Here is a 54,495-nt window from a genome sequence, read left to right on the forward strand (position 1 = left end):
GGAGCTGACGATGGCAAGCCGTCCACCCGCCCCCAGCCGCGGCAGCAAGGCGGCCAGGGCGTTGCCGGTGGCAATGAGGTTGGTCTCGATGACCCGGGCAAACAGGGCGCCGTCAAAGCCTTCTGCCGGATCCATGTATTCACAGTTGCCCGCATTGAGAATGAGCAGGTCGAGGGCGGGCAGACTCGCGGCCACCCCGGCCATGGCGGCGCTGTCGCGCGCATCGAATCGCAAAGGGGTGATCCCCAGGTCGGCCAGTGCCTGCAAGCGCGCCTCGTCCCGGCCACAACCCCACACCTGCCAGCCGGCGCGCCGATAATCCAGCGCCAGCTGGCGGCCGATGCCCGAGGTGGCCCCGGTGATCAGCACCCGGCCGCTCATGTCCCCAGCCTCCCCTTGATGGCCCGTACCACGGGCCCCAGCAGCGGCAACTGCTCGTAGAGCATGGCCCCGAGATCGAAGTAGTCCCGGTGCAGGCACACCTTGCCCCAGGAGTCGAACGTCAGCCGGGTGGCCCCCTCCAACCTGACGGCCCGGCCACCGGCAATCCTGGGGTGGGAGAAGGTCATGACCCAAGCGAGCCAGGCTTCGTTGCCCGACTGCTGCTGACTCGTTATCTCGAAACTGCACTGGGCAAGGCGCTCATAAAGGGAGGAAAAGTAGCAGGTGAGCGCGGCCAGCCCCTCTATCCGGTGCGCAGGATCGATGAAGAGCACCTCATCGGCATAGACCTCCGGCAAGCGGTGCAACTGATGCTTGTCCAATTGCAGGTAGAGGATGACAAAGCGGGCCAGCGCGTCATTCATACTAGTTTTTCTCCAGTTCGCGGAATATCTCGATGGCCCTCACCCGTGCAACGGCATGATCCACCATGGGGGCCGGATAATCCTGCCGCCCCTTGAGCCGCAACCAGTCGTGGGGCTCGTGGAGATAGGCAGCAGGCACATCCGCCAGCTCAGTGACCCAGGTACGAATGAACTCCCCTTGTGGATCAAATCGTTGCCCCTGGGTGGTGGGGTTGAAGACCCGGAAATAGGGCGCCGCATCGGCCCCGGTCCCCGCCGCCCACTGCCAGCCACCATTGTTGGCCGCCAGATCCCCGTCGATGAGCCGACTCATGAAGTAGTCCTCCCCAAGCCGCCAGTGGATATGGAGATCCTTGGTGAGGAAGCTCGCCACTATCATCCGCAGCCGGTTGTGCATCCAGCCAGTGGCGTTGAGGCAACGCATGGCCGCATCGACCACGGGGTAGCCGGTGCGCCCCTCGCACCAGGCGGCGAAGGCATCCGGATCCCAGCTCCACGGCAGGGCCGCCGTCTCCGGCTTGAAGGGGCGGTTCATGGAGAGGCTCGGGATCAGCACCAGCAAGTGGCGGTAGAACTCGCGCCAGATGAGCTCGTTGAGCCAGACGAAACCGGGTTGGGCCTTCGACTGGGGCCGGTAGCCGAGACGCTGCTGCAGCGCCCCCACGCACTGGCGGGCACTGATGATGCCCGCCGCCAGATAGGGGGATAGTACGGAGGTGCCCGCCAGCGCCGGAAAGTCCCGGGTCTCGCCGTAATCGAGCACCGCCTGATCCAGAAAAGCGTGCAACCGGCGGCTCGCCTCGGCCTCCCCCACCGGCCAGCGGGTGTCCGCCGTCAGCTCCCCCAGCCCGTCGTCCACCCACTCCCGCTCGGCCAGGGGCAGCCACGGCAACGGCTCGCCGCGTGGTGCGGGGGCACGGTGAATGACGAAGCCATCCTCCTCGAGAGCCTTGAGCCAGGCGCGGCTGAAGGGGGTGAAGACCTTGAACATCTCCCCCGACCCGGTCAGCACCCGACCGGGCGGCAGCACGCAGCAGCCGTTGAACCAGTGGCTGGTCAGGCCCTGCTCCCCCAGCGCGGCGCTGACGGTGTGGTCGCGGCGCAGCTCGTCAATCTCGATGGCCTGGTTGGCGTAGAGCTGGCTCACCCCGAGCTCCCGGCAGAGCGCCGTCAGCGCCGTCGGCACCTCGGCAAAGGTCTCGACCCGCAGCAGATGAAGCGGAATGCCGAGGGCCGCCAGCTCGCGGCCCATGGCATCCACCTGTGCCAGCATGAAGCGCTGGCGGACCGGGGCCAGCTTGTGCGCCTGCCACTGGGTCGGCGAGACGATGAAGAGTGCGGCGACCGGTTCATCTCCGGCGCAGGCGTGGCGCAGGGCCGGGTTGTCAGCCAGACGCAGATCGTTGCGAAACCAGACCAGCCTCATGACGGTGTTCTCCCGCCCTTGCCCTTCGCCTTGGCAGTGCGGGTCGTCGCACTGACCTCTGCCAGGGTGGCGTGCCAGTTGCGGGCACGCCGCCACGGCTCATCGTAGAGGCGTCCCAGCTCGCCAAAGAAGCGGGTGCCCGCTGGCCATTCGGCGGCCAGGTCCTGCTTGCCGAGCCCGGCCCCCAGCAGGATCAGCCAGGGAGGAGTGGCGCGCCCCTCCAGCAGGGTGGCATGGCGGGGCTCCACCGCCCCCAGCAGTTGCACCTCATAACCCTGACCGATGAGCTCATACGCAGCCCAGGCCAGATCCAGCGGCCCCACCTGCCCCCAGCTTGCCAGGGTGACGGGGATGCCCTTCTCCTGCTCGATGAGGTGGCGGGCGAAGCGGGTATGCAGCCAGCCGAGCCACACCTGTTGCAGCAGTTCGCCATCGGGGCGCTCGCGCCACAGCCCCAGCAGCCGCTCCACCAGGGGCTGCAGCACCCGACTGCGCACCAGCTCGAAGGGGTAGCTCGCCAGCAGATCGCCAAGCTCGGCCTCCGCCTTGCGCTGGTTGAAGGCAAGCAGCGCCTGGCTGAACTGCTCCAGGGTCTGCTGCCAGTGATCGCTCACTGGCGCACTCTGGGGCTCGCTCAGGAGCCCCTTCACCTGACCTATGCTCACCCCCCGCTCCAGCCAGCTCAGGATCTCGCCTATCTGGCGGATGTCCTGCTCGCTGTAGAGGCGATGGCCCTTCTCGGTTCGGGCCGGTTGCACCAGCCCGTAGCGGCGCTGCCAGGCGCGCAGGGTGACGGCGTTGACGCCGGTGAGGCGGGAGACCTCGCGAATGGGGTAAACGCCCTCGTCGGGGAGAGACGCGGCTGCTTGTGATTCATCAGACATGAGAGAGTCCATCAAACGTTGGGAAGAGGCCCCGGTCATCCACCAGGGCCTGCACAGAGGGGTCAGAGCCCGTAGCGCAGCTTGAGCGTGTCGGGATGAAGGTCGAGGTAGGCCTGATCGGCCAAATCCAGCCACACCTTCACAGCCCGTAACGCAATTTCAGCGTGTCGGGATGGGGATTGAGGTACACCTGCTCGGCGAGATAGGGGTTCGGGTACTCGCGCAGGTAGTGGCGGATCAGGGTAAGGGGCACCAGCAACGGGAAGACCCCGGTGCGGTACTTGTCGATGGTGTCGCACAGCTCCTGCTTCTGGGCCGGGGTCAGCACCCGCTTGAAGTAGCCCTGCAGGTGCATCAGCACATTGGTGTGGCTGCGGCGGTTGGCCCGCAGGGTCAGCGCCGCCATCAACCCCTGGATGTAGCTGTCGGCCACCTCCTGCAGGTTGGCCTTGCCAAGGTTGGCGAGCAGGCGCCCCAGCGCCCGGTAGTGGGTGGTGGCGTGGGAGAGCACCAGGTACTTGTAGCGTGAATGGAAGCGGATCAGGGCTGAGGCGGTGATCCCCCGGGCGCAGAGCTGCTGCCAGTCGTGGTAAGCGAAGACCCGCAGCACGAAGTTCTCCCGCAGGATGGGGTCGCACAGGCGGCCATCTTCCTCCACCGGCAGCAGGGGGTTGGCCTCCATCAGCGCCTTGGCGAAGAGGCCGACCCCCTCCTTGGCGCTCCCCTCGTTGTTGGCGCCATAGATGCGCACCCGCTCCATGCCGCAGCTGGGGGACTTGGCGCAGAGGATGTAGCCGGAGAGGAAGTCGAGCTGTCGTGCCTTCTGCTCGCTGAAGGCAATCAGCTTGTCGGTGACGTCGAAGCTGCCGTTGCTTGCCTCGGCCCGCACCTCGCCCTGGCGTTTCACCAGCCGGATGGCGGCGCGGGGTGCGCCCAGGCCAATGGCCATCTCGGGGCAGACGGGGTGATAGTCGAAATGGGCGCCCAGATCCCGTTCGCAGAAACTGGATCGTTTGTGGCCCCCGTCGAAGCGCACTTCCTGGCCGAGCAGACAGGCACTGATACCGACCTTGATCTTGTACATGATGAAGCCCCTTGTATAATCCTTGAGTAAGTTATAGCAGTTATACAAAAAATTGGAAGCTGTATAACTATTGCGAACTGATACGGCCAGGGGGCGGCGGGCGGATCAGCCCCCATAAAAAAAACCCATGACCGAAGTCATGGGTAAAGGTGAAGACCCTGCAGGAAGGATGATCAGAAGCTGTATTTCACACCCAGGCTGGAGATGGAGCCTTTTTGCAGATCCCAGTTGCGATAGGTGTAGTCGGCGGTGAGGGCCAGGTTCTGGGTCAGCTTGTACGCCGCCCCCGCCTTGAAGTCGTGCATGTCGTCGGTCATGTTGGCGTAGCGATAGCCGGTGGAGAGCTCGACGGCACCGATGTCGTAGCGCAGGCCCACTTCTCCGTAGAGGCTGCCGCTCTTCTTGCGGGCCAGGGTATCCCAACCGGAGTGATTCACGTCGGAGGCCAGCTCCCGTTCCAGGCTGTAGCCCATCAGGCCGGTTTCACCGTAGAGGTTCAGGCCGGTGCTGAGGGGGGTGTAGACACCCATCCCCAGGCTGGAGATGGCCATGCTGTCGTTGCCGCTGCTGCGGGAGGTGTATTCGCTGCCGATCCGGCCGTAGACATTGCTGGTGAAGCTCTTGGAGAGATCCAGGCTCAAGCCGCCAAAGTCGCGGTTCTCCCCATCCTTGCCACCGATGTAGTCAGACTTGGTGTGGGCCCAGGTGGCAGAGCCCTTGGCATAGCTGAAGGCATCTTGCGCCAGGACGGAGGTGGAAGAGAGACCGGCCAGAACCAGAACAGACAGTGCGATCTTTTGCATTTTGTTGACTCCATGGGTTGAGTTAGGCGGACCTAACTGGAATGGAGCCATTGTGACGGGCAAAGGGGGCAACGCCGAGGAGCAAGCTGTTGCCAAACCATGTCAGATGTAAGCGGATATTGCTGGCAGTTACCGGTGCAACACTCTGCGGGGGAGCCAGGGCTCCCCCGCCGTCATCCTAGCGGAACTCCACCTCGTCGATCTGCACCCGCACCAGCGGCTTGCCGGTGAGGCCGGCGGGTCGTGCCAGCTCGATGGCCCGGGAGGCGCGCGCCTCCCCCTTGCGCAGGTAGGAGTCAGGCAGGCGGTTCTCCCCGACCCAGAAGCGCACGGGCTCGCTCGAGAGCTGCACCCCGTCGGCGCTGAACAGGGTCAGGCTGCCGTTGACGCGCACCACGTTGCGACTGCCGGTGTTGCTCACCACGAACTGCAGGCTGAGGGGATCGTCCCCCGCCACCTGGCTCAGCTTCACCGTGATGCCGTCCCGGGTCGCCTGGGAGAGCAGCTCGGGATGGGCCAGGGCTTGCTCGGTCAGCACCGGGGCCGCCACGCTTGCCGTCACCGTCTTGCCGGGGCTCGCCTCGGCGGGCTTGACCAGCAGGTATTCCCAGGTGAAGTCATCGTTGAGCTGTACCTGGCGGCCGTCGGGCAGGGTGATCTGGTGCAGGGGGGCGGCCTCGGCCAGCAGAGGGAAGAGGCAGAGGGCAACCAGCAGTCGGGAGAGGGGCTTCATGGGCAAAGACTCGGTAAGGGACGGAGAAGCAGCAGTATAAAGAGTCGGGCCCCCCTTGCCTATGACCCGACTCACGTTGCGACCCCGGCGCGGGATCAGATGACCAGGGACTGGGGATCCTCCCCCGCGGCCATATCCAGGGTCACCAGATCGAACTGGGCGCTCTTGAGGGCCTTCTGGATGCTCGGCTGCATGTCGAACACCAGGGCCCGCATGCGCTGGGGAACCTGGATCCTCGCCAGGGTGGTGACCCTGTCCGCCAGGGTATGGAAGAAGACCTGGGCACCATCCAGCCCCATGTCGAACAGCATCTGCTCGGCCATGTCGACCATGCGCAGATTCCGCCGATCCAGAGACTCGATGTCGGAGAAGCGCCGGCTCAGGCAGGCCTCCCCTCCCTTGCCCCAGAGATCCAGCTGCCGCTTGTGGAAACCGTAGCGAAAGTCCCGCTGGGTCATGCCCTGCTCGGCAAACAGCCAGAGGGTGTTGGCTGGCAGGCTGTGAAACCGGCGCAGATACTCCCGCATCTCCTCGACGGAGGCCGACATCAGCAGCGGCGGACCGTCGTCATGCTCGAGCTGCCGGCACAGATAGCGCACCGGATCCGTCACCTCGTCGAGGTGGCCGAGGTGCACGCTGAAGATCATCTCGTCCGTCTTGAGCACCTGGTGGGGGATGCCGTAGTGCCGGCAATAGCGCCTGGCCCTGGCCACCGACTGACGGCTGAGGGTGGGGTTGTCCAGGGTGATGGCGCGAAAGCGGACCCCGCTGGCCCGGCAAAGATCCATGCTGTAGCAGGATTCCAGTCGACCGGAGAAGGAGACAAGCAGTTCGCCGTAACCGGCCAGGGTATTGATGAGCCTCTGTTCCCTGGCTTGGAAGGTCTGATCGTATCCCCGATTCAGCGCGACTACATTGGCATCCATAACAACAACTCCGGATGATGAATTGGATACCATTTTGCGCGTACCAAGCTGAATATACCCTTAAATGACATGGTCAAATCTGAACATTATTTGCTCTATGGCAACGCTTGACTCGCTTTCTTCGCCACCCATCCTGGGTTCTCCACCCCTCAGGCGGGCAGCAGGCCCTGCTCCACCAGGTGCTGGCGGCACCGGGACGCATCGGTGAAGACCAGCCCCCGCAGGCCGAGCGCCTCGGCCGCCGCCACGTTGGCCGGGCTGTCGTCGATAAAGAGGCACTCCTCGGCCTGCAAGTCAAACGACACCAGTAGGTAGCGGTAGATGTCGGGCTCCGGCTTCATCATCCGCACCCGGGCCGACACCACCTTGCCGCTGAAGAAGCGCCAGAAATCCTGCCGCTCCAGCCAGTCGATGCTGGCGTGGCCCATGTTGGAGAGGGCGTAGAGGGCGTGGCCGGCGCCATGCAGCTCCTCGATGAGGGCCACCATGGCGGGATCCGGCAGCAGGGAGGCGGGAACCGCCTGCAGGATGGCGAGGTTGTCCGCCGCGCTCAGGCCGGTGCGCGCCTGCGCCTGGCGGGCCATGGTGTGAAGGGAGAGGGTGCCCCTGTCCACCTCCAGCCAGTCCGGGTGGTTGAACAGCCGCTCCGCGATCGCTGTCGCCCCCTCGGGTCCGCGCACCCCACTCACTATGGCCACCGGATCCCAGCGCACCACCACCCTGCCCAGATCGAAGATAATCGCCATCGCCTCGCCTCCTCTTTTCGTTGTCACAGATCGGGCCAAAACGGCGCTCACTCCCCCTGGCAGCCCGAGCCACTACCCTGCCCCGTTCAACGCCCCCGGGCAAGTTTTACTTGCATCGCACCGCCAAATCCCTTAATGGTTATGGCGTTACATTCAGGACACGCCCATGCACACAGCATTCTTCTTTGTTTTCTCGTTTACCCGGCCCACATGAGGGAAGGCCCGTCGTCACGTGAACCATTCGCGTAAACAGAAACCAAAGACGAATCGAGCCTCCCCAGCGGAGGCTTTTTTTTGCACCAACCACCACAGAAGATTTGGATAGGGAACCACCATGGCTACGCTCGACGAGATCAGACACGACATCACCCAGTTGGATCAGGAGCTGCTCGCCCTGCTGGCCAAGCGCAAGACCCTCAGCATCGAGGTTGCCCGCGCCAAGCAGGCCAACCCCCGTCCCATCCGTGACCACCAGCGCGAGCAGGATCTGCTGGTCGCCCTGATCCAGAAGGGGCGCGCGCTCGGGCTGGACGCCCAGTACATCACCCGCATCTATCACACCATCATCGAGGACTCCGTGCTCTCCCAGCAGGCCTACCTGCAGAGCCTGCTGAACCCCCAGCAGCAGGAGCCCATGACCAGCGTCGCCTACCTGGGCCCGCGCGGCTCTTACTCCAGCCTGGCGGCCCGCAAATACCTGGCCCGCTACAAGGATCAGGTGATCGAGGTGAACTGCCAGAACTTCCGCGAGGTGCTGGACACCGTGGAGTCGGGCCGCGCCGCCTTCGGGGTGCTGCCCATCGAGAACACCAGCTCGGGCTCCATCAACGAGGTGTACGACGTGATGCAGCACACCACCCTCTCCATCGTCGGCGAGCTCACCTACCCCATAGAGCACTGCATCCTCACCGCCGTGCCCACCGAGCTCTCTCGCATCAAGACCTTCTACGCCCACCCCCAGGTGTTCCAGCAGTGCTCCCACTATCTGAGCAAGCTGGAAGGGGCGCGCCACGAGATCTGCGACTCCTCCTCCAGCGCCATGATGAAGGTGAAGGAGCTGGCGAGCCCGGAGGCGGCGGCCATCGGCAGCGCCGCCGGCGGCGAGCTCTATGGCCTGGACGTGCTGGCCGAGCAGCTCGCGAACCAGAAGGAGAACTACAGCCGCTTCATAGTAGTGGCGCGCAAGCCCATCGACGTGGCGCCCCAGATCCCGGCCAAGACCACCCTCATCATGTCCACCTCCCAGAAGCCGGGCTCCCTGGTGGAGGCGCTGCTGGTGCTGCGCAGCCACGAGATCAACATGACCAAGCTCGAATCCCGTCCGGTGCAGGGCAACCCCTGGGAAGAGATGTTCTACCTGGACGTCTCCGCCAACCTGCAGACCCCGGCCATGCAGGCCGCCCTGCTGGAGCTGACCAAGATCACCCGCTACATCAAGGTGCTGGGCTGCTACCCGAGCGAAGACGTCAAGCCGACCGCCGTGCCGCCCGTCTTGATGGGAAGCTGATGGGGAGCGGATCCCGCCCCTGCCACACAAAGGCGAGCCCCGGCTCGCCTTTGTGCTCTCTGCTCCCTCCCCGTGAGACGCGGCCCAGTCCCGCCCTTCCCTTCCGGCGTTAAACCGCCCTCCACCCCCTTCCTCGTGGACCCGGGATCCTGGCGCGGCTGTCTTTCCACTCACCATCAGGCCATCTTCCTCCCGTTGCGGCCCCCTTTTGCCGCCTGTCGGGCCTCTCTATCGTTTGGCTTTATTTAACGACATGACTATATCGTTAGATTTCCCTAAACAAAAAAGGCCGCCATTCCGGCGCCCGGGCGCCTCTTGTACTACCTCAGCCCCCTTTTTCCTCGCCACAGGCCGGATCCCGCCCGGCCATCAACTCCGTTTCTCCTGCCGAAGACCAGTTCCCCACCAAGACGCCATCCCCGGTTATCCTCTCCAGGCCCTATCCCGTCCAAGGCGCCAGCCCCGGTTACCCTCACCGCTGGCCCTATCCCGTCCAAGGCGCCAACCCGGTTATTCCCCACAGATCCGAGCCCCTTCCCGACCAAACAAAAAGGCGAGCCTGCGCTCGCCTTTGTCTGTGCCGTGATGATCGCCGGGCTCATGCCGGCGCCCCCCGGACCCGCCCTAGAACTGGCCCGCCATCAGCTGGTTCAGGTGATAGAGGTTGCGGGTGTCGAGCTCCAGCTCGGTGGCATAGGTGTTGCCACGGGGATAGGTCGCCACCACCCGGGCACCGCGCACCATACCCGCCACCGACACATCCAGGGAGTTGGAGGTCTGGGTCAGGTCCTTGTAGCTGCTCTGGCCGCGCACCTGCTGGCCGTTGAGCTGCTCCGCCAGCTCCCGGTAGGCGTCCATCTTGGAGGCGCGGATCGCCTGCAACATCTTCTCGGACTGGGAGGGACCGGGCTGGATGTCGATCACCGCATACCCCACCGCCTTGAGCACCGGGAAATCATCGGGCTTCTCGCCCACGTCATAGTTCACCACCCGGTTGCCACTGCACGCCGTCAGCAACATGGCCATCAGGCAACCCAACAAGATTTTCATCGCTGTTTCCCCGTTTTCCTGTTCACCACACCCGATGTTTCACGGCTCAATGTCAGCCAGCCCGCTTCACGCTTCATGACGCGCCACCTCAAGGGGTCAGGTTGACCAGATGGCCGGACGGGCTCTGGCCCCCCCGCATCAGGTAACCGCGATTGATGGAGGCCCGGCCAAAGGAGTTGCTGGCACCGGACAAATATTGTTTCGGGATCAGGCTCTGGGCCGTGGTCTCCACCATCTTGGTGCGCAGATCGATGATGCGGGCGTTGACCAGGATCCCCTGCTGATTGCGGCTGAAGGTGCCGGTCAGGATGCGGGAGATGGGCAGCCGGGACGAGAGATCCTTGTAGTTGCGGCTCATCACGAAATCCCCCTGCGGGGTCACCTGGATGTTGCCCGTGGTCTTGAAGTCCACCACCACCTCACCGCGCCGGTTCAGCTCGTAGATGAAGCTCTCCTCGATCTGCTGCCCCATCCAGTTGGTGTCCTTCAGGGTGTCGAGATCGACAAAGGAGGCGACCGCAATGGGCTCGGTCAGGGTCGTGAGGGACTTGCGCTCCATCAGCTGATCCGTCATGCGGGCCACCAGCCAGTTGAGCTCCATCCCCTTCGCCGCCTGGCGGGGGTCTCCCAGCTCCCGATTGATGGGGTCGGCCGACCCGCAACCGACCAATGCCAGCGCCACCGCCAGCACCGTGATAACTCTCTTCATGGATACCTTTCCTGTATCTGCACCTGACCTGTTATCGGTCGCAACCGCCAACACTTGAGGCGGGAATGCGCGCAGGATCCTCGATGATCCCCGGGCAAAGGCGCGCACTGTGCCACCGGAGCCCACCGCGCGTGCTCCGGCCAGGGAAGAAGGCATGGTTCTTGCTTTTATTTGGTCACCCGCTCCGGTGCAGACCGGATCTGTGTCCAGGATCCCTGACCCGCCCCACCGGCGGCAGCGGGGTCGCCCACTCAAGGTGTTTGTTATGAAAGTTTCGCTGCTGTTCACCCTGCTGCTGGCCAGCCTGTCGGCCAGGGCCGAACTTATCGAGGCCCAGGGCAGTGCCGCCATTCTGGGGGGCGACGAGGTCTACGCCCGCGAGCAGGCGACCCGGGATGCCCTGCGCCAGGCGCTGCTGGCCAGCGGTGCCTCCGTCTCCAGCATCCAGCGCCTGGAAAACGGCAGCCTGCGCTCCGAGCAGATCCAGATCCGCTCCGGCGGCGACATCCGCCAGTACCGCCTCAAGCGCGAAGAGGTGCGCAACGGCCGCATGTACATCACCCTCGTGGCCGACATCCAGGCGGAGCGGCAGATCTGCCAGACCCAGCACTACGCCAAGGATTTGACGCTGGTGCGCCTGCGCATGCGCTACCCGGACCAGGCGAGCACCGGTGCCCTGGACGACATGCCCGCCGATCTCTCCCGCCGGCTGTTTGAAACCCTGGCGACGACGCCCCAGGTGGTCGCTCGCCAGTGGCTGGACGAGAATCTGCGCATCGACCCTCTCCATCTGCAACAGGGGGATCGCAGCGCCCTCGAGGAGATCAAGGCCCTGAGCCTGCGCACCGACAGCCAGTATCTGGTGCTCGGCAGCATCGACGACCTCTCCCTCGAGCCCCAGGGCAACGCCCTCACCAGCTGGTATGAGGATCCCGTGCGCAATTTCTCCATGCAGCTCTACCTGTTCGACGGCATCAACGGCAGCCTGCTCGGCCGCAAGGAGTACAAGGGCCGCGCCAATTGGACCTTCTCCAAGCGGGAACAGGTGGGCAGCAGCGGCGGCCAGTTCTGGCAGTCGAGCTTTGGCCAGGAGGTGGGCTACCAGTTGAAGGAGGCGGCCCAGGACATCGCCGCCGAACTCGCCTGTGCCCCCGTCACCGCCCGGATCGTGGCCCAGCACGAGCGCGGCCCCCACATCAACCTGGGCCGTCGCAACGGGGTCAAACTCGGGGACCAGTTCCGGGTCCAGCACAGCGCCGACTTCGTCGACCCCTATGGCAAGTCCAGGGTGATGCGCAACCCCGCAGACGGTCTGTTCGAGGTGGTGCAGGTGTTCGAGGATGGCGCCATCATCAGCAGTCAGAACAAATATTCGCCGTTCAATGTCCAAATCGGTGACCTGGCCGTATTGGAATAGGAATCAAGGGTTTAAAAGCACAATGCTTCTTGTATAATGCCCGCCACAAGGTTCCCGTAGCTCAGCAGGATAGAGCGGTCCCCTCCTAAGGGACAGGCCACTGGTTCGACTCCAGTCGGGAACGCCATACACAGCAAGGGGCTGGCATCGTCATGATGCCAGCCCCTTGTGCGTTTCTGCGCCATTTCCCCCTCATCCCGGGCGCCACATGGCGGACCTGGGGGGCGACAACCGTCGCCACGGCCAGTGCGCCATGCCCGCCAGATCAGGCAGGCATCAGCTCGGGGACGAGGTCAGGTCCCCATCAAGTCCATCTAGCGCTCTCCGAATGACTCGCTCAGGGTCTTGCGCAGGGGCTTGAGCAGGTAGTCCATCACGGTACGATCACCGGTGCGGATATCCACCTGGGCCGTCATCCCCGGCAACACGTCGATCTCCCTGCCCGTCGTGGAGGTCACGGGGTAGCTGGCAGGCTTGATCCGCACGCGATAATAGATGTCCATGCCGCGACTGGTCTCTTCCTTGAGGCTGTCAGCACTGACATAAGCCACCTCCCCCTTCACGCCGCCAAAGATGGTGTAGTCAAAGGTGTCGAAGCGGATCGTCGCTTCCAGACCCGGCACCACACGGGCAATGTCTGCGGTGCTCACCTTGGCCTCAATCATCAGGTCGTCGTCGACCGGGATGATCTGCATCAGCTCCTCCCCGGCCCTGAGCACACCGCCCACCGTGGTGACCCGGATGTTCTTGACGATGCCAGGCACCATGGCGGTAAACATGCTGTCCTGCTGCTCCTGCTTGCGCAGGGTCAGGGTCTGCGCGCCCTGCGCCATGTCATCCTCCGCCTTGGCCAGCTCCAGTCTGGCCTCCTCAAGGAACTGGTTGCGCCGGTTCACCAGCCGGGCCTCGGCCTCGTTGAGCCCACGCTGCACCCGCAGCAGCTCGGAGCCGCTGGCATCGCCATCAGCATAGAGCTGCTCCACCAGACGCAGCTCCTTCTGGGCCAGTGACACAGCCACTCGCATGGTTCTCAGCTCTTCCCTGAGGCCGGTCTGGCGCTGCTTGAACAGCGCCTCCTCGACACGGGCCGTCTCGGGAGAGCGTGCCAGCAGGTCAGGTGAGAAGGTGAGTCGCGGTTCACCGATGACTTCCGCCCGCAGCCGGGTGGCCCTCGCCTCCAGCGCAAACAGGCGGGCCTCCACTTCTCCGACCGACGCCCCCACTCTGGTCTGCTCCAGACGGGCGAGCAACTGACCGGGGGCCACCCTGTCCCCCTCCTTGACCAGCAACTGCTCCAGCACGCCGCCATCCACCGACTGGATGATCTGCACCCGGCTGCTGGCAATGACCTCGCCCGTGGCACGGGCGACTTCGTCCACCCGAAACCATGAGGCCCAGGCAACAAAGATCGCCATCAGGAGCGCCGTCATCCACAACCAGCCCTGACGGCTCCGGTGAGAGTTCTGCAACTTGCGGATCCGAGCCTGGGTACGCGCATCATCGTCTTGCAGGAAACGATCAGACCACATCAAGCATTCCTCCTTTGCCAGGGTGCAAAGATGCCGCCGGTCGGGCGAGCATCTGTGTCAGCACCCGATCCGGCGTGCCATCTTTGACCACCCGCCCCTGTTGCATGGCGATGACCCTCGTCGCCAGCCGGGCGGCCGCCATGGGCCTGTGGGTCGCCACGATCACGATATCCTCGGGCTGTATCGCCCTTTGCAAGGCCGTCCAGACACGCTGTTCGGATTCGCCGTCAAGGGCCGCCGTCGGTTCGTCCAGCAGCCATACCCTGGGCTGGTTGATCAGGACGCGAGCAAGCGCAACCAGCTGCCTCTGGCCGCCAGAGAGCCCCTCTCCTCCCTCGCTGATCACGAGATCCATCCCCTGAGGGCTGGATGCCGCAATGCCGTCGATACCGAGCTCGCGGGTGATCTGCAGCAGGCGAGAGTCGCTGGTCACGCCGGTCAGGGCCAGATTGCTGCGCAGGGTGCCCTTGAACAGCTGTACGGCTTGCGGCAGATACCCCACCTGGCTTGCCACCAGTTGGGGATCGATCTCCCACAGATCGGCGTCTCCCAGACGGATGCGGCCTTCGCTGGGGCAATACAGACCGGCCAGCATCTTGAGCAGCGTCGACTTGCCACACCCGATCGGCCCGACCAGCAATACCCGCTCACCGGATTTGAACTGCAGGCGCTCGATGTCGAGCTGGCAGATGGGCGATTCGGGATAAGCGAAACGCACGCGCTCCAGGGCCACCTCCCTGGGGAGTTCGTCCGGCAGCAGCAGTTGCTGCTCCGGGCGCCGATCCCGCGACAGGGACAAGACCTGGTGCACCATCTGCAACGCCTGTCTGACTTGCTGCCACTGCGCAAGATACTGGACGCTCTGGGCGATGGGGGCGATCACCCGCCCCCCCAGGATGCTGCACGCGATCATCCCCCCCATCGTCAGGAGGCCAGCCTCGATCTGCCATACCCCGACAACCACCGCGGCCACATAGGCCAGGGTTGACAGGCTGCTGGTGCTGACGCTGGAGAAACTGCTGACCGCCTTCTGCTGGATGTTGTAGCCATCGATGGTCGCCGTCACGTCTTGCCACTCCTGTGCAAAACGCCAGCCGGCATTGTTGGCGCGAATCGTCTCTGCGCCCCGGATCGTGTCGACCAGCAACCCCTGGCGCTCGTTGCTGCGCAGCATCTGCTGTGACAGCAAGGCGCGAAGGCGCCACTGGCTGACATATCCCAGCAGCAATGCCACTGGCAGCAGCAGGGTGTACACCCAGCCCACCGCGCCGCCGATGATGGCGATAAATGCCAGAAACAGGGCGGCAAAGGGCAGATCCACCAGTGCAAACACCACGCCGGCACAGAAGAACTGACGCACGGCATCCAGCCCGCCAACCTGGGCCGCCAGAGTTCCCAGGCTGCGCGGCTGCTGATCCAGACGCAGATGCAGCACATGCTCGAAGACCTGCTGCGAAACCCGCTTGTCGACGGCACAAGAGAGGCTGTCCAGGATCCTGGCCCGGGTGATCTTCAGCATCCAGTCCAGCAGGATGATCAATCCCATGCCGGTTACCAGGGTGGTCAGGGTCGAATAGGCCAGGGTCGGCACCACACGGTCATAGACCTGCATGGCGAAAATGGACGTGCCGACGGCCAGCAGGTTCACCAGCACGGTGGCCACGATGACTTTCCACAGCCAGCCCCGCTCTCGAAAGAGTTCTCGCCACACCAGGCGAGACGCCAGGTTGCCGGAGAAGACACTGTCGGCATCGGCACGTCTGCTCACCGGAGCCCGCAGCCAGACCACCAGGGCATCCTGCAGCTCGCTCTCATCGGCCTCACGGCGCATCCCTGCCCCATCGAGCAGGGTCAGGCGGCCCGTGGCATCCCGCTCCGCCAGCGCCCACTCCCCCTGGGCACAGACCAGTGCCGGCAAGCGGCGCTGATCAAGACGACGCCAGGCGAGTTGCACGGATGCAAGGTTCTTCAATCCGGCCTGGATCAGTACCTGCCTCAACCACTGTGCGGGCCCGAGGGTGGCAGTGGCTGGCGCCGCCTGCTCCCACGCCTGTGCCAGTGCATCGTGGTCGAACGGGATCTGTAACGTTGCCAACAAGTGTGTCACCAACGCAGATGACATGCCGTGCGGCGCCTGCTCGGCGGTTTGCCTATCCATGGGGTTGTAACTCCTCACCGTTCAAGGTCACCAGGGGATCCAGCCCCCCTGTCAGGGCAGCCAATTGCAAGGAGTAAATCTCCCAGTCACTCTTTGCCTGGACCAGTTGCAACTGCTGTTCACTGAATTCGCGCTGGATATTCAGCACATCGAGCCAGCTCTTGGTCCCTGCCACATACTGGCGTTGATAGGATCCCAGCACGGCCCCCAACTCCGCCAGTGACTCAGTCTGTACCCGCACCAGCCCGGCCTGCAGCTCACGGCTGCGTTGCAGGCGACGCACGCTGCGCTCCAGCTCGCTGACGGCGTAGGCCAGGTCATCTTCGGCCGCGCTCTGCTGCGCCACCGCCGCGTCTGTCCTGCCACGGGTCGCAAAGCCCATCCCCTCCAGCGTGCCCTCCAGCACCAAACTGACCCGGGTATCATCCCGGTAGGATGGCTGATCGTAATCCTGCTCTGCTTGCAGGTAGAGCGTGGGCATGGAGGCCGTTCTGACCTGCTCCACACTCGCCCTGGCCCGCTCGATCTCCTGCTTCTTGTAACGCACTTCGGCGCTGCCCTGCAGGGCGGCCTGGTGCAATGCCTCGCCCTCGCTGACCAGCAGCAGATCCGGTGTCACCGGTTGTCGGGCAGGCACGGGCGTCTGGGTCAGGGCCAGCAGATCGCTTCTCGCAATGGCCAGCTCCCCTTCGTATCGCTCCACCCTCGCCCTGGCTTGCGCGAGGCGAGTGGCCGCCAGGCGAACATCCGCCGTCGATGCCAGCTGACCCTGCTCCCGGCGGCTGATCTGCTCGAACAGCGACTGATGGGCAGCCAGACTGGCTTGAACCACCTCCAGGCGCTGACGGCTGCCAAGGACATGGGCGTAGGCCACGGCGGTCTGCTCCAGCAACTGGCGCCGCACCCGCAACAGGTCGACACGCTCGACCTCAGTGTCGGCATCGGCAAACGCAATGCTGTTGTCGATGCGCCCGAATGCCCACAGGGGTTGGCGGGCACGCAGGGTCACCGGCGTGGAGAGGTCCTCTCCGGTCGCGGTATCCCGGCTCGATTCGGAATACTGCTGCACCTGGGCGGTCACGCTGGGGTAGCGCTGACTGCGGGCAGCATCGGCCGAATATTCCCGCGCCTCGATCTGCGCCGCTTTGCCACTCACGGCCGGGTGCTGGCTCAGGGCCGCCTGCAACGCCACCTGCAAGCCATCGGCCTGCCGTGCATGCGCGGGCAAGGCCAACGCGGCCAGGCTCAGGAGCAGCAGACCCTGCCGCCCCAGCAAGCTAGTTACCATGACCATTCTCCGTCGATTTCCTGTTCGTTGTGGGGCAGGGCTGTCTGTGCCACAGGCGGCGCCTTGCCCATCAGCTGCGCCGCCTTTTCCGGCTCGCCCGATAGCGTGTATGCCCGCGCCAGATCATCGCGCCATTGGCCATGCCAGGGGCACAGCTCATGGGCCTTGCGCATCAGGGCAATGCCCTCGGTCACATGGCCCTTGCGCACATAGACAAGCCCCACCATGAAGGTGGCAGCGGCGTGCTCGGGCAGGTGGTGCAGCAACTGCTTGAAGCAGTGCTCGGCCTCGTCCAGCTTCTCTTCGCGGTAGTGCGCCACGCCGGATTCCAGCAAGCCGGGCACGGGCAGCGCCACCATGTCGTCGATCGGTTGCCATTGGATGCGGCCATTGGTGCCGCGCAGCAGCGGGGCAAGATGGGCCTCGTAACGCGCCCACTTGGCCACGGAGCTCTTGTACAGCGGCTGACGAACCTGCCAGACGCTGGCGGTTTTCACCGGCCGTTGCAACTCGCTGAAATTGAGGACCTGAGGCTCCCAGGCCACCCCGACGTAATCCAGCATGCGCCGCGCCTCGCGCTCGGGATCCGCCAGCACATCCTCGTAACGCACCTCCAGGATCTCCCCGGGGAAGAGCTGGTTCCAGTGGTGCATCAGCAGGTTATGGTCGGCGAGCTGCTCGCCAATCCAGGTCAGGTCATAGGCAAAGCCCATGCCGCCGTGCTTGGCCACGTAATCGGTAAAGTAGTTGGAGATGGCGATATCGCGGGGGTCGCGTCGCACCGAGATGATCCGCGCATGGGGGAACAGCAGTTTGATGAGACCGATGTTCTCGAAGTTGTGGGGCAGCTTGTCCACCACATGCCGCGCCCCTGGCGCGTACTCCTGCAGCTCCTTGAGAAGATTGCCCGTGATGCCCGCTATCACCTTGGCGTCGAGATCGTCCACGCAGTCGGGATAATGCCGACCCGAACCGACCCGGCGTTCCCACCGCTCAAGGCCCGCAATCACGCCGGGGATGAGCCCCAGCTCGCCCGCACCGTGGACCTGGCTGTGGCCAGCCAATATCTGCTCGATCAGCGTGGTGCCGGAGCGCGGCATGCCCAGCACGAACACCGGCAGGGTCGACTCATTGCCAATCCCACGGCGATGCTCATACAGCGAGCGGCTGAAGGCATGACGGATGCGCGCACAAGCTTGCCGGTGCGCCGCAGGATCATATTGCAGCAGGGTGCGGCTGGCGACGTTCGCCTCGTCTGCCAGGGCAAAGGCCTTGGCGTAATCCTCGCGCTTTTCCCAGGCGGCCGCCAACTGCAGCAGCAGACCGGGTTTCACCAGCCCCTCGGGGCCGGGTCGGCGGGCTAGCATCTCCAGATGGTGCAGGGTGGCGTCATCCTCCGGGAAGCGCCGCGCATTGATAAGCGCACTATGACCGCGCACCGGGTCGAGCACCTTGACCCGTTCAAACAGCGCCACCGCCTCGTCAAGACGGCCCAGTTGCATGTACAACTGACCCAGTCCCTGCAAGGCGGGCACCAGTTGCGGATGCGCTTGCAACACTTGGCCGTAGCGCGCCTCGGCTTCGGCATACTGCTGCTCCTGCGCCTCGACCCCGGCCAGCGCCACCTGCGCTTCGGCCAGCCAGTGGGATCGGGGCGCCCCGTCGAGACTCTCTGACGGCGGCAGCGCCTGCGCCTCTTCGAGTGCCTGAGTGGCCATCTCTCTGGCCAGCGCCGTCTGCCCCTGGGTCGCGACGGCAACCAGCTTGAGGCGCAATGCCAGCACGGGCTGTTGCTGCTGGTCCGCCAGATGGATAGCCCGGCGCAGCAAGGCGATGGCCTGGGGCGAGCGCCCTTGCAGCTCAGCCAGCTCGGCGCGATGCTGGTGCAAACCTAGATGCTCGGGATAATGTCTTCCGCCACGGCACAGGGCATCTTCGGCCTGGGCATGGCGACCTCGCTCGGTCAGCCGCTGGGCGTACCCCCTGACCAGACCGCAATAATCCCCTTCATCCAGTGCGATTTGCTGCTCGTCCAGCCAGGCATCGGCGGCGGCATATTGCTCTGCCGCCAGCCACAGTTCCAGACGCAGACCTCGCAGTTGCTGGCCATGCCAGGCCGCCTGTGGCTCGGGCCAGTGCTCCCGCTCCCCCTCCCAAAAGGCCTCGGCCCGGGTCAGCAGTTGCTCGCCCAATGCGATGGCCCCGTCCTGCAAATAGAGGCGCAGCAGTTGTTGATAGATCAAGATATTGGGCGCAAGGAAAAGGCTTCGCTCATACAGTTGCCGCGCCGCCGCCGTCTGTTGGCGTCGAAGCTGGCAGGTCGCCAGCCGCGCCAGCAAGAGCCCGTGCTCGGGTGCCTCAAGCAGGGCCGCCTCGAGCAAAGTCTGCGCCATGTCGAGCTCCCCCAGCAGCAGTTGGACGGCAGCCATATCGACACGCCCGTCGACGTCAAGAGCGGCAAGATCCAGCCCTGCCAGCGCGTGGCGTGCGGCATCCTGCTCGCCAAGCTGGGCACAGGCCAACGCCAGCAATACCTGTTCGGCGGGGCTTTGTGGGGCGCCGCAGGCCTCCTGCAACAGCACAAATTGTTGTTGCAGGGCCAGCGTGCGCAGTAAGGAGAGTGAACTCATGGGAACAGCGGGATCCTGAGGCTAGATCGCCCCCCAATGAGGGGCGATCAGGATGAAGAAGAGAAGGGCCGGGTTAGCTTCGTGCCGTGACTCGCATTGCCGCAACCTGACCTAGCGGAGTAACAGAGCAAGAAAATTCATTGCTCTGCGGGTTACACCAGACCTTGCGACGTCATGATGTTCGCTGGCATTTGATGAAGGTATACCTCCCCCAATCGGCTCATATTACCTAGCTGTTCAATGTTCGGATTTTGGGAGGTTGCAGCGGCCCAACTACCGTTCCAAAGATCCACGGTATTCTGCCCATACCGCATCAAGTCGCCATCTCGCTGAAGCTGGACAACCGGCATCGAACTAAACCAAGCAAGGTTGTTGGTACCGCTATAGAGGTTGGCACTCACGCCGCGTCCAGATACACCCACGACAGAAGTACCGGTACCGACCAGAACGATCTTGTCGTCAGGACCCAGAGTATTGGCGCCAGACCACATTCCCCAGGTACCTGGACCCGAGCCGGCGATACTCAACGCATCCAGGTTGCTGCTGACTTTGATGTAGATGGTGTAAGCCTTGCCTGCATCGAAGGTACGGCTGCTGTGGTCCGAACTGACCCCCTGCACCAGGTCAAACACCACTATGTTGGTGTTGACCGAGGTGTCGATCACGATGGCTTCGTTCGCCCCGAGCGAACCCGCCGCGCCCGGGCTGGGCAAGGTCAGGGTGGCGTTGTTGCCGGCGGCGTCGCGGATGGTGCCGCCATTGAGGCCCAGCGCCGCCGAGCTCAGGTAATCCAGATCGGCGCTGGTGTCCCCCGCCTGAACCGTGTAGTTGAAGGTCAGGGTGTTGGAGCCTGAACCACTGACGTAATTGATGGTCCGATCCGTGGCGCCGGTTTCCAGGGTCAGTTGCGGCGTGCCGGTGACGGTGACGGTCTCGCTGAAACTGACCTGGATGCTGATCACCGCCCCCACACCGTAGCTACCCACCGCCGTGCTGCTGACCCCGCTCACCACAGGGGCCGTGGTATACACCAGGTAGCTGGCGTTGTCGGTCACCAGGGAATGGCTCAGGTTCGCATCATTACCCGCGGCATCGCTCAGGGTGCCACCGTTGGCCTCCAGGCCATTGGCAACGATCGAGATGCCGTTGGCATCGGTCTGACCCGCCAGAATGGTGTATTGGAACAGCAATGAGGTCGTGCCACTGCCCGAGACGTAATTGGCGTAGACGGTGTTGCCCCCGATATTCAGCGCCACACGGGGCGTGCCGCCTGCGGTATCGATCACAGTAGCTTCAGCCATGGTCACTGTGATGCTCACAACGTCACCGGCATTCAGGGTGTTGCTCTGCGCACCGCTGGCCCCCGTGATGCCCACACTGCTGACAGTTGGGGCCGTGGTATCCACCAGGTAGTTGGCGTTATCGGCTACCGCACCATGAGTCAGAACGGCCGCATTGCCCGCCGCATCGCGCAGCGTGCCGCCGTTTGTTTGCAGCGCATTGGCATCCAGGCTGATGCCGTTGGCATCGCTCTGGCCAGCCAGAATGGTGTATTGGAAGAGCAGTGCGGCCGTGCCACTGCCCGAGACGTAATTGGCGTAGACGGTGCTGCCCCCGACATTCAGTGCCACACGGGGTGTGCCGCCCGTGGTATCGACCACAGTGGCTTCATCCATGGACACGGTGACGCTGACCACGTCACCGGCATTCAGGGTGCTGCTTTGTACACCGCTTGCCCCGCTGATGGCGATGCTGCTGATTGTCGGAGCGGTTTCATCCACCAAGTCGTTGATAGCCAGTGTGACTGTTTGCTCGCTGGCGTTGCCGGCGGCGTCGGTCGCCACCACGGTGAAGCTATAGCTGGCCTTGGTTTCATAATCCGGGTTGCCCGTGAGCGTCACCGCCCCCGTGGCCCCATTGATACTGAACAGCGCCGCGTCCGCTCCCGCCTTCAGGCTGTAGCTGGTGCTGCCGCTCGCCACGTCGCCGCTGTCGGTGCTGGTGACGGTGTAGACCACCTGCCCCGCCCCGCTGTTCTCGTTGATGGCGCTGGCGATACTGCCCGAGGTGATGGTCGGGGCCATGTCGTCCAGGTCGTTGATGCCTAAGGTGACCACCTGCTCGCTGGCATTGCCGGCGGCGTCGGTGGCCACCACGGTGAAGCTGTAGCTCGCTTTGGTTTCATGATCCGGGTTGCCAATCAGCGTCACCGCCCCCGTGGCCCCATTGATACTGAACAGCGCGGCATCCGCCCCCGCCTTCAGGCTGTAGCTGGTGCTGCCGCTCGCCACATCGCCGCTGTCGGTGCTGGTGACGGTATAGATCACCTGCCCCGCCCCGCTGTTCTCGTCGATGGCGTTGGCAATGCCGCCCGAGGTGATGGTCGGGGCCATGTCGTCCAGATCGTTGATGCCTAAGGTGACCACCTGCTCGCTGGCATTGCCCGCCGCATCCGTGGCCACCACGGTGAAGCTGTAGCTCGCCTTGCTCTCGTGATCCGGGTTGCCCGTGAGCGTCACCGCCCCCGTGGTAGCATCGATGTTGAACAGCGCGGCGTCCGCCCCCGCCTTCAGGCTGTAACTGGTGCTGCCGCTCGCCACATCGGCGCTGTCGGTGCTGGTGACGGTGTAGACCACCTGCCCGGCCCCGCTGTTCTCGTCGATGGCGCTGGCGATGCCGCCCGAAGTGATGGTCGGGGCCGTGTCGTCCAGATCGTTGATGGCTAGGGTGACCACCTGCTCGCTGGCATTGCCAGCGGCATCGGTGGCCACCACGGTGAAGCTGTAGCTCGCCTTGGTTTCATGATCCGGGTTGCCCGTGAGCGTCACCGCCCCCGTGGCCCCATTGATGCTGAACAGCGCGGCGTCCGCCCCCGCCTTCAGGCTGTAGCTGGTGCTGCCGCTCACCACGTCGGCGCTGTCGGTGCTGGTGACGGTATAGACCACCTGCCCGGCCCCGCTGTTCTCGTCGAGGGCGCTGGCGATGCCGCCCGAGGTGATGGTCGGGGCCGTGTCGTCCAGATCGTTGATGCCTAGGGTGACCACCTGCTCGCTGGCGTTACCGGCGGCGTCGGTGGCCACCACGGTGAAGCTGTAGCTCGCCTTGCTCTCGTGATCCGGGTTGCCCGTGAGCGTCACCGCCCCCGTGGCCCCATTGATGCTGAACAGCGCCGCATCTGCCCCCGCCTTCAGGCTGTAGCTGGTGCTGCCGCTCGCCACGTCGCCGCTGTCGGTGCTGGTGACGGTATAGATCACCTGCCCGGCCCCACTGTTCTCGGCGATGGCGCTGGCGATGCCGCCCGAGGTGATGGTCGGCGCCACTTCGTCCAGGTTATTGACCCCTAGGGTGATCACCTGTTCGCTGGCGTTGCCGGCGGCGTCGGTGGCCACCACGGTGAAGCTGTAGCTCGCCTTGCTCTCGTGATCCGGGTTGCCAATCAGGGTCACCGCCCCCGTGGCCGCGTCGATGCTGAACAGCGCGGCGTCCGCCCCCACCTTCAGGCTGTAGCTGGTGCTGCCGCTCGCCACGTCGCCGCTGTCGGTGCTGGTGACGGTATAGACCACCTGCCCCGCCCCGCTGTTCTCGTTGATGGCGCTGGCGATGCCGCCCGAGGTGATGGTCGGCGCCACTTCGTCCAGGTTATTGATGCCTAAGGTGACCACCTGCTCGCTAGCGTTGCCGGCGGCGTCGGTGGCCACCACGGTGAAGCCGTAGCTCCCCTTGGTTTCATGATCCGGGTTGCCAATCAGGGTAACCGCCCCCGTGGCCGCGTCGATGCTGAACAGCGCGGCGTCCCCCCCCGCCTTCAGGCTGTAGCTGGTGCTGCCGCTCGACACGTCGGCGCTGTCGGTGCTGGTGACGGTGTAGACCACCTGCCCCGCTCCGCTGTTCTCGTCGATGGCGCTGGCGATGCCGCCCGAGGTGATGGTCGGGGCCGTGTCGTCCAGATCGTTGATGCCTAAAGTGACCACCTGCTCGCTGGCATTGCCCGCCGCATCGGTCGCCACCACGGTGAAGCTGTAGCTTCCCTTGGTCTCGTAGTCCGGGTTGCCCGTCAGGGTCACCGCGCCCGTGGCGGCATTGATGCTGAACAGCGCCGCATCCGCTCCTGCCTTCAGGCTGTAGCTGGTGCTGCCGGTCGCGATGTCGCCGCTGTCGGTGCTGGTGACGGTGTAAACCACCTGCCCGGCACCGCTGTTTTCATTGATGGCACTGGCCGTCGCCCCCGAGGTGATGGTCGGCGCCACTTCGTCCAGGTTGTTGATGCCCAAGGTGACTACCTGCTCGCTGGCATTGCCCGCCGCATCGGTGGCCACCACGGTGAAGCTGTAGCTTCCCTTGGTCTCGTAGTCCGGATTGCCAATCAGGGTCACCGCGCCCGTGGCGGCATTAATGCTGAACAGCGCCACGTCCGCTCCCGCCTTCAGGCTGTAGCTGGTGCTACCGGTCGCGATGTCGCCGCTGTCGGTGCTGGTCACGGTGTAAACCACCTGCCCGGCACCGCTGTTCTCGTTGATAGCTGTTGCGGTAGCAGCGGAGGTAATGGTCGGGGCTGTGTCATCCAGGTTATTGACCCCCAAGGTAACCACCTGCTCGCTGGCGTTGCCCGCCGCATCGGTCGCCACCACGGTGAAGCTGTAGCTCCCCTTGACTTCGTAATCAGGATTGCCAATCAGGGTCACAACCCCCGTCACGGGGTTGATGCTGAAGGCTGCGTGATCACCCACCACCTTGAGGCTGTAAGTGACATCGCCCGCATCGCTTGCGACCGCGGTATACACGCTCTGCAAAGCACCGCTATTTTCCAAAATGGCAGCAGCCGTCGCGCTTGAGCTGAATTTGGGTGCGAAAGTATCAACCACCCCGGCAACGGCATCCGTCAAATTCTGCCCCGTTTGCGCTGACGTATATTCCCCGCCCTGGACGACAATCCCCTGCGCACTTTCTGTCAACGTCGCCTTGCCGTTGCTGACCTGCAATCCGGCAAGCAGATCCTCGATGGTTTTCTGGCTATTGCCACCGTTCTGACTATCGGCACCCGATAGTGCTGCCAGTACGGCTCCATATATTTCGCCTGCGCTCAGGCCGTTGGCGCTATCAAAGGCGCCGCCATTGGTCGGCACTACCGTGGTGCCATGCAAACTCGGCAGACCAAACAGGTCGGCCACGGCATTGTTGATGTCGTTGACCATGGATTCGGCGGGCAAACTACCGGCAGCCGCATCTTGCACCTTGTGATAAGCCAGGGTGCTCAGGACGTTGAGATTGACGGTAACGGTAGAATTAGGCTGCGACACCACTTCCATCGCAAACAGCTCTGCATTCAGGTCTTTGCCTGCCTGGGTCGCTTCATCGAGATAGTCGGCGCTGGAGCCGGTGTTAACGACCCGGGCGATGACCACGCCAAGATAGCTGCCAACCGCGATTGAGAAGGTGCCATCCGGATTGACCTGCGCCTCTCCCAGCAGAGTGACACCGTCAGCCTGGTAAACCTCGACCCGCAGATCATTGCCAGCGACAACCGGGCCGCCCACTATGGTCCCCGCAACTCTGTTGACGACACCGGCATCGGTACCACCATCACTATCGCTGCCTCCACCACTGCCAGCAGCCAGCGCGATCCCGCCAAGACCAAGTGCCCCCAGCCCGACCGTGATGGGGGTGAAGAAATCACTATCAGAACTCCCCTGCCAGATGAGTTGCTCACCATTGGCAGCCGTCTCTATTACCGGGCTCTCACTCGTCACCGCGGCACCGTTCAAGGCCGAGCCATCCAGCTCCGCCTGGGGAATAAACGCAGTATCCGGTTCATCATAAAAATCGGTGAGTTCCACCAGAACGCCATCGTCACTGGATTCGATGATCAGCGAGCCGCCCTTGCGTTTGACGAACAAGCCATCTGGGGATTTGCCGGTCGAGGTGTCGATTAACGCGTACTTGGCGCCAGATTGAGCCGGAATGATGACAGCATCGGTGAGAGGTATTTGCCGCAGTGAGCCGTCAGCAAGGCGCTCTACAAGTTGCAATGACTGTTTAACGCCTGTTTTTGAAGCCATGTAGATCTCCCTATCCACTTGTATTTAAATGACATATTTGTTAGGAATGACGGCCTGCGACAAAAGGCGACGGAGTCGATACTAGCAGACAAGTTGCAGTCGAAGATAGATGGTGCTGACCGGCCCGCCACGACTCAATCCAACCTGGAACATATGCCAAAAACCACATAAAAACAGATCCTTATGGCAGTAATCCCCCCCCCCCCTCTTGCCATACCTTTGGACCAGCATCCTCCCCTGGACCTGATGTCTAACATTCCCCGGTAGTTGCCACCCCCGGTGGCGGCACACCGTCATCTACCCTTGAAGGGCGCCGTCCGGGAGGACGGCCCTCCATTCGCCGAGACACAGAGAAGGACATCATGGGCAGCAAACGAAAATCCAGAACGGAAGAACCGGTCGTGGTCGAGGCGCAAAAGCCCCTTGGCAACAAGGCATACGAAAAGGCGCTGCGCCTCTTGCACGTGGAGCTGGTCAGGCTGCAGCAGTGGGTGGTGCACAAGGGGCTCAAGGTCTGCATCGTCTTCGAGGGGCGCGACGGGGCCGGCAAGGGGGGCACCATCAAGGCGATCACCGAGCGGGTCAGCCCCCGGGTCTTTCGGGTCGTCGCACTGCCCGCCCCCACGGAGAGGGAGAAGAGCCAGCTCTACTTCCAGCGCTACATCCCCCATCTGCCGGCGGCGGGGGAGATTGTCATCTTCGATCGCAGCTGGTACAACCGGGCCGGGGTGGAGCGCATCATGGGCTTTTGCAGCGAGGAGGCGAGCGACAAATTCCTGGCTGGCACCCCCATGGTGGAAAAAGCCCTGGTGGACTCTGGCATCATTCTGCTGAAGTACTGGCTGGAGGTGACCCCACAAGAGCAGGAGCGGCGGCTGCGTGATCGCATCGACGATGGCCGCAAGATCTGGAAGCTCTCCCCCATGGACATCAAGTCCTTCGATCGCTGGGATGACTACACCCGGGCGCGGGATGCCATGTTCATCGCCACCGACACCGCCTGGGCCCCCTGGTTCGTGGCCCACTCCGAGGACAAGAAACGGGTGCCCTCAACATCATCTCCCACCTGCTGGCGCACATCCCCTACGAGGCGCTGCCGGCGGAGCCGGTGAAGCTGCCCAAGCGCAAGATAGGCAAAGTCAAACCATCGGATCACCCGCTTCGCATCGTGCCAGCCCTCTTCTAGCCAGACGGGGTGAGCCCTGGCTCACCCCCTTTCCCTTCCAACCCCAAGGGACAGCAGGCGCCGCCGGCATCACCCAATAGCTTGTTGTTGTTCACGTTTTCCCGTTTGCCTCCCCTATACTTCAGCGACATTCAGGTCTGGCCGAGCGAGGAGGCCCCCATGTTGCGACTGTTTGCCCTGCTGCTTGTCTGCATGGTGTTCCCGGTGCGGGCACTGACCCTGACCCCGGTGGCGGGGGAGCTACGCCACCCCTGGGGGCTCGCCTTCCTGCCGGATGGCGGCTACCTCGTCAGCGAGCGCCCTGGGCGCCTGCTGCGCATCGATGCGGGCGGCAACCGCCATGTGGTCTCCGGCCTGCCGCCCCTCGCCGCCACGGGTCAGGGGGGTCTGCTCGATCTCGCCCTGGACAGCGATGGCTGGCTCTATCTCAGCTACAGCGAGCCGGGGGACGGAGGCGCCGGCACCGCCGTGGCCCGGGCCCGACTGCAAAAAGAGGCCCTCGTCGACTGGCAACTGCTGTTTCGCCAAGAGCCCAAGGTGGCCGGCGGCGCCCATTTCGGCTCCCGCCTGGTGCTGACGGAGGACCACCTCTTCATCACCCTGGGGGATCGCTACAGCGAGCGGGAGCGGGCCCAGACGCTGGACAACCACCTCGGCAAGACGGTGCGTCTGCACAAGGATGGCCGGGTCCCCGCCGACAACCCCTTCGTCAAGACGCCGGGGGCCCTGCCGGAGATCTGGAGCCTGGGCCATCGCAACATGCAGGGGGCGGCCCTGCGCCCGGGCAGCCAGCAATTCTGGGCCCACGAGCACGGCCCCCAGGGCGGGGACGAGGTCAACCTCATCCTGCCAGGCCACAACTACGGCTGGCCCAGAGTGACCTTTGGCGAGGAGTACGGGGGCGGCAAGATTGGCGTGGGCCAGAGCGCGCCGGGCATGACGGCACCGCGCTGGATCTGGGTGCCCTCCATCGCCCCCTCGGGCATGACCTTTTATCAGGGGGACTTGTTCAGGGAGTGGCAGGGGGATCTGTTCGTCGGCGCCCTGCGTGGTCAGGCCTTGTTGCGCCTGCACCTCGACGGAGACAAGATAGTGTCGGCGGAGCGGCTGCTGACTGATCTGGGGGAGCGGATCCGTACCGTCAAGGAGGGCCCCGACGGCGCCCTCTACCTGTTGACGGATTCAGGCCAGGGGCGCCTGCTCAAACTGACCCCATAGCATGAAAGGAGCAAGGATGAAGACGAATCGCATGCTGCTGGTGCTCTGCACCAGCCTCTGGTTGCTGGGCTGCAACACCATCCACGGGATGGGGCGGGACATCGAGAAGGCGGGGGAGGTGATCCAGGGCTCCGCCAAGCTGACGGACGCACCGGCCGCAGAGGGTCGCTGATCCCGGCCGGGTGGCGCTGTGGTTCGCCGCCTGTCGCCCCTCCTCTTACCCCTGTTCGGCGCTGGCCACCAGACTGGCCAGCGGCGCCATGGTCACCCTGACCCCGTGCTGTGCCAATGCCTCGCGGGCGCTCTGGGGCAACTGCTCGTCGGTGATCACCTGATCGATCGCATCCCAGCTCACCACGTTGAAGGTCCCCACCTTGCCATATTTGGACGAATCGCAGATGAGGATGCGGGTCGCCGCCGACTCCACAACGGCCCGCTTCACCGGCACCTTCTGTTCGCTCGGGGTGGAGATCCCCTGACTGTCCCAGGAGGAGGCTGACAGGAAGGCGATGTCCAGATGGAGGTTGCGCAGGAAGTGGGCGGTGGCCTCCCCGGCACAGGACTGGTTCTCGCGAATGACCTGACCCCCGGTGTGATAGAGGCGGCAGCGGCCGTGCTCAATGAGGTAGGCGCAAACCATGAAGTCGTTGGTCACTATCATCAAGTCTTCCCGAAGCGCCAGCTCCCGGGCCAGCTCCAGGGAGGTGGTACCGGCATCCAGATAGACGGTGCTCCCTTCGCTCACCTGGGCGGCGGCGAGCCGCGCAATGGCCAGCTTGGCCCCCTGCATCAGGCTGCGCTTGGCGGCGTGTGAGGGCTCGCTCTTGATCCGCTGGGAGAGGCTGACCCCGCCGGATACGGAGAGTACCCGCCCCTGCTCCTCCAGCTTCTGGATGTCGCGCCTGATGGTCATGTGGGAGACCTGCAGCCAGTCGGTCAGCTCCACTATGCTGACCACACCGCGCTCTGCCAGCAGTTGCAGGATACGTTGCTGTCGCTCTACGGGAATCATCTTGCCTCGCGCCTCGGGAAAAGGAAGGTGCCATTCTACCCCAGCGACCTGGGAAAAAATGATAAATAACCTGAAACGGGCTCACAAATCACATTTATTCACAATAAACACGCTAAAAATTGACCCAAAAGAATCTCAATCCGCATAAATAACAAAAGTTAACACCAAATAAGTTATTTTTTGTGACGACCGCCTGATATTTCATCGCCGCAAGCCTCTACTATCTGCTCATCAGTCGTAATCGAGGAATCACGAGATGAGCACTCCCTATCATGTTGCGGTCATCGGCCTGGGCGCCATGGGCATGGGCGCCGCCCGTTCCTGCCTGCGGGCCGGGCTCACCACCTATGGCATCGACCTCAGCGAACAGGCCCGCGGCCAGTTGCAGCAGGCCGGTGCAGCCGCCGTCATGGCCGATGCCAGGCCCCTGGCGGAGACCCTGGATGCCGTGCTGTTGCTGGTGGTCAACGCCACCCAGGTGCGCCGCATCCTGCTCGGCGAAGCGGGGCTGGCTCGCCACCTCAAACCGGGCACCGCCATCATGGTCTCTTCCACCATCGCCGCCGAAGAGGCGAGCGCCCTGGCTGCCGAGCTGGCGCTGATGGGGTTGCCGATGCTGGATGCGCCGGTTTCCGGTGGTGCCATCAAGGCCGATGCCGGTGAAATGACGGTGATGGCCGCAGGCGCCGACGCCGCCTTCGACAAGCTGGCCCCGGTGCTGGATGCGGTGGCCGGCAAGGTCTACCGGGTCGGCAGCGAGCCGGGCCAGGGCAGCACAGTCAAGATCATCCACCAGCTGCTGGCCGGGGTGCACATCGCGGTGGCCGCCGAGGCCATGGCGCTGGCCAGCCGGGCAGGGGTGTCCCTGGATCTCATGTATGACGTGGTGACCCATGCCGCCGGCAACTCCTGGATGTTTGAAAACCGCATGCCTCGGGTGCTGGCCGGTGACTACCAGGCCCGCTCCGCAGTGGACATCTTCGTCAAGGATCTCACCCTGGTGGCGGACACCGCCAAGGCGCTGCGCTTCCCGCTGCCGCTCGCGAGCACGGCGCTGAACATGTTCCTCGGTGCCAGCAACGCGGGCCACGGCCAGGAAGATGACAGCGCCGTCATCAAGATCTTCTCAGGCATCACCCTGCCGGGTCAGGAGGAGCAAGCATGAAACTCGGAGTCATCGCAGACGACTTCACCGGCGCCACCGACATCGCCGGTTTCCTGGTGGAGAACGGCCTCTCCACCATCCAGTTTGCCGGCATCCCGGCAGAGGCGGATCTGACCGGGGTCGACGCCGTGGTGATCAGCCTCAAGAGCCGCTCCTGCCCGGCCGATGAGGCAGTGCGCGACTCCCTGGCGGCCCTCGACTGGCTCAAGGCCCGCGGCTGCCCACGCATCTACCAGAAGTACTGCTCCACCTTCGACAGCACGGCGGCGGGTAATATCGGCCCCGTCACCGACGCCCTGCTGGCCGCGCTGGAGAGCAAGTTCACCCTGATCTGCCCGGCCCTGCCGGTAAACGGTCGCACCGTCTATCAGGGCAACCTCTTCGTCGGCGCCCAGCCGCTCGCCGAGTCCGGCATGCGCCATCACCCCATCACCCCCATGACCGACAGCAACCTGCTGCGGCTGATGGAGGGGCAGGCCCAGGGCCGTGCCGGTCTGGTGCCGTTCAATACCATCGCACAGGGTCCCGGCGCCATTGCCGACGCCTTTGAGCAGCTAACGCAAGCGGGTGTGCGCTACGCCGTGGTCGACACCCTGACCGAGCAGCACCTGCTGGACATCGCCACCGCCGCCCTCGACATGCCCCTGGTGACCGGCGGATCCGGCCTCGCCATCGGCCTGGCCCGTCAGCTTGGCAGCGGCGATCTGCAGGGTGCCCGCGAAGCGGGCTGGCCCAGAGGCACCCGCGCCGCGGTGCTGTCGGGCTCCTGCTCCGAGATGACCAACCGTCAGGTGGCCCGCTATCGCCAGCACGCTCCTGCCCTGGCGCTGGATGTGGTGCGCTGCCTCGAAGAGGCCGACTACCCGGCCGAGCTGGCGCGCTGGGTACTGGACCAGCCCCGGACCCCGGCGCCGCTGGTCTACGCCACCACCAGCCCGGCAGAGCTGGCCCGCATTCAGGAAACCCACGGCCAGCAGGCGGCCAGCGACGCGGTGGAACACTGCTTTGCCCGCCTCGCCCAACTGCTGCAAGGCGCCGGGGTGGACCGCTTCATCATCGCCGGTGGCGAGACCTCGAGCCGGGTCACCCAGGCCCTCGGCGTCAAGGCGTTCCACATAGGCCCGCAGATCGCCCCCGGTGTGCCCTGGGTGCGGGCCATCGACGCCCCCCTGTCGCTGGCCCTCAAGTCCGGCAATTTCGGGAGCGACGACTTCTTCGACAAGGCTCAGGAGTACTTCCATGACTGAACAGGCACTGCGCGACACCATGGTGATGCTGGGGGCCTCCCTCTTCCAGCGCGGATATGCCACCGGGGGCGCCGGCAACCTCTCCGCCCTGCTGCCGGACGGCACCCTGATCGCCACCCCGACCGGCTCCTGCCTGGGACGGCTCAGCGCCGACAGGCTCTCTCACGTCAACCTGCAGGGGGAACACCTGGGAGGTGATCGCCCCTCCAAGGAGGTGGCCTTCCACCTCGCCATCTACCACAACAATCCGGACTGCCGGGCCGTGGTGCACCTGCACTGCACCCACCTGACCGCCCTCTCCTGTCTGGAGGGGCTGGATCCGGCCAACGTCATCCGCCCCTTCACCCCCTACTACGTGATGCGGGTCGGCCAGTTGCCGCTCATCCCCTACTACAAACCGGGGGATGCCCGCATCGCCGAGGAGCTGGGGCGCCGCGCTCCCGAAGGCAACGCCTTCCTGCTTGCCAACCACGGCCCCGTGGTGACGGGCAAGGATCTGGTGGATGCGGTCAACAACATGGAAGAGCTGGAGGAGACGGCGCGCCTGGCACTGATGCTTCATGGCCAGTCCATCCGCTACCTGAGCGAACCCGAAATTGATGAATTGAGGAGGATGAAACCATGAGCAAGTTTGCAGCCAATCTCACCATGCTGTTTACCGAGGTGCCGTTCCTGGAGCGCTTCGCCGCCGCCCGCGACGCAGGCTTCGAGGCGGTGGAGTTCCTCTTCCCCTACGAGTGGCCGGCCGCAGAGCTGGGCCGCCGCTTGCGCGAGCAGGGGCTCTCCCAGGCCCTGTTCAACATGCCGCCGGGCAACTGGGCGGCAGGGGAGCGCGGCATGGCCGCCCTTCCGGGGCGGGAAGCGGAGTTTCGCGGCCACCTGCCAACCGTGCGTGACTACGCCCTGGCGCTCGGCTGCACCAAGGTACACGCCATGAGCGGCATCGTGGACCCTGCTCATAGCCTCTCGGCTCACCGCCAGACCCTGATCGACAACATCCGCTTCGCCGCCGACTTCCTGGCCGAAGACGGCATCAAGGTACTGCTCGAGCCGCTCAACGATCGGGATGTGCCCGGTTACTTCCTGGCCCACCAGCTCGACGCCCTGGCCTTGGTGCAGGAGATAGACAGACCCAACGTGGGGGTGCAGCTCGACCTCTATCACGCCCAGATCATGGACGGGGATCTCACCCGTCTCATCGGCAAGCTGGGCCCGGCCATCGGCCACGTCCAGATCGCCTCGGTGCCGGATCGCCACGAGCCGGACGAGGGGGAGATCGCCTACCCCCACCTGTTCAAGGCGCTGGCGCAGGCGGGCTACCACGACTGGATAGGCTGCGAGTACAACCCCAGAGCCGGCACCCGGGAAGGGCTGGGCTGGCTGACACAACAATAACGACCCTGAACATGAACGAGTCTGAGGATAACAAGATGCAGATCATCATCACCGGCGGCGGTGGCTTCCTGGGCCAGAAACTGGCCCGGGCCCTGCTGCAAGGCCCCCACCCCTTCACCGAGCTGCTGCTGGTGGACATCCAGCAGCCGCAACCCCCCCTGCCGGACCCCAGGGTTCGCTGTCTGCGGGCCGACCTCACCGAACCCGGTGTCGCCGAGTCCCTCATCAGCGAGCGGACCACCGTGGTCTACCACCTGGCGGCCATCGTCAGCAGCCACGCGGAGCAGGACTTCGATCTGGGCTGGCAGGTCAACCTGGACACCACCCGCACCCTGCTGGAGGCGTGCCGCCATGCCCGGCCGGGCATCCGCTTCGTCTTCACCAGCTCGCTCGCCGTCTATGGCGGCCCGCTGCCGGAGCTGGTGAATGACGGTACCGCCCTGACCCCCACCTCCTCCTACGGCGCCCAGAAGGCCATGGGGGAACTGCTGGTCAACGACTACAGCCGCAAGGGCTTCGTCGACGGTCTGGTATTGCGCCTGCCCACCATCTGCGTGCGGCCGGGCAAGCCGAACCGCGCCGCCTCCTCCTTTGTCAGCAGCATCATCCGCGAGCCGCTGCAAGGGGAGAGCGCCATCTGCCCGGTGAGCCCAGATCTGCGCCTCTGGCTCTCCAGCCCCGCCACCGTGGTCGCGAACTTCCTGCTGGCGGCCAGACTTCCCGCCACCGGTGACGCCCGCAGCATCAACCTGCCCGGCATCAGCGTGACCGTCGGCGAAATGCTGGAGGCCCTCGCACGGGTCGGTGGCCAGGCGGCCCGGGATCGGGTGCAGTTTGCCGCCGATCCGGCCATCGAGCGCATCGTGGCGAGCTGGCCGGGACGCATCGACAACCAGCGGGCCAGCGCCCTCGGTTTCGCGGCAGACAGGACGTTTGCCGACATCATCGACAGTTTCATCACCCATGACATGCAGGAGGCATCATGAGCGACATCCCAACCCCCATCATCGGTCTCATCATCGCGGTCTTCGTGCTGGTGTTCCTGGTCATCCGCACCCGGGTGCACGCCCTGATCGCCATGCTGGCGGCGGCCTGCATCGCCGGGATCACCGGCGGCATGAGCATCGACAAGACCCTCACCGTGATCACCCAGGGCTTTGGCTCCACCCTCGGCAGCATCGGCATCGTCATCGGCCTCGGGGTCATGATGGGTCGCCTGCTTGAGGTCTCCGGCGCCGCCGAACAGATCGCCTACAGCTTCATCAAGTGGCTCGGCAAGCGCCGCGAGGAGTGGGCACTGGCCATCACGGGCTACATCGTCAGCATCCCCATCTTCGTGGATTCCGCCTTCGTCATCCTCTATCCGGTGGCCAAGGCGCTGGCAAAAAGTGGCAAGCGCTCCCTGCTCACCCTGGGGGTGGCGCTCGCGGGCGGCCTGGTGGTAACCCACCATACCGTGCCGCCGACCCCGGGCCCGCTGGGGGTTGCCGGCCTGTTTGGCGTGGACATCGGCGCCATGCTGCTGACCGGCATGGCCCTGGCCATCCCCTGCGTGCTCGGCATCGTCTTCTACGCCCAGTGGCTCGACAAGAAGTACCCCGAGTTCGGTGCCCAGGCCGCCCAGACCCCGGACGAGCTGCAAGCCACCTATGAGCAGTACCTCAAGGAGAAGGAGGGCAAGACCCTGCCGAGCCTGACCCTGTCGCTGCTGCCGATCCTGGTGCCCATCGTGCTCATCTTCGTCAAGGCCATCTTCACCACTCTGGCCACCCTGGAGGGCATGGACGGCCTGATGGCGAACCCCCTGGTGCAGGGCATCAACTTCATCGGCACCCCCATCATCGCGCTGGCCATCAGCGTGCTGCTGGCGGTCTACACTCTGGTGCCGCACATGGACAGGCACGCCACCGCCGCCCGCCTGGAAGAGGGGCTGCAGTCGGCCGGCATCATCCTGCTGGTGACCGGTGCCGGTGGAGCGCTGGGGGCCGTGCTGCGCGACAGTGGCGCAGGCCAGCAACTGGCCGAGCAGATCGCCCAATTGCCCATCTCCCCCATCCTGATCCCCTTCATCGTGGCGACCCTGGTGCGCCTCATCCAGGGGTCCGGCACCGTGGCCATGGTGACGGCGGCCTCCATCTCCGCCCCCATCCTGGCGCAGATCCCCGGGGTCAACATGCTGCTGGCCGCCCAGGCCGCCACCATGGGGTCGCTCTTCTTCGGCTACTTCAACGACAGCCTGTTCTGGGTGGTCAACCGCATGATGGGCATCTCCGACGTCAAGCAGCAGATGATCGTCTGGTCCATCCCGACCACCATCGCCTGGGCCATTGGCGGCACCGGCGTCGCCCTGCTGAACCTGCTGTTCGGCTCCGGCGGCACCTGGTTCGACCCCGTGCTGCCGCTGCTGGTGCTGGCCCTCATCGTCTGGTACGTCAAGGGGCAGTCCCTGGCTCCGGCGGCAGGGGCCGTCCCGAGCCGGGAGTCATAACCCGCACCGTCACGGCAACGCTGTGTGACGAGGGCCAGTCTGCTAGACTGGCCCTCTTTTTCGTTCATTCATCTTGCAAAGGAGTGTTTGGATGCCTGCGTCTTCCTGGTGGGACAAGTCCACCGGTTTTGCCCTGCTCACCATCTTGTTGTGGGCCTCCCTCGCCGCGCTCACCTCCCGGATCACCAGCGTCTCGCCGCTGGTGCTGGTGGGGCTGGTGCTGCTGTTCTGCGGGGCGGGCACTCTGCCATTCTGGCGCCAGTGGCGCGCCAGCCCCCTCACCTGGCTGGTGACCATCACCGCCCTGCTGCTCTATCACCTGCTGCTGTTCACAAGCTTTCGCCACGCCCCCGTGCTGGAGGCAAACCTCATCAACTACCTCTGGCCGCTGTGCATCATCCTGTTCACCCCCTTGCTGCTGCCGGGTCATCCCCTGAGCCTGCACCATCTGCTGGCCGGGGCCCTGGGTCTCGCGGGATCGGTGCTGGTGATGGTCGATGGTCACCTGCAGTTGCAACAGGCCCATCTGCCCGGCTACCTGCTGGCCCTCGGCGCCGCCATCGTCTGGGGCGCCTATTCCGTGCTCTCCCGCCGCCTGCCTCCCGCTCCCGCCGTGGTCACGGCCGCCGCCTGCCTGCCCGCAGGGCTCCTGGCCCTGCTGCTGGCATGGATGCTGGAAGGCCCCTTGCCATTCGCCCGGATCCCCCTGGGGGACTGGCTGCTCATCGCCGGGCTCGCCCTCGGCCCCATGGGGGCGGCCTTCGTCACCTGGTATCTGGCGCTGCGGGACGGAGATCCGCGCCGCATCGGCGCGCTCGCCTACCTCACCCCCTTGCTGAGCACCCTGCTGCTGGTCTGGCTCAACGGCGAGGCGCTCACCCCGCGCCATCTGCTGGCGGGGGGGCTCATCATGGGCGGCGCCCTGCTCGGCCTGCTGGTGAAGAGCCCAAGTCAACGGGAGCTGGCACGGCCACTGTCATAAAAACGCCATCAGACCTGATTAAGCTCGCGCCCATTGCGTGATTCAAGCAGGAATCTGATGTGAAAATTGCCCATTTTGCCTCCCTCTCTTCCCTCGTCTTGCTGCTGGTGGCCGGTGTCCAGGCCACCGCGCTCTATCATGGCTGGCAACAATTCAACCACTCGGCCCAGGCCCAGCGTCTGCAGGAGCGCCTGCAACAGCAACTGAGCGGTCCGCTGCAGGGGGCGCTTCGCGACTATCTCGGCAGCGGGGATCCCCTGCTGCTGGCCCAGGCACAGGGGGTGCGCCAGCAGGCGCTGGCGCTGCTGTCCCGCCTGGAGGATCCCCAGACCCAGCCGCTAAACGCCCGGCTTGAGCAGATGAAAACCCGCATTGACGGCGACTATCTGGCGGCGGGCAAGCTCTCCGGCAACAGCCAGTGGTTGCTGCAAAATGCCGAGAACGAGTTGACCACCCAGGCCAAAGCATTGCTCCGTTACGGCCAGCAGGGAGCAGCCGCCGGGCGGGATCCTGCCCTTGCCGAGCAGTATCGCCAGGGGGCGGCCGACATCCTGACCGCCCTCCCCTCCCTCGCCCACCAGCGCCAGAACTACATGGAGCAGGCGAGTGCCAAGCGTTTCGAAGGGCTGCAATTCGAACTGGCTGCCCTGCAAAAGCAGGCCGACTCCCTGGCCGCCCTGCCGAGCCTGGCACTTTTCGAGGAGGCACCGGCCGACGAATTCACCCTGGGAGAGCCGATACGCAAGGAGCTCGGGGATCAGCCCAAAGCCGAGCTGACCTCCCTGCTCAAGCGCTATCCCCAGGAGCTGGAAAACAGCCGCAAGGCGCTGCAGCAGCAGCAGGCCGCTCGTCAGATGGTGCAGCAGGACATCACCCAGCTGCTGCAAGCGGGGGAGCAATTGGGTGAACAACTCGCCGCCGCCCGTCAGACCATGAACCGGGAGCTGGCCACCGTGCTCGGCGTGCTGGCGCTCTGCCTGGTCGTGGTGGCCCTGCTGTTCGCCCTGGTGCAGCGTCGCTGGCTGGTCAGGCCCCTGCTGCAACTGCGGGCAGCCTTCCTGCAGCTCGACGCCACGGGTCAGGCCCAGCTGCTGACCCCGGGGCGCGAGCGCAACGAACTGGCGGACATCGTCGCGAGCTACAACCGCCTGATACAGCGCCTGCAACAGGATCAGCAGCAGAAGGCGGGGCAGCTCTCCAGCGTCTCTTCCAGCCTGCAGGAGATGGTGGAGCAGGTGCAGGAGATCCATCACAGCACCCGCACCACGGAGCAGGCGGTGGATGAGAGCGACACCATGATGCAGGAGCTCAACCAGCTCGCCAGCGAGGTGCACCAGGTCGCCGCCGAAATCGCCCAGCACGCCCAGCACAATGAACACTCCATGAGCCAGAGCGAGCGGCTGGTCGGGGGCATGCTGACCGCTACCGCCCAGACCGGGCTCGCCATCGACGAGAGCAGCGGCGCCCTGGCCCAGCTGACCCGCTCGGTGGAGGACGTGACTGCCATCGTCGACGTCATCGGCCATATCTCCCAGCAGACCAACCTGCTGGCCCTCAACGCCGCCATCGAGGCGGCCAGGGCCGGGGAGCAGGGACGCGGCTTCGCGGTGGTAGCCGACGAGGTGCGCCACCTCTCCGCCGACACCCAGCGCTCCCTCGGCCAGATCACCGAGATCCTGGCCAGCCTCACCCAGGCGGGGGATCAGCTCGCCACCGTGCTGGCCCGCATCACCGCAGAGGCCGCCGAGCAGCGCCAGCAGGCGGAGCAGCTGCGCCAGACCACCCTGACGGTGCGGGAGATGGCGCGCAGCACCGCCGTCATCGCCCTGCAGGGCGCCGACAATGCCAAGAGCCAGGAGCACAGGCTGGCGAGCTTCGCCGCCCTCATCGGTCGCATCAGCCAGCACGCCCGCCAGGGCAGCCGCCTCTCGGTACAGGTCTCGGAGCACATACACCACCAGGCCCAGCAGATCCCCCGGATCCTGAGCCAGGCCTGATAACCCCCGGGTCTGGTTCGCACCAGACCCGGGGCGCGTTCCCTGTCTACCTGCCCGCGGCCCGGCCTTGCCGCAACCCTTCCCCTGATACTCCCGTCACGTCTTCACGGGCGATGACGGGTTGCCTCATCCATTCAGTCACAGGCCCTCTCACCCCTTTCACATCCCTGGTCCCCCTGTCTGTCGGGGCGACGGCTCACGCTCACGACAGTGGGCATCCCACCGGGCCCATCTTTTTTTGTGATACAAAATTATATGTTGCCACCGGGTTAACAAAGAAAGTTCTGCCTTGACGGCAAGATCTGCGCAGGAGAACGGTGAAATCACCATAAAAGCGCTGTCATTGCCGACATGAGTGGCCTGGGAGTGCCCACACCAAGAATCATGATTATTTGCACTCGGTCATATTTTTGAAACTTGCCGGGAACTTTACATTGATATTTCGCACCGCGAACGTACTCTTGGTGATGTCAGATCGCCAAGGATCGACAGCCAAAAAATAACGACTGTAACGATGCAGATAGCCCCGACCGATGCGCCAAGGCATCAGACACAAGGGCACGACAGAGAACCATTTTTTGCCCTTCGGGGTGTTGATTGCAATGCCAATACCGAGCGGCGGGTGCCTACCCGGCTGCCGGATAAAAAAGCTAAGTCCATAAAATCAGGAGCAATAACAAATGGAAAAAGTGATCTTCAAGCGCGCCGCGTTGAGTGCTGCCGTGGTCGCGGCACTGGTCGCCCCCGGCATGGCGTTCGCCGCTCAAGACATGATGAGCCCGGAATACGGCAAGTCCTACAGCGCCTTCATCGACGAAGGCAAGCTCACCGGTGGCCTGTTCTACTTCCAGCGTGAGCGTGATCGCGTCCAGGCCGGTCCGGGTCAGGATGGCAAATACCACTCCAACCTGAGCCATGCCACCACCCAGGCAGCCCTGAACTTCAACTCCGGCTATGCATGGGGTGTGGTCGGCGTCGACGTGGGCGGCTTCGGTGCCTACGATCTGGCCGTTGACGAGAGCAATGGCGTCAACGAAGAGAACGAGTTCTCCTTCTGGGGCGACAAGTGGGGTTCAGGTGGTGACGGCGTTCCCGAGAACGGCTTCAGCCTCTCCAACGCCGCCCTGAAATTCAAGTTCGGTGACGCCGTCACCGCCAAGGGTGGTTACACCCAGCTCTATGTACCCGGCATCCTCGGCGTCAACTGGTCCTATCAACCCGGTACCTACCGTGGTGGCCAGATCGAAGGCACCTTCGGCGGCCTCTACCTGACCTACGCCATCGCCGACGAGTACAAGGCTCCCTGGTTCAAGAACACCACCGGCTTCTCCAAGAGCAGCCCCTATGCCAGCGATCCCTTCACCGATGCGAACAAGATCGACTATATCCACGGTCTGGCCGCTCGCTACACCTTCGAGAACGGCACTGCCGTCACCGCTGGCTTCGGTCAGTCCGAAGGCTACATGGGCAGCTACCACTTCAAGCTGGCCCACAAATTCGACGTACTGGGTGGCCTGAACACCAGCTACCAGTTCTACGGTTCCGACACCGAGAACAGCGACTATGACGGCCTGGCCTGGCAACAAGCCCTGACCGCCAGCTGGGCAGCCGGCCCCTATGGCTTCCGTCTGGAAGGCCTGTGGACCAAGGCTGAAGGGGATCTGGGCAACTACCTGCCCCGTCTGACCCGCGGCTACGGCAACTCCCAGGGCGCGAACGAAATCTGGTGGGATTCCCGCTCCGACTGGAACCACAACGACGAGAAAGCCCTGTTCTTCGGCGTGACTCGTTCCCTGGATGATCTGGTGGGTGCACCGGGCTGGGGCGTGGGTGTCTCCGGTGCCTACGGCTGGGATGCCAACAACGGCGACAAGTCCCTGGAAGGCGGCAAAGAGTGGGCAGCCAACTTCGACGTCATGTACACAGTGCAGGACGGCAAGCTGAAGGGCACCCTGTTCAAGCTGCACTACACCGACTACAACAACGAACAGGACGACAAGGGCAGCTGGTACTACCCGAACATGTTCAGCTCCGAGCATGACGTCAAGTTCCACATCATCATGCCGTTCACCATCATGTAATCAGGCATCTGATGTGACCGAAAACCGGGCCTCTGGCCCGGTTTTGTTTTTGGTGGCACCACGCTACCATGCCAGCTTCGGGCCACCTGCCGGCCGTCAATCAGGACCATGCTCATGCCCCATCCCTTCGTGCTCGTCACCGGCTGCTCCAGCGGCATCGGCCTCGCCGCCGCAAGAAAGCTCGGTGCCTGGGGCTTCACCGTCATCGCTTCCGCCCGCAAGGCCGAGGATGTGGCCCTGCTGCAGCAGCAGGGTCTATTGGCGGTGCAACTGGATCTGGCGGACAGCACCAGCATAGAGCGAGGGGCGGCAGAGGCGCTGGCCCTGGCAGAAGGGCGCCTATACGGCCTCTTCAACAACGGCGCCTACGGCCAGCCCGGTGCGCTGGAAGATCTGCCCACCGAGGCGCTGCGCGAGCAGTTCGAGACCAACCTCTTTGGCTGGCATCACCTCATTCGCCAGGTATTGCCCCCCATGCTGGCGGCAGGCGAGGGGCGCATCGTGCAGAACAGCTCGGTGCTTGGCCTGGTGGCCATGAAGTATCGTGGCGCCTACAACGCCAGCAAGTTCGCGCTGGAAGGCTATACCGACACCCTGCGCCTGGAACTTGCGGGCAGCGGCGTGCACGTCAGCCTGATCGAACCCGGCCCCATCGACACCCGGTTTCGCGCCAATGCCCGGGAGGCCTTCCTGCGCCACATAGATCCCGCCACCAGCCGCCATCAGGACGCCTATGCCCAGACGCTGGCCAGGCTGGAGCGTGAAGGGGGTGCCCGCGGCTTTACCCTGCCAAGCGAGGCCTGCATCCCGCCGTTAGTGCATGCGCTCACGAGCAAGCGCCCCAGGCACCGCTACCCGATCACCTTCCCGACCAAATTGTTTACCGTGCTGCGCCGCCTGCTGCCAAGCCGCTGGCTGGACAAGCTGCTGATCAAATCCGCCTGATAAAGGTGCCCTCGGCGGGCCTCCTCTTGACATGCACCTGTCTTAGCAACGATGCCCGCTCAATAGTGCTGGCCGTTGCTGTAGTAGTGACTCTTGACGATGGGCAGCACCTGCACCACCACATAGGTCTGCTCCCCCAGCACCGCTTTCAGGTGGCGGGTGATGAGGGCGGCGGCGGCATCCTGCATCTCCTGCGGTCGCTCGAACCAGACCAGCTCCACGAAGGGAAAACCGGCTTCGGGCTGGCCATCTCGTACCCACTGGCTCGGCACGCACTCCAGGGTGACGAACTCCGGCTTGCCACCGGTCAGGGCGCAGAGGTCCGCCATCAGGGGGGCGCTTATCCGCTGCAGGGTGTCGACAGAAACTGCCCGAAAACGAAGGTGGGGCATGGGAAACCTCTTGGCTGTGACAAATGAGGACTTATCATAGAGCACTCATCCCGCTCATATAAGGTGCCTCATGAGATTCCATCCCACGCTGCTCTCCTTCCTGCTCTGCCTGCTGCTGCCGCTCCATGCCATGGCCGATCCGGCCTTTTACCGCATCAACAAGGGCAACGAACAGCACTGGCTGCTGGGGTCCATCCATGCGGGCAAACCCTCTCTCTATCCCCTGCCGGACCCGGTGGAGCGCGCCTGGCAGCAGAGCCGCGCCCTGGTGATGGAGGTGGACATGACCCACATCAGCCAGGAGCAGTGGCAGGAGATGGGCGCCATCACCCGGCTCGTCGACGGCAAGACCCTCAAGGATCACCTGCCCATCGACCTCTACCGTCGCACCCTCATCGCCGCGGGCCAGAACGGTCTGAACGAGAGCATGCTGGCCCCGCTGCGTCCCTGGTTTGCGGCCATTACCCTGACCCAGGCAGCCCTGGAGCGCACCGGCTATCGCGGTGAATACGGTGTCGACCAGCACTTCGCCAAGCGGGCGAACGACGGCGGCAAGCCCATCGTCGGGCTGGAGACCCTGCTGGAGCAGCTCGGCTATCTCGCGAGCGTCGGCGACAACCAGACCTTGATGCTGGAGAGCACCCTGGACGAGCTGCCCGACATCCAGCAGGGGTTCGACGCCGTGATGACCGCCTGGCAGAATGGGGACGAGGCCACCCTCATCAATCTGCTCAGGGAGGAGATGGCGCCGCCCAAGCTGCAAGCCTGGCTGGAACAGACCCTGCTGGCAGAGCGCAACCGCAACTGGGTCAAGAAGTGGCCCAGCCTGCCGAACGAGAGCTTTATCGTAGTAGGGGCCCTGCATCTTTACGGCGAGCACGGGCTGCTCGCCCTGCTGGAGCAGCAGGGCTGGCGCATCACGCCCCTCACCGAACCGACCCTGGAGAAAGCAAAATAGCGTCCAGTCCGGCGACCTGACGCGCCGGATGCGCGTCGGCTCACAGAATTCGCTGCCGATTAAATAACCAGAGAGGGAGTTGATCGAGATCATCCCCTCCCTCCTGAAGAGGTATCTATCATGCCTGTCACCGCCCAGTGACAGGAGTGAACGAGATGGAATTCTGGATGAACCTGATGTTCGGCAACAGCGTGGGGCTGATGTCCATGCTGGTGATTTTCGGCACCTTCCTGCTCATCAGCGCCTACGCGGTCTATTTCATCTACAAGGTGATGCACGCAGAGCCGCCCAAAGAGGGGCAATAACCAGGCTCGCTCAGACCGCCCTCCCCGGCAGGGCCGGGGCCCGCGAGCGTTGCCATTCTAAGGCCCACCAAGGCCCGCTATACTGGCTCCCTCATTTCCATGCGGGGAGCCTGCCGTGTCTCATAACGACGAACTCTCACTGTTCCTGCAGGAAGTGGCCGACGTGCGGCCCCTTCGCAGCGACCATATCGCCCCCGTTGCGGGCAACAGCCAGCCCACCGAGGCGCAACTCGCGCGCCGGGAAGCCGCCACCGCCGAACAACTCACCCTGGATCACCTCGGCACGGAAGCAGTCGAGATGCTGGACCCCCATGCCATCGTCGGCTTCAAGCGTGACGGCGTGCAGGAGGGGGTCTACAAGAAGCTGCGCCTTGGCAAATACGAGCTGCAAGGCTCCCTCGACCTGCACCACAAGACGCTCAACGAGGCCCGTATCGCCCTGGTGCAGTTCGTCCAGGAGTGCGAAGTGCGGGATATCCGCTGCCTGCTGATCCTGCACGGCAAGGGGGAGCGCAGCACCCCGCGTGCCCTGCTCAAGAGCCATGTCAGCGCCTGGCTGCCACAGTTGCCTTCGGTGATGGCCATGCACAGCGCCGAGCGCCGCCACGGCGGCAGCGGTGCGCTCTACGTATTGCTGCGCAAGAGCGAGCGCAAGAAGGCGGAAAACCGCGAACGGCACCAGAAGCGCCTCGGCTGACTGCCTGAGGGTGGCACCAGGGTGGATGGCAGTGCTAGCATCGGGCGGCCCCGATCATGCCAGGTACGGGGTGCATACCATCAGGGACGATAACAAGGACAATCCCATGTCATACCAGAAACTCGAACAACATCAGCAACAACTGCACCGCCTCTCCCACCTCTCCGCCATCTGCGGCTGGGATCAGGCCGCCATGATGCCGGAGGGGGGCAACGAGGCCCGCGCCGAGGCGATGGCGGAGCTCGGCGTGCTGATCCACGGCAAGCGCACCGCCCCCGAGCTTGGGGAGTGGATTGCCAAGGCAGAGAGTGAACCGCTGGACGAGCACCAGCGTGCGAACCTGCGGGAGATCAAGCGCCAGTGGCAGGATGCAAGCCTGCTGCCGGGGGCGCTGGTGGAGGCGCTTTCCCTCGCCGGCAGCAAATGCGAGCACGCCTGGCGTCGCCAGCGCAAGGAGAACGACTGGGCAGGTTTTGCCCCGAACCTCGAGGAGGTGGTGCGCCTGTCGCGAGAGGTGGCTCGCCTGCGCGCCGACGCGCTCGGGGTGCGCCCCTATGACGCCATGCTGGCGCTGTACGAGCCCGGCATGACGAGCGCGAGGATGGATCAGATCTTCGGCGATCTGACGAGCTGGTTGCCCGGCCTCATCCAGACCGTGAGCGAGCGGCAGAAGAGCGACACCATCCTCACCCCGCAAGGCCCGTTCCCGGTTGCGACGCAGCAGGCGCTCGGCCAGGAGGTGATGGGGCTGCTCGGCTTTGATTTCGCCCACGGCAGGCTCGATGTGAGCAGCCACCCGTTCTGCGGCGGCGTGCCGACGGACGTGCGCATCACCACGCGCTACAACGAGCAGGAGTTCGTCTCCAGCCTGATGGGCATCGTCCACGAGACGGGCCACGCACGCTACGAACAGGGCCTGCCGCGCACACTGCTCGGCCAGCCGGTGGCCGAGGCGCGTTCCATGGGCATTCACGAGAGCCAGAGCCTGTTCTGCGAGATGCAGCTCGGCCATCACCCCGCGTTCCTCGCGCTGATTGCACCGCGCATCCGCGCGCACTTCGGCGAACAGGCCGCGCTCGCCCCCGCGAACCTCGAGAAGCTGTACAACAGGGTCGAGCCCGGCTTTATCCGCGTCGATGCGGACGAGGTCACCTACCCGGCCCACGTCATCCTGCGCTACGAGCTGGAGCGGGACCTGATGGAAGGGCGCATCGAGGTCGCGGACATCCCCGAGCTGTGGGACGCGAAGATGCAACAGTGGCTCGGCTTGTCCACGAAGGGCAACTACCAGAACGGCTGCATGCAGGACATCCACTGGACGGACGGCTCGTTTGGCTACTTCCCGAGCTACACGCTCGGCGCCATGTACGCGGCGCAGCTGCGCTTTGCACTCGAGCGTGAGCTCGGCGACATGGGCACGCTCGTAGAGTCCGGCCGCCTGCCGGAGATCTTTGGCTGGCTCGGTCGCCATATCTGGTCCCAGGGCAGCCTGCACGGCACGGACGAGCTCATTCGCCGCGCGACCGGTGAGGCGCTCAATCCCCAATGGCTGCGCAAACACCTCGAACAGCGCTATCTGAAATAAGCGAGGTTGAACCCCCTCCCAGCCTCCCCCTTCACAAGGGGGAGGAGCTAACCCCGCCCCCGTTCACAGAGGGGAGCTGTTTGTCCCCTCCCCTTACGAAGGGGAGGGTTAGGGTGTCCTGCCCCCCTAACCTTACAAAGGGAGGACTGGGATTCCTCGGATCGCACTATTTTTGCTATCCCTGTCCGTTTTTGGCTAGTCACCCCTCTCGCCCCCGCTTAGTCTCTGGGACATGCCCACAGCAACCCGAACCATGCCATGACCACAGAGCCCCCGCATTCATCCCAACGGGACGAGATCATCCCGGGTCTCACCCGGGAGCAGTGCCACGCCGCACGCCTCGCGCGAGACGCGCGTTTCGATGGTCGCTTCTTCACCGGGGTGCTCTCCACCGGTATCTATTGCCGCCCCGTGTGTCCGGCGCGTGCACCGCACGAGCACAATGTGCGCTATTTTCGCTTCGCGGCGGCGGCGGAGCAGCACGGGCTGCGCCCCTGCCTGCGCTGCCGCCCCGAGCTCGCACCGGCCCAGAGCGGGGATCTGCCACCGCTCGTCGCCCAGGTGCTGGCGCGCATCGAGCGCGGCGAGCTGGCGGAGCACAGCCTGGGCTCCCTTGCAACGCAGGCCGGGATCACGGAGCGCACGCTGCGGCGCCAGTTCGAGCAACACCTCGGCGCCTCGCCGAAACAGGTGGAGCAGACGCGCCGCCTGCTGCTTGCGAAGCGGCTGCTGACGGAGACGCGCCTGCCCATCACGGACGTGGCGTTTGCCGCAGGCTTTGCAAGCATTCGCCGCTTCAACGACGCCTGGCTGCAGGCGTATGGGATGACACCGGGCGCCCTGCGCAAGCAGGAAGGGGGCGCGGAGCAGGAGACGCCGCAATCGAGCCTGCAACTGCACCTGCTGTATCGCCCGCCGTTCGACGTCCAGGCCATGCTCGCGTTCTACCGGTTGCGCGCCATTCCGGGGCTGGAGCGGGTGGATGAGCACGGTTACGAACGCCGTCACCGGGTCGGCGAGCAGGAGGGGCTCATCCGCATCGAGCCCGTCGAGGGGGAGAGGCTCAGACTCACGGTGCGGGATCTGCCGCCGGGAGCGCTGCCGGACATCCTGTACCGCGTGCGCCGCATGTGGGATCTCGACGCCGACATGAGCCGCATCGGCGAACACCTGGGGCAGGATCCGCTGCTCGCCGGCATCCAGGGACGATGGCCCGGAGTGCGGCTGCCGGGGGGGTGGGATGAATACGAGGTGATGCTGCGCGCCATCGTCGGCCAGCAGGTGTCGGTCAAGGGTGCCATCACCATCATGGGGCGCCTGGTGGCGCGCACCCTGGCGCAGTTCGGTACCGCACAGCTGCCCACCCCGACCCAGCTGTGCGAGCTGGATCTCGACGGCATCGGCATGCCGGGCAGCCGCATCCGCACCCTGCAAGGGCTGGCCTCGGTGCTCGCAAGCGGCGCGCTCACCCTGGGCAGCGCAAGCGACGAGCAACTGCTCGCGCTGCCGGGCATAGGTCCCTGGACGGTCGCTTACTGGCGGCTGCGCTGCGGGCTGGACACGAATGCCTTCCCCGCCTCGGATCTCGTGCTGCAAAAGGCGCTGGGGGGCGGTGACAAGCTGCCGGTGAAAGAGGTGACAGCGCGCAGCGCCCCCTGGCAGCCGTGGCGCGCCTATGCCGCGAGCTGGCTGTGGCACGCCATGAGTGAACAACCGGCGCTGCTCACCCGGCCAACACAGACACAAGACGAGGAGAAGAGCCCATGATCCGCTATGACATGATGCCCACCGACCAGGGCGAACTGCTGGTCGCCATCGACGAGCGCGGCCTGGTCCATGTGGATTTCCTGGCCGGACTGCGGCCGCTGCCCGACATGCGGGACTGGCTACAGGACGGCGAGGCGCTCGCCCCCTTCCTCGCCGAGTTTCGGGACTACTTCGCGGGCCGGTTGCAGCGCTTCACCCTGCCGCTCGCCCCCAGGGGCACGGCGTTTCAGCAAGCGGTGTGGCAGGCGCTGTGCGACATCCCCTACGGGGAGACCCGCAGCTACGGCGACATCGCCCGCGCCATCGGCAAGCCAAACGCGGTGCGGGCGGTGGGTGCCGCGAACGGCCGCAATCCGCTCTCCATCATCATCCCCTGCCACCGGGTGATCGGCCAGAATGGCAGCCTCACCGGCTATGCGGGAGGCCTGCCCATCAAGCAGGCACTGCTGACGCTGGAGAGGGACTCTCGTTGATCCGGCGCTACCCGGCCAGGGCTCACTGCCGCTGCGCCAGCCAACCGTGAAACCCCAGCGCCTGAAAGAAGCGGTGCGCCGCCGCGAAACCGGCCCCTTGCAAGAGGCGCCGGGTCTGTCCCTCGTCCAGGGAGGTGAAATCCTCCCCTAGGCGGCGCACCATCTGCTCGCAGGCAGGAAGCGGCAAACCGGCGAGGGCGGCTTGCAACCCCATCGCCTTGCGCTCAAGCGGGTCCGTGGGCGCCATCAGATCCGCCAGCAGCAGGGGAGCGCCAGGATTGAGCTGGCGATAAATATCACCCAATAGCGCGGTTTTGGCATCTTGCGCCAGAAAACGCAGAACCAGCAGACAGAGTGCACCATCGCAAGGCTTATCCACCACAGGCAATGCGCCCAGATGCCAGCACACCCTCTCCCCCATGCCCGCCTGCTCGGCCCGCATCCTGGCCTGGGCCAGCATGTCCGCCGAGATATCCTGGGCCACAAAGGTCCAGCGGGGGCAGAGACGGCCAAGCAGCAGCAACTCGCTGCCCGTGCCCACCCCCACCAGCAGCACACGGGCCTCCTGGCCCAGCGCGGCCATCAGCCGGGAGGCACAAAGCTGGTGCAGCAGCTCGTAGCCTGGCACCAGCAGGGGGATGCGGCTGTCATAGGCCTTCGCCCCTTCTCCTTCGAATCGCTCCGTCATCTTTTGCTCCTTTGGTGTGAGCCCCCTTGATAGGGGCTGCCGCCGGGAGAAGGTCAAGAGCCACAGGGACGAGCCAGTTGCCAGCCCAGCCCTTCCCATGAAGGGAGGGCCCTAGCCCCCCTTGCCCAGCGCCGCTTTCAGAGCCGGATTGAAGACGCGCTGGAGGGAGGCGGGGTTGTTCACCAGCTTGGCCGCCGGGCGGCGCGGGCGCCTGACCAGCTCGCCGCCACAGTTGGGGCAGGTCAGGTGCAGATACTGATCGTTGCACTCGGCGCAGAAGGTGCACTCGAAGGAGCAGATGTAGGCCGTCGCCGTGTCGGCGGGCAGATCCCGGTCACAGCACTCGCAGTTGGGTCTGAGTTCAAGCATGGCAAGTTCCTGAAGCGCAAGGGGAAAGAGGGCAGCTCAGTCGACGATAAAGAGGCGAGCGCCCAGTTCGGTATAGGAGCGATGGGGTTCGGCGTTGTCCGCCACCTGGTAGCTCATGCCCGGCGTCAGGGTGAAGACGCGGCCATCCTGCAGCTCGGTGTGCAGCTCCCCTTCGAGGCAGAGCAGCACATGGCCCTTGCTGCACCAGTGATCCGCCAGATACCCGGGGGAGTACTCCACCATTCGCACCCGCAGATCCCCGAACTGCCGGGTGTGCCAGCGGGCGACGCCGCGTTCTCCCTTGTGTTCGGTCGGCGGGACCTCGGCCCAGTTCGTGGTGCAAAACGGCAGTGCATGGATGTTCATGACGGATCCTTTGTCAGAAGAAGGCTGGGGGAAGGTGCCTCACCACGGGATATCCGTGACAAGGCCGCGCCCCATACTGCCATCAAATCCGCTCCAGCCCCATGCCCACACGGGCAATCATCCCCTCTTCAGGCTGCCCATCACCTGCATCTCGCAGCGATGGCAGTCAAAGCGCAGGCGGAAACTCTCCTTGCCCATCTTGAGCTCCAGGGGCTCGGCCTTGAGACCGGGCACCTCCTTGGGGCAGAGCTGCTGGCTGTAGCGGATGCAGTGCTTCGTTGTCATCAGCACCACTTCCCGCTCCTCCTTGTTCGCCTCATACGCGGGGGCGATGCTCCCTACCCCGTGCTCGCGAAAGAACTGCTCCGCCGCGCTGTTCAGCACGTTGCCGAGGTAGGAGAGCCGATGCTGGGGATAAACGGCGCCTCGCAGGGGAATGCGCCGCTCGGGTCGCCGGTAGGCAGCCAGACGGGCCGCCTCCAGGGCGGCAATGCCGTCCCGGCGCAAGCCGTTAAGCTGTGAAGCCGCAATAAACAGCGGGCGAGTGAATGCCAACTCAATCTGGCGAGCCACAAACAGGGTGTTGCCGAGTTTGCCGAGCTGATCCCTGGCCTGTTGCAGCGCCCGTTCCGGGTTGTCGGCCGGCGGCTGGTCGCAGGGGAGCGTAACGGCGGCGCCAATGCCCTGCTCGTCGGTAAGCGTGAGCCGCAGTCCCTCGTCGCACTCCGATAGCCGCATATCGACCCGGATGCGGCGATCCGCGCTCCCCTTTTCGAGCTGCTTGCTGAAAGCCTGATCGTGGTTGCGAAAGATCTCGGTGCCCACCTTGAGACCGGGCATGGGTTCCGACAGGAGTAACCGCTTGCTCTGTGCCTTCTCTTCCACTTTATTGAGGCGCATGCCCACCAGCTCGCCCCCCGGCTTGAAGAAGCCGAGGCCATCGCCGTTGTTGAGGGCAACGGCCTGGCCGTCGATCTCGATGCCATCGCGGGTCACGCTGGTGACGCGCCCGAGCGGCTCCCCGACGTATTTCGGGCTGCGCGGCGAGTCGATGCCTGGCTGTCGGCCATGGAGGAAGTAGTCGGTGCTGCCCCGGTTGAAACTCTTCTTGGGATCCGGCGTAAAGGTGTAGCTGCAACGACCGGCGGAAGCGGCCACCAGATCGGGGCGGCTCGCCAGGATGGCGTCCAGCTTCTGGCGATACCAGGCGGTGACGTTCTTGACGTAGTCGAGCCCCTTGAGGCGCCCTTCAATCTTGAAGGAGCGGATCCCTGCGGCGATCAGCGCCTCCAGGTTGTCGGTCTGATCCATGTCTTTCAAGGAGAGCAGGTGGCTGTTTTCCACCAGCACCTCCCCCGCCGGCGTTTGCAGGGAACAGGGCAGTCGACAGAGCTGGGCGCACTCGCCGCGGTTCGCGCTGCGCCCGGTGCGGGCGTGGCTGATGTTGCACTGGCCGCTGTAGGAGACGCACAGGGCACCGTGGATGAAGAACTCCAGCTGCACGCTCGTGGCGGCGCTTATCTCGCGGATCTGCGCAAGGGAGAGCTCGCGGGCCAGCACCACCTGGGAGAAGCCCACGTCCTGCAGAAACTTTACCTTTTCCGGGGTGCGGTTGTCGGTCTGGGTGCTGGCGTGCAGCGCGATGGGGGGCAAATCAAGCGCCAGCAGCCCCATGTCCTGCACGATCAGCGCATCGGCCCCTGCCTCGTAGATCTGGTGGGTCAGGCGCCGGGCCTGCACCAGCTCGTGGTCGTGCAGCAGGGTATTGAAGGCGACGAAGACCTGGGCGCCGAAGCGGTGGGCATGGCGCGCCAGCGCCTCGATGTCCTCGAGGCTGTTGCCTGCTGCGCTGCGGGCACCGAAGGCGGGGCCGCCCATGTAGACGGCGTCGGCGCCGTGGTTGATGGCCTCGATGCCATAGGCGAGGTTCTTGGCCGGGGCCAGCAACTCCAGGCGGTTGTGATGGTTCTGATCGCGCATAACGTCCGGTTCGAAGGGCTGCAAATGGCCGCCACTCTAACCAGACTCCCCGCCCCCCGCCTTGATCCCGCTTAAGATCACCGCAGAATGCAGGATTGACCCGGTACAAGAACGTCTGGCTGCCCCTTCAACCCCCGGCCCTGACAGAGTGCCGACTACGCAGGCACCCGACGCGGAGCTAGATCACGACCTTGAGGGCCAGCCCCAGCAGCACCAGGCCGCTCACCTTGTCTATCACGGTGGATTTGGCCTTGAGCCAGGCGAGTACGGGCCCGCGAGAGAGCACCAGGGCCACCAGCACATACCAGAGCGCATCGATGCCGCCTGCGGTCAGCATCATGATGCCCCCCTCACGCCAGCCAGTGTCGGCGTGCACGAACTGGCTGAACAGGGCGATAAAGAAGATGGCGAGCTGGGGGTTCAAGAAGGCCACCATAAAGCCCTCGAACGCCCCTTGACGTCCCCGTGGCGGGTGCCCCTCCTCCTTGCCTGCCTCACCCCCTGCGGGCCTGGCCAGCAACGCCTTGATCCCGAGCCAGGCGAGGAACGCCGCGCCGCCGTAGCGGATGAGATCGAACAGCAGCGGGGTCTGGGTGATCAGGATGGCGAGGCCGAGGGCCGTGATCAGCGCATAGATGCCGACTCCCAGGCCGTGTCCCAGCGCCGTGGCGACCCCGTGGCCCTGCCCTCCCTGCACCGTATTGCGGATGATCAGTGCCAGGCTCGGCCCCGGGCTGATGGCCCCCATCACGCAAATGGCGGCCAGCGCCAGCCAACTCGTCAGCTCCATACCTTCTCTTCCTTCGTGTCGATTGTTGTCACCCGGGATCAGGGTAGGGGGTGGCTCGCTATGCCAGAAGTGAAAGTTATGAATAGAGTCCATAGCCAGTGGCTATAGAGTGGCACAACCCGCTGCCATCAGCGGCTCGCCTGCGGCCCTCGGGCCAACTGCTTGCGACTCTCCCCCAGGGTGAATTGCAGGTGATCCCGCAGGAAGGGATAGGCCAGCTCGCGGAACCAGCGGTGAGCCGGATCCAGGTGGTGGCGCTGGTGCCACAGCAGATGATACTGCTGGACCCGGGTGGCGAAGGGGAGATCGCAAAAACTCAGGGCATGTTCCCGGGAGAGCTGCCAGGCGATATGGGCCGGGGTGGTCATCAGACAGTCTGTGCGCAGCAGCACCTCCACCGCGGCCTGGAAGAAGGGCACCCGGGCAAACCAGCGGCGGGAGAGCCCGCGGGGGGCCAGCACCTGCTCCACCGGGCTGTCCTTGTCCCCGCCCCCGCTCACCTGCAGGTGGGGCCATGCAAGGTAATCCTCCAGGCTGAGCGCCATGCCAGAGAGCGGCTGATGGCGCCCCATCAGCACCACCAGCCTGTCCTCCCCCTGATGCAGGCCGCGGATCTGGTCCGGCACCAGCTCCGTGATGGTGGAGACCATGTCCAGCTCCGATTGCCAGAGCTGGGGCAACTGGCGCTTGTCCCACAGGCTGTACTCAAGCGCCGCTCGGGGGGCGGCCCTCGCCAGGGCCGCACAGATGTCCGGCAGGATGTGCTGGGCCACGTAGTCGGAGGAGGCGAGCCGAAACACCCGCTCGCAGCGCTCGGGTGCAAATTCCGGCGCCTCGTAGAGCCGCTCCAGGGCACCGAGGGAATCGGCAAGCTGGGCCGCCAGGGCCTCGGCCCGCGGGGTCAGCAGCCAGCGCTGCCCTTCCCGCACCAGCAGCTCGTCGCCAAACTCGCTGCGAAGCTGGCCGAGCTGCTTGCTGATGGAGGGCTGGCTCAGGTTCAGCAGCTCCGCCGCCCGGCTGATATTGCGGGTCTCCAGCAGCACCTTGAGGGTGGGCAAGAGATTGAGATTCGCTTTGTGCACAGGAGTCACCTCGGGAAGGGGCCGCCGGGATCGGGCCTTCATCTTACGGCAAGGAGAAGCGGAAATTTAAGCAAAATCACGGTCTTGCTCCCGCCACTCCCCTTACACTGGGGGGGCCGCAGGATGACAGTGAACGCCCCGTGCGGCATAATTTCGCCACTTTCCGCCCCAGGGCGGCCATCACGACAAGCGACGACAAGATGACATACGCCACTATCACCGGGTGGGGAAAATGCCTGCCCCCCGCCTCGCTGACCAACGATGACCTCGGCACCATCATGGATACCTCGGACGAGTGGATCTACCCGCGCACCGGCATCAAGGCCCGCCGTGTCTCCCATGTCAGCACCCAGGCGCTCGCCACCCTGGCCGCCCGTCGCGCCCTGGCGTGCGCAGGCCTGGACGCCGCCGCCCTCGATGGCATCATCCTGGCGACCGCCACCCCGGGCACGCTGGTCCCCAATGGTGCCTCTGCCGTGCAGCAGGCCCTCGGCGCCCACAAGGCGGCGGTGTTCGACCTCAACGCCGCCTGCACCGGCTTCGTCTATGCCCTCTCGGTCGCCACCTCCCTGGTGCAGACCGGCATGATGCAAAGGGTGCTGGTGATCGGTGCCGAGCGATTGACCCAGTTGCTGGACTGGGCCAAGCGCGACACCGCCGTGCTGTTCGGGGATGGCGCAGGCGCCGTCATCATCGAGGCGAGCGAGCAGGAGAGCGGCCTGATTGCCAGCAAGCTCGGTTGTGACAGCGAAGCGCGGGAGATACTGCACGTGCCGAACTTCGGTACGGATCGGGTGCGTTTCGCCGACATTGACGGCCTCTTCACCTTCAACTTCGAGGGGCAGGAGATCTTCAAGCGCGCCGTGCGCGGCATGGGCGAAGCCACCGGCACCGTACTGGCCCAGGCCGGCATCGCCCCCGAGCAGATCGACCTCATCGTGCCGCACCAGGCGAACGTGCGCATCATCGAGACCCTGGCCAAGCGGATGAACGCCCCCATGGAGAAGGTGATGGTCAACATAGAGCAGTACGGCAACACCTCCGCCGCCACCGTGCCCATCGCCCTGTGCGAGGCGCTGGAGCAGGGTCGGGTCAAGCCGAACAGCTACCTGCTGACCGCCGCCTTCGGGGCCGGGCTGACCTGGGGCGCCGCCCTCATCAAGTGGGGAGACCGCGTCACCCCGATCGCGAGTTGCGACGAGGTGCTGCCCCCCTGCGAGCAAAGCGCCCTCGAACTCATCGCCCATGCGGTGCAGGGTTGCCAGCAGGCTCGCCCCGCCGACGCCTGAGCGAGCGCCAGCGCCCCATGATCCGCCAGGAGTCCCGTGGCTCCTGGCAGCCAGCCCCCCACGCCCCTTCGCCGTTTCGGCAGCGACATAAAAGTCATTGAAAAGTGTGAATTTTGAGCGAAACATATCAAAAAATGACCACTTGACACTTTTTTGTCGTCAGAATGCGGCCAAGGGGTTCACAACCTTGCCGGATCTGGTAGTATGCGGCCTCGCACTTGGGGAGGGGTTCCCGAGCGGCCAAAGGGATCAGACTGTAAATCTGACGGCTCTGCCTTCGAAGGTT

Annotated in this window: 46 protein-coding genes, 1 tRNA gene and 1 other annotated feature (1 of these 48 cut by a window edge); of the genes, 23 read left to right on the top strand and 24 right to left on the bottom strand. The window is 64.7% G+C overall.

The features are described 5' to 3' along the window. The 9 genes from PG887_RS02905 to PG887_RS02945 form a co-directional block, all read right to left on the bottom strand. On the bottom strand, positions 1-381 hold the 5' portion of the coding sequence (locus tag PG887_RS02905) for an SDR family NAD(P)-dependent oxidoreductase (RefSeq protein WP_270821137.1). It extends 354 nt beyond the left edge of the window; only the first 381 of its 735 coding nucleotides appear in the window; it begins with the start codon at positions 379-381; the stop codon falls past the left edge of the window. Further along, positions 378-806: a nuclear transport factor 2 family protein gene (locus PG887_RS02910; RefSeq protein WP_270821138.1), complete on the bottom strand. Its 429-nt coding sequence runs from the start codon at positions 804-806 to the stop codon at positions 378-380. The genes PG887_RS02905 and PG887_RS02910 overlap by 4 nt, the downstream gene beginning before the upstream one ends. A 1-nt stretch (position 807) precedes the next feature. Continuing rightward, positions 808-2,232, bottom strand: a complete 1,425-nt coding sequence (phrB, locus tag PG887_RS02915) for a deoxyribodipyrimidine photo-lyase (RefSeq protein ID WP_270821139.1) — start codon at positions 2,230-2,232, stop codon at positions 808-810. Next, positions 2,229-3,116 carry a MerR family transcriptional regulator gene (locus tag PG887_RS02920; protein WP_270821140.1) on the bottom strand — a complete coding sequence of 296 codons (888 nt, stop codon included), beginning with the start codon at positions 3,114-3,116 and terminating at the stop codon, positions 2,229-2,231. The genes phrB and PG887_RS02920 overlap by 4 nt, the downstream gene beginning before the upstream one ends. Before the next feature lie 139 nt (positions 3,117-3,255). Next, positions 3,256-4,200 (bottom strand): YbgA family protein, encoded by a 945-nt coding sequence (locus PG887_RS02925; protein WP_010673317.1) that lies wholly within the window; start codon positions 4,198-4,200, stop codon positions 3,256-3,258. A gap of 173 nt (positions 4,201-4,373) precedes the next feature. Continuing rightward, complete coding sequence (locus tag PG887_RS02930) at positions 4,374-5,003, bottom strand: outer membrane beta-barrel protein (protein WP_039041374.1); 630 nt, start codon at positions 5,001-5,003, stop codon at positions 4,374-4,376. Between the two features lie 178 nt (positions 5,004-5,181). Next, entirely contained in the window at positions 5,182-5,736 is a 555-nt protein-coding gene (locus PG887_RS02935; protein WP_270821141.1) for a DUF3157 family protein, read from the bottom strand. A gap of 95 nt (positions 5,737-5,831) precedes the next feature. Next, positions 5,832-6,695, bottom strand: a complete 864-nt coding sequence (locus tag PG887_RS02940) for a hypothetical protein (protein ID WP_167335696.1) — start codon at positions 6,693-6,695, stop codon at positions 5,832-5,834. Between the two features lie 116 nt (positions 6,696-6,811). After that, complete coding sequence (locus PG887_RS02945) at positions 6,812-7,408, bottom strand: HAD family hydrolase (protein WP_270821142.1); 597 nt, start codon at positions 7,406-7,408, stop codon at positions 6,812-6,814. A gap of 162 nt (positions 7,409-7,570) precedes the next feature. Then, positions 7,571-7,704 (top strand) — a sequence feature (Phe leader region). A gap of 38 nt (positions 7,705-7,742) precedes the next feature. Here PG887_RS02945 and pheA point away from each other — a divergent pair. Next, positions 7,743-8,915, top strand: a complete 1,173-nt coding sequence (gene pheA / locus PG887_RS02950; RefSeq protein WP_103244400.1) for a prephenate dehydratase — start codon at positions 7,743-7,745, stop codon at positions 8,913-8,915. Positions 8,916-9,539: 624 nt separating this feature from the next. Here the strand turns inward: pheA and PG887_RS02955 are convergent. Together PG887_RS02955 and PG887_RS02960 are read right to left on the bottom strand one after the other, a co-directional pair. Further along, entirely contained in the window at positions 9,540-9,965 is a 426-nt protein-coding gene (locus PG887_RS02955) for an LPP20 family lipoprotein (RefSeq protein WP_010673311.1), read from the bottom strand. Positions 9,966-10,053: 88 nt separating this feature from the next. After that, positions 10,054-10,674: a FlgO family outer membrane protein gene (locus tag PG887_RS02960; protein ID WP_010673310.1), complete on the bottom strand. Its 621-nt coding sequence runs from the start codon at positions 10,672-10,674 to the stop codon at positions 10,054-10,056. Between the two features lie 265 nt (positions 10,675-10,939). Between PG887_RS02960 and PG887_RS02965 the strand changes: the two genes are divergently transcribed. Further along, positions 10,940-12,091 (top strand): flagellar assembly protein FlgT, encoded by a 1,152-nt coding sequence (locus PG887_RS02965; protein ID WP_039041370.1) that lies wholly within the window; start codon positions 10,940-10,942, stop codon positions 12,089-12,091. A gap of 50 nt (positions 12,092-12,141) precedes the next feature. Then, positions 12,142-12,218: transfer RNA gene (locus PG887_RS02970), tRNA-Arg, on the top strand. A gap of 187 nt (positions 12,219-12,405) precedes the next feature. On the opposite strand, the gene PG887_RS02975 is transcribed toward PG887_RS02970, so the two are convergent. The 5 genes from PG887_RS02975 to PG887_RS02995 all read right to left on the bottom strand — a co-directional run bounded on the left by PG887_RS02975 (position 12,406) and on the right by PG887_RS02995 (position 25,752). Continuing rightward, positions 12,406-13,620, bottom strand: a complete 1,215-nt coding sequence (locus PG887_RS02975) for an HlyD family efflux transporter periplasmic adaptor subunit (protein ID WP_104454641.1) — start codon at positions 13,618-13,620, stop codon at positions 12,406-12,408. Continuing rightward, positions 13,610-15,718, bottom strand: coding sequence for an ATP-binding cassette domain-containing protein (locus PG887_RS02980; RefSeq protein ID WP_270821143.1), 2,109 nt, complete (start codon positions 15,716-15,718; stop codon positions 13,610-13,612). Before PG887_RS02980 ends, PG887_RS02975 begins: the two co-directional genes overlap by 11 nt. 52 nt (positions 15,719-15,770) lie before the next feature. Beyond that, positions 15,771-17,066 carry a TolC family protein gene (locus tag PG887_RS02985; protein ID WP_201932798.1) on the bottom strand — a complete coding sequence of 432 codons (1,296 nt, stop codon included), beginning with the start codon at positions 17,064-17,066 and terminating at the stop codon, positions 15,771-15,773. After that, positions 17,060-19,696: a sulfotransferase gene (locus PG887_RS02990; RefSeq protein WP_270821144.1), complete on the bottom strand. Its 2,637-nt coding sequence runs from the start codon at positions 19,694-19,696 to the stop codon at positions 17,060-17,062. Before PG887_RS02990 ends, PG887_RS02985 begins: the two co-directional genes overlap by 7 nt. Positions 19,697-19,848: 152 nt before the next feature. Beyond that, the gene (locus PG887_RS02995; protein WP_270821145.1) at positions 19,849-25,752 is read right to left on the bottom strand and encodes a beta strand repeat-containing protein; all 5,904 of its coding nucleotides are present in this window, start codon (positions 25,750-25,752) and stop codon (positions 19,849-19,851) included. A 362-nt stretch (positions 25,753-26,114) separates the two neighbouring features. Between PG887_RS02995 and ppk2 the strand changes: the two genes are divergently transcribed. The 3 genes from ppk2 to PG887_RS03010 all read left to right on the top strand — a co-directional run bounded on the left by ppk2 (position 26,115) and on the right by PG887_RS03010 (position 28,328). Further along, positions 26,115-26,864, top strand: a complete 750-nt coding sequence (ppk2, locus tag PG887_RS03000) for a polyphosphate kinase 2 (RefSeq protein ID WP_442866329.1) — start codon at positions 26,115-26,117, stop codon at positions 26,862-26,864. Between the two features lie 233 nt (positions 26,865-27,097). Further along, positions 27,098-28,156: a PQQ-dependent sugar dehydrogenase gene (locus PG887_RS03005; RefSeq protein WP_442866330.1), complete on the top strand. Its 1,059-nt coding sequence runs from the start codon at positions 27,098-27,100 to the stop codon at positions 28,154-28,156. A 16-nt stretch (positions 28,157-28,172) separates the two neighbouring features. After that, a complete protein-coding gene (locus PG887_RS03010; protein WP_010673301.1) occupies positions 28,173-28,328 on the top strand; it encodes an entericidin A/B family lipoprotein in 156 nt (51 codons plus the stop codon). Between the two features lie 45 nt (positions 28,329-28,373). Here the strand turns inward: PG887_RS03010 and PG887_RS03015 are convergent, their stop codons facing one another. Next, entirely contained in the window at positions 28,374-29,168 is a 795-nt protein-coding gene (locus PG887_RS03015; RefSeq protein WP_010673300.1) for a DeoR/GlpR family DNA-binding transcription regulator, read from the bottom strand. Positions 29,169-29,424: 256 nt separating this feature from the next. Between PG887_RS03015 and ltnD the strand changes: the two genes are divergently transcribed. The 10 genes from ltnD (at position 29,425) to PG887_RS03065 (ending at position 41,468) form a co-directional block, all read left to right on the top strand. Beyond that, complete coding sequence (gene ltnD / locus PG887_RS03020; protein WP_128313712.1) at positions 29,425-30,333, top strand: L-threonate dehydrogenase; 909 nt, start codon at positions 29,425-29,427, stop codon at positions 30,331-30,333. Continuing rightward, positions 30,330-31,580, top strand: coding sequence for a 3-oxo-tetronate kinase (gene otnK / locus PG887_RS03025; RefSeq protein WP_210601708.1), 1,251 nt, complete (start codon positions 30,330-30,332; stop codon positions 31,578-31,580). The genes ltnD and otnK overlap by 4 nt, the downstream gene beginning before the upstream one ends. Continuing rightward, positions 31,573-32,205 carry a 3-oxo-tetronate 4-phosphate decarboxylase gene (gene otnC, locus PG887_RS03030; RefSeq protein ID WP_043758491.1) on the top strand — a complete coding sequence of 211 codons (633 nt, stop codon included), beginning with the start codon at positions 31,573-31,575 and terminating at the stop codon, positions 32,203-32,205. Before otnK ends, otnC begins: the two co-directional genes overlap by 8 nt. After that, on the top strand, positions 32,202-32,975 hold the full coding sequence (otnI, locus tag PG887_RS03035; protein WP_270821146.1) for a 2-oxo-tetronate isomerase: 774 nt from the start codon (positions 32,202-32,204) through the stop codon (positions 32,973-32,975). Before otnC ends, otnI begins: the two co-directional genes overlap by 4 nt. A gap of 11 nt (positions 32,976-32,986) precedes the next feature. Beyond that, on the top strand, positions 32,987-33,961 hold the full coding sequence (denD, locus tag PG887_RS03040) for a D-erythronate dehydrogenase (RefSeq protein ID WP_270821147.1): 975 nt from the start codon (positions 32,987-32,989) through the stop codon (positions 33,959-33,961). Next, complete coding sequence (locus PG887_RS03045; RefSeq protein WP_010673294.1) at positions 33,958-35,463, top strand: GntP family permease; 1,506 nt, start codon at positions 33,958-33,960, stop codon at positions 35,461-35,463. The genes denD and PG887_RS03045 overlap by 4 nt, the downstream gene beginning before the upstream one ends. A gap of 91 nt (positions 35,464-35,554) precedes the next feature. Continuing rightward, a complete protein-coding gene (locus tag PG887_RS03050; RefSeq protein ID WP_103244395.1) occupies positions 35,555-36,445 on the top strand; it encodes a DMT family transporter in 891 nt (296 codons plus the stop codon). A 59-nt stretch (positions 36,446-36,504) separates the two neighbouring features. Beyond that, on the top strand, positions 36,505-38,442 hold the full coding sequence (locus PG887_RS03055) for a methyl-accepting chemotaxis protein (RefSeq protein ID WP_270821148.1): 1,938 nt from the start codon (positions 36,505-36,507) through the stop codon (positions 38,440-38,442). Positions 38,443-39,122: 680 nt separating this feature from the next. Continuing rightward, positions 39,123-40,523, top strand: coding sequence for an OprD family outer membrane porin (locus PG887_RS03060; protein WP_270821149.1), 1,401 nt, complete (start codon positions 39,123-39,125; stop codon positions 40,521-40,523). Positions 40,524-40,637: 114 nt separating this feature from the next. Beyond that, positions 40,638-41,468: an SDR family oxidoreductase gene (locus PG887_RS03065; protein ID WP_270821150.1), complete on the top strand. Its 831-nt coding sequence runs from the start codon at positions 40,638-40,640 to the stop codon at positions 41,466-41,468. A gap of 59 nt (positions 41,469-41,527) precedes the next feature. Here PG887_RS03065 and PG887_RS03070 read toward each other — a convergent pair whose 3' ends face one another. After that, positions 41,528-41,860: a DUF1904 family protein gene (locus PG887_RS03070; protein ID WP_039041060.1), complete on the bottom strand. Its 333-nt coding sequence runs from the start codon at positions 41,858-41,860 to the stop codon at positions 41,528-41,530. 70 nt (positions 41,861-41,930) lie between these two features. Between PG887_RS03070 and PG887_RS03075 the strand changes: the two genes are divergently transcribed. The 6 genes from PG887_RS03075 to PG887_RS03100 all read left to right on the top strand — a co-directional run bounded on the left by PG887_RS03075 (position 41,931) and on the right by PG887_RS03100 (position 47,645). Beyond that, positions 41,931-42,818 carry a TraB/GumN family protein gene (locus tag PG887_RS03075; protein ID WP_041214639.1) on the top strand — a complete coding sequence of 296 codons (888 nt, stop codon included), beginning with the start codon at positions 41,931-41,933 and terminating at the stop codon, positions 42,816-42,818. Between the two features lie 155 nt (positions 42,819-42,973). Next, on the top strand, positions 42,974-43,123 hold the full coding sequence (locus tag PG887_RS03080) for a DUF3149 domain-containing protein (protein WP_010673287.1): 150 nt from the start codon (positions 42,974-42,976) through the stop codon (positions 43,121-43,123). A gap of 115 nt (positions 43,124-43,238) precedes the next feature. Next, the gene (gene smrA, locus PG887_RS03085) at positions 43,239-43,820 is read left to right on the top strand and encodes a DNA endonuclease SmrA (RefSeq protein WP_041211226.1); all 582 of its coding nucleotides are present in this window, start codon (positions 43,239-43,241) and stop codon (positions 43,818-43,820) included. 106 nt (positions 43,821-43,926) lie between these two features. After that, a complete protein-coding gene (locus tag PG887_RS03090; protein ID WP_270821151.1) occupies positions 43,927-45,405 on the top strand; it encodes a carboxypeptidase M32 in 1,479 nt (492 codons plus the stop codon). Between the two features lie 258 nt (positions 45,406-45,663). Next, on the top strand, positions 45,664-47,172 hold the full coding sequence (locus PG887_RS03095; protein ID WP_202040432.1) for an AlkA N-terminal domain-containing protein: 1,509 nt from the start codon (positions 45,664-45,666) through the stop codon (positions 47,170-47,172). Then, positions 47,169-47,645: a methylated-DNA--[protein]-cysteine S-methyltransferase gene (locus PG887_RS03100; RefSeq protein WP_113069774.1), complete on the top strand. Its 477-nt coding sequence runs from the start codon at positions 47,169-47,171 to the stop codon at positions 47,643-47,645. The genes PG887_RS03095 and PG887_RS03100 overlap by 4 nt, the downstream gene beginning before the upstream one ends. 22 nt (positions 47,646-47,667) lie before the next feature. Here PG887_RS03100 and PG887_RS03105 read toward each other — a convergent pair whose 3' ends face one another. The 6 genes from PG887_RS03105 to PG887_RS03130 form a co-directional block, all read right to left on the bottom strand. Further along, positions 47,668-48,333: a class I SAM-dependent methyltransferase gene (locus tag PG887_RS03105; protein WP_270821153.1), complete on the bottom strand. Its 666-nt coding sequence runs from the start codon at positions 48,331-48,333 to the stop codon at positions 47,668-47,670. A 111-nt stretch (positions 48,334-48,444) separates the two neighbouring features. Beyond that, the gene (locus PG887_RS03110) at positions 48,445-48,702 is read right to left on the bottom strand and encodes a DUF1272 domain-containing protein (protein ID WP_010673281.1); all 258 of its coding nucleotides are present in this window, start codon (positions 48,700-48,702) and stop codon (positions 48,445-48,447) included. 36 nt (positions 48,703-48,738) lie between these two features. Next, positions 48,739-49,068, bottom strand: coding sequence for a DHCW motif cupin fold protein (locus PG887_RS03115; protein ID WP_039041054.1), 330 nt, complete (start codon positions 49,066-49,068; stop codon positions 48,739-48,741). A 117-nt stretch (positions 49,069-49,185) separates the two neighbouring features. Beyond that, positions 49,186-51,048, bottom strand: coding sequence for a peptidase U32 family protein (locus PG887_RS03120; RefSeq protein ID WP_270821154.1), 1,863 nt, complete (start codon positions 51,046-51,048; stop codon positions 49,186-49,188). 178 nt (positions 51,049-51,226) lie between these two features. Further along, positions 51,227-51,838 carry a LysE family translocator gene (locus PG887_RS03125; RefSeq protein WP_039041052.1) on the bottom strand — a complete coding sequence of 204 codons (612 nt, stop codon included), beginning with the start codon at positions 51,836-51,838 and terminating at the stop codon, positions 51,227-51,229. Between the two features lie 128 nt (positions 51,839-51,966). Continuing rightward, positions 51,967-52,920 carry a LysR family transcriptional regulator gene (locus PG887_RS03130; protein WP_270821155.1) on the bottom strand — a complete coding sequence of 318 codons (954 nt, stop codon included), beginning with the start codon at positions 52,918-52,920 and terminating at the stop codon, positions 51,967-51,969. 200 nt (positions 52,921-53,120) lie between these two features. Between PG887_RS03130 and PG887_RS03135 the strand changes: the two genes are divergently transcribed. Next, complete coding sequence (locus PG887_RS03135; RefSeq protein ID WP_042880524.1) at positions 53,121-54,209, top strand: ketoacyl-ACP synthase III; 1,089 nt, start codon at positions 53,121-53,123, stop codon at positions 54,207-54,209. Positions 54,210-54,495: the final 286 nt, after the last annotated feature.

It is taken from the genome of Aeromonas sp. QDB14 (assembly GCF_027707845.1).
Taxonomy (GTDB): domain Bacteria; phylum Pseudomonadota; class Gammaproteobacteria; order Enterobacterales; family Aeromonadaceae; genus Aeromonas; species Aeromonas caviae.

Excerpts from the sequence above, each read along its gene's own strand:
- PG887_RS02910 (WP_270821138.1), bottom strand. The coding sequence starts at position 806 with ATGAATGACGCGCTGGCCCGCTTTGTCATCCTCTACCTGCAATTGGAC.
- phrB (WP_270821139.1), bottom strand. The coding sequence starts at position 2,232 with ATGAGGCTGGTCTGGTTTCGCAACGATCTGCGTCTGGCTGACAACCCG.
- PG887_RS02920 (WP_270821140.1), bottom strand. The coding sequence starts at position 3,116 with ATGTCTGATGAATCACAAGCAGCCGCGTCTCTCCCCGACGAGGGCGTT.
- PG887_RS02925 (WP_010673317.1), bottom strand. The coding sequence starts at position 4,200 with ATGTACAAGATCAAGGTCGGTATCAGTGCCTGTCTGCTCGGCCAGGAA.
- PG887_RS02930 (WP_039041374.1), bottom strand. The coding sequence starts at position 5,003 with ATGCAAAAGATCGCACTGTCTGTTCTGGTTCTGGCCGGTCTCTCTTCC.
- PG887_RS02935 (WP_270821141.1), bottom strand. The coding sequence starts at position 5,736 with ATGAAGCCCCTCTCCCGACTGCTGGTTGCCCTCTGCCTCTTCCCTCTG.
- PG887_RS02940 (WP_167335696.1), bottom strand. The coding sequence starts at position 6,695 with ATGGTATCCAATTCATCATCCGGAGTTGTTGTTATGGATGCCAATGTA.
- PG887_RS02945 (WP_270821142.1), bottom strand. The coding sequence starts at position 7,408 with ATGGCGATTATCTTCGATCTGGGCAGGGTGGTGGTGCGCTGGGATCCG.
- pheA (WP_103244400.1), top strand. The coding sequence starts at position 7,743 with ATGGCTACGCTCGACGAGATCAGACACGACATCACCCAGTTGGATCAG.
- PG887_RS02955 (WP_010673311.1), bottom strand. The coding sequence starts at position 9,965 with ATGAAAATCTTGTTGGGTTGCCTGATGGCCATGTTGCTGACGGCGTGC.
- PG887_RS02960 (WP_010673310.1), bottom strand. The coding sequence starts at position 10,674 with ATGAAGAGAGTTATCACGGTGCTGGCGGTGGCGCTGGCATTGGTCGGT.
- PG887_RS02965 (WP_039041370.1), top strand. The coding sequence starts at position 10,940 with ATGAAAGTTTCGCTGCTGTTCACCCTGCTGCTGGCCAGCCTGTCGGCC.
- PG887_RS02975 (WP_104454641.1), bottom strand. The coding sequence starts at position 13,620 with ATGTGGTCTGATCGTTTCCTGCAAGACGATGATGCGCGTACCCAGGCT.
- PG887_RS02985 (WP_201932798.1), bottom strand. The coding sequence starts at position 17,066 with ATGGTAACTAGCTTGCTGGGGCGGCAGGGTCTGCTGCTCCTGAGCCTG.
- PG887_RS02990 (WP_270821144.1), bottom strand. The coding sequence starts at position 19,696 with ATGAGTTCACTCTCCTTACTGCGCACGCTGGCCCTGCAACAACAATTT.
- PG887_RS02995 (WP_270821145.1), bottom strand. The coding sequence starts at position 25,752 with ATGGCTTCAAAAACAGGCGTTAAACAGTCATTGCAACTTGTAGAGCGC.
- ppk2 (WP_442866329.1), top strand. The coding sequence starts at position 26,115 with ATGGGCAGCAAACGAAAATCCAGAACGGAAGAACCGGTCGTGGTCGAG.
- PG887_RS03005 (WP_442866330.1), top strand. The coding sequence starts at position 27,098 with ATGTTGCGACTGTTTGCCCTGCTGCTTGTCTGCATGGTGTTCCCGGTG.
- PG887_RS03010 (WP_010673301.1), top strand. The coding sequence starts at position 28,173 with ATGAAGACGAATCGCATGCTGCTGGTGCTCTGCACCAGCCTCTGGTTG.
- PG887_RS03015 (WP_010673300.1), bottom strand. The coding sequence starts at position 29,168 with ATGATTCCCGTAGAGCGACAGCAACGTATCCTGCAACTGCTGGCAGAG.
- ltnD (WP_128313712.1), top strand. The coding sequence starts at position 29,425 with ATGAGCACTCCCTATCATGTTGCGGTCATCGGCCTGGGCGCCATGGGC.
- otnK (WP_210601708.1), top strand. The coding sequence starts at position 30,330 with ATGAAACTCGGAGTCATCGCAGACGACTTCACCGGCGCCACCGACATC.
- otnC (WP_043758491.1), top strand. The coding sequence starts at position 31,573 with ATGACTGAACAGGCACTGCGCGACACCATGGTGATGCTGGGGGCCTCC.
- otnI (WP_270821146.1), top strand. The coding sequence starts at position 32,202 with ATGAGCAAGTTTGCAGCCAATCTCACCATGCTGTTTACCGAGGTGCCG.
- denD (WP_270821147.1), top strand. The coding sequence starts at position 32,987 with ATGAACGAGTCTGAGGATAACAAGATGCAGATCATCATCACCGGCGGC.
- PG887_RS03045 (WP_010673294.1), top strand. The coding sequence starts at position 33,958 with ATGAGCGACATCCCAACCCCCATCATCGGTCTCATCATCGCGGTCTTC.
- PG887_RS03050 (WP_103244395.1), top strand. The coding sequence starts at position 35,555 with ATGCCTGCGTCTTCCTGGTGGGACAAGTCCACCGGTTTTGCCCTGCTC.
- PG887_RS03060 (WP_270821149.1), top strand. The coding sequence starts at position 39,123 with ATGGAAAAAGTGATCTTCAAGCGCGCCGCGTTGAGTGCTGCCGTGGTC.
- PG887_RS03065 (WP_270821150.1), top strand. The coding sequence starts at position 40,638 with ATGCCCCATCCCTTCGTGCTCGTCACCGGCTGCTCCAGCGGCATCGGC.
- PG887_RS03070 (WP_039041060.1), bottom strand. The coding sequence starts at position 41,860 with ATGCCCCACCTTCGTTTTCGGGCAGTTTCTGTCGACACCCTGCAGCGG.
- PG887_RS03075 (WP_041214639.1), top strand. The coding sequence starts at position 41,931 with ATGAGATTCCATCCCACGCTGCTCTCCTTCCTGCTCTGCCTGCTGCTG.
- PG887_RS03080 (WP_010673287.1), top strand. The coding sequence starts at position 42,974 with ATGGAATTCTGGATGAACCTGATGTTCGGCAACAGCGTGGGGCTGATG.
- PG887_RS03090 (WP_270821151.1), top strand. The coding sequence starts at position 43,927 with ATGTCATACCAGAAACTCGAACAACATCAGCAACAACTGCACCGCCTC.
- PG887_RS03095 (WP_202040432.1), top strand. The coding sequence starts at position 45,664 with ATGACCACAGAGCCCCCGCATTCATCCCAACGGGACGAGATCATCCCG.
- PG887_RS03100 (WP_113069774.1), top strand. The coding sequence starts at position 47,169 with ATGATCCGCTATGACATGATGCCCACCGACCAGGGCGAACTGCTGGTC.
- PG887_RS03105 (WP_270821153.1), bottom strand. The coding sequence starts at position 48,333 with ATGACGGAGCGATTCGAAGGAGAAGGGGCGAAGGCCTATGACAGCCGC.
- PG887_RS03110 (WP_010673281.1), bottom strand. The coding sequence starts at position 48,702 with ATGCTTGAACTCAGACCCAACTGCGAGTGCTGTGACCGGGATCTGCCC.
- PG887_RS03115 (WP_039041054.1), bottom strand. The coding sequence starts at position 49,068 with ATGAACATCCATGCACTGCCGTTTTGCACCACGAACTGGGCCGAGGTC.
- PG887_RS03120 (WP_270821154.1), bottom strand. The coding sequence starts at position 51,048 with ATGCGCGATCAGAACCATCACAACCGCCTGGAGTTGCTGGCCCCGGCC.
- PG887_RS03125 (WP_039041052.1), bottom strand. The coding sequence starts at position 51,838 with ATGGAGCTGACGAGTTGGCTGGCGCTGGCCGCCATTTGCGTGATGGGG.
- PG887_RS03135 (WP_042880524.1), top strand. The coding sequence starts at position 53,121 with ATGACATACGCCACTATCACCGGGTGGGGAAAATGCCTGCCCCCCGCC.